This window comes from Dyella sp. (genome assembly GCF_036746095.1).
Taxonomy (GTDB): domain Bacteria; phylum Pseudomonadota; class Gammaproteobacteria; order Xanthomonadales; family Rhodanobacteraceae; genus Dyella_B.
In genome coordinates this window covers 1-57,671 of the sequence record NZ_DAIOEU010000022.1, presented here as the reverse complement: position 1 = coordinate 57,671, position 57,671 = coordinate 1, and the positions used below count along the sequence as shown (strand labels likewise).

At 59.6% G+C, this 57,671-nt stretch carries 51 protein-coding genes (1 of these 51 running past the window's edge); 23 read left to right on the top strand and 28 right to left on the bottom strand.

Annotated features, from left to right (window positions below):
• From V7M64_RS11205 to V7M64_RS11195, 3 genes are all read left to right on the top strand, one after another.
• Positions 1 to 490, top strand: partial view of a DUF417 family protein gene (locus V7M64_RS11205; protein ID WP_333679226.1) — the 3' portion only. Its footprint begins 2 nt before the window's first position; 490 of the gene's 492 nt are visible here — the last part of the coding sequence; the start codon is cut by the window's left edge — 1 of its three bases falls inside, at position 1; its stop codon occupies positions 488 to 490.
• A 148-nt stretch (positions 491 to 638) separates the two neighbouring features.
• Complete coding sequence (locus V7M64_RS11200) at positions 639 to 1,433, top strand: M15 family metallopeptidase (RefSeq protein WP_333679225.1); 795 nt, start codon at positions 639 to 641, stop codon at positions 1,431 to 1,433.
• Between the two features lie 521 nt (positions 1,434 to 1,954).
• Positions 1,955 to 3,958: an SPFH domain-containing protein gene (locus V7M64_RS11195; RefSeq protein WP_333679224.1), complete on the top strand. Its 2,004-nt coding sequence runs from the start codon at positions 1,955 to 1,957 to the stop codon at positions 3,956 to 3,958.
• Between the two features lie 218 nt (positions 3,959 to 4,176).
• Here V7M64_RS11195 and V7M64_RS11190 read toward each other — a convergent pair whose 3' ends face one another.
• Genes V7M64_RS11190 through V7M64_RS11180 form a run of 3 tightly spaced genes read right to left on the bottom strand, consistent with a single transcriptional unit; the run spans position 4,177 to position 6,084 of the window.
• A complete protein-coding gene (locus V7M64_RS11190; protein WP_333679223.1) occupies positions 4,177 to 4,395 on the bottom strand; it encodes a 4-oxalocrotonate tautomerase family protein in 219 nt (72 codons plus the stop codon).
• An 11-nt stretch (positions 4,396 to 4,406) separates the two neighbouring features.
• On the bottom strand, positions 4,407 to 5,312 hold the full coding sequence (locus V7M64_RS11185) for an SDR family oxidoreductase (RefSeq protein WP_333679222.1): 906 nt from the start codon (positions 5,310 to 5,312) through the stop codon (positions 4,407 to 4,409).
• A 16-nt stretch (positions 5,313 to 5,328) separates the two neighbouring features.
• Positions 5,329 to 6,084, bottom strand: coding sequence for an SDR family oxidoreductase (locus V7M64_RS11180; RefSeq protein WP_333679221.1), 756 nt, complete (start codon positions 6,082 to 6,084; stop codon positions 5,329 to 5,331).
• Between the two features lie 114 nt (positions 6,085 to 6,198).
• On the opposite strand from V7M64_RS11180, the gene V7M64_RS11175 reads away from it, so the two are divergent.
• Positions 6,199 to 7,113, top strand: coding sequence for a LysR substrate-binding domain-containing protein (locus V7M64_RS11175; protein ID WP_333679220.1), 915 nt, complete (start codon positions 6,199 to 6,201; stop codon positions 7,111 to 7,113).
• Here the strand turns inward: V7M64_RS11175 and V7M64_RS11170 are convergent.
• Entirely contained in the window at positions 7,110 to 7,274 is a 165-nt protein-coding gene (locus tag V7M64_RS11170; protein WP_333679219.1) for a hypothetical protein, read from the bottom strand. The two genes, V7M64_RS11175 and V7M64_RS11170, sit on opposite strands and share 4 nt — an antisense overlap.
• Positions 7,275 to 7,451: 177 nt before the next feature.
• A complete protein-coding gene (locus V7M64_RS11165) occupies positions 7,452 to 7,754 on the bottom strand; it encodes a hypothetical protein (RefSeq protein ID WP_333679218.1) in 303 nt (100 codons plus the stop codon).
• 556 nt (positions 7,755 to 8,310) lie between these two features.
• Here V7M64_RS11165 and V7M64_RS11160 point away from each other — a divergent pair.
• Positions 8,311 to 8,667: a hypothetical protein gene (locus V7M64_RS11160; protein WP_333679217.1), complete on the top strand. Its 357-nt coding sequence runs from the start codon at positions 8,311 to 8,313 to the stop codon at positions 8,665 to 8,667.
• A gap of 52 nt (positions 8,668 to 8,719) precedes the next feature.
• Here the strand turns inward: V7M64_RS11160 and V7M64_RS11155 are convergent, their stop codons facing one another.
• From V7M64_RS11155 to V7M64_RS11145, 3 genes are read right to left on the bottom strand one after another with little or no spacing between them, the layout of a single operon-like run.
• Positions 8,720 to 9,616 carry a carbon-nitrogen hydrolase family protein gene (locus V7M64_RS11155; RefSeq protein WP_333679216.1) on the bottom strand — a complete coding sequence of 299 codons (897 nt, stop codon included), beginning with the start codon at positions 9,614 to 9,616 and terminating at the stop codon, positions 8,720 to 8,722.
• A 5-nt stretch (positions 9,617 to 9,621) separates the two neighbouring features.
• Positions 9,622 to 10,215: a GNAT family N-acetyltransferase gene (locus V7M64_RS11150; RefSeq protein WP_333679215.1), complete on the bottom strand. Its 594-nt coding sequence runs from the start codon at positions 10,213 to 10,215 to the stop codon at positions 9,622 to 9,624.
• Between the two features lie 15 nt (positions 10,216 to 10,230).
• Entirely contained in the window at positions 10,231 to 10,635 is a 405-nt protein-coding gene (locus V7M64_RS11145) for a ketosteroid isomerase-related protein (RefSeq protein ID WP_333679214.1), read from the bottom strand.
• Between the two features lie 379 nt (positions 10,636 to 11,014).
• Between V7M64_RS11145 and V7M64_RS11140 the strand changes: the two genes are divergently transcribed.
• Positions 11,015 to 13,120: a choice-of-anchor D domain-containing protein gene (locus tag V7M64_RS11140; protein WP_333679213.1), complete on the top strand. Its 2,106-nt coding sequence runs from the start codon at positions 11,015 to 11,017 to the stop codon at positions 13,118 to 13,120.
• 145 nt (positions 13,121 to 13,265) lie between these two features.
• Here V7M64_RS11140 and V7M64_RS11135 read toward each other — a convergent pair whose 3' ends face one another.
• The 3 genes from V7M64_RS11135 to V7M64_RS11125 all read right to left on the bottom strand — a co-directional run bounded on the left by V7M64_RS11135 (position 13,266) and on the right by V7M64_RS11125 (position 16,394).
• Positions 13,266 to 15,071: a GGDEF domain-containing protein gene (locus V7M64_RS11135; RefSeq protein WP_333679212.1), complete on the bottom strand. Its 1,806-nt coding sequence runs from the start codon at positions 15,069 to 15,071 to the stop codon at positions 13,266 to 13,268.
• 10 nt (positions 15,072 to 15,081) lie between these two features.
• Positions 15,082 to 15,366 (bottom strand): hypothetical protein, encoded by a 285-nt coding sequence (locus V7M64_RS11130; protein WP_333679211.1) that lies wholly within the window; start codon positions 15,364 to 15,366, stop codon positions 15,082 to 15,084.
• A gap of 185 nt (positions 15,367 to 15,551) precedes the next feature.
• Positions 15,552 to 16,394, bottom strand: a complete 843-nt coding sequence (locus V7M64_RS11125) for an SAM-dependent methyltransferase (RefSeq protein WP_333679210.1) — start codon at positions 16,392 to 16,394, stop codon at positions 15,552 to 15,554.
• Between the two features lie 317 nt (positions 16,395 to 16,711).
• Here V7M64_RS11125 and V7M64_RS11120 point away from each other — a divergent pair, with 317 nt between their 5' ends.
• Positions 16,712 to 17,110, top strand: coding sequence for a DUF1801 domain-containing protein (locus tag V7M64_RS11120; protein ID WP_333679237.1), 399 nt, complete (start codon positions 16,712 to 16,714; stop codon positions 17,108 to 17,110).
• A gap of 249 nt (positions 17,111 to 17,359) precedes the next feature.
• Here V7M64_RS11120 and V7M64_RS11115 read toward each other — a convergent pair whose 3' ends face one another.
• Entirely contained in the window at positions 17,360 to 18,160 is an 801-nt protein-coding gene (locus V7M64_RS11115) for an AIM24 family protein (protein ID WP_333679209.1), read from the bottom strand.
• 358 nt (positions 18,161 to 18,518) lie between these two features.
• Here V7M64_RS11115 and V7M64_RS11110 point away from each other — a divergent pair, with 358 nt between their 5' ends.
• From V7M64_RS11110 to V7M64_RS11095, 4 genes are all read left to right on the top strand, one after another.
• Positions 18,519 to 19,643: a hypothetical protein gene (locus V7M64_RS11110; protein ID WP_333679208.1), complete on the top strand. Its 1,125-nt coding sequence runs from the start codon at positions 18,519 to 18,521 to the stop codon at positions 19,641 to 19,643.
• 452 nt (positions 19,644 to 20,095) lie between these two features.
• Positions 20,096 to 23,248 carry a TonB-dependent receptor gene (locus tag V7M64_RS11105; protein ID WP_333679207.1) on the top strand — a complete coding sequence of 1,051 codons (3,153 nt, stop codon included), beginning with the start codon at positions 20,096 to 20,098 and terminating at the stop codon, positions 23,246 to 23,248.
• 358 nt (positions 23,249 to 23,606) lie between these two features.
• Positions 23,607 to 25,163 carry a sulfotransferase gene (locus V7M64_RS11100; RefSeq protein WP_333679206.1) on the top strand — a complete coding sequence of 519 codons (1,557 nt, stop codon included), beginning with the start codon at positions 23,607 to 23,609 and terminating at the stop codon, positions 25,161 to 25,163.
• 533 nt (positions 25,164 to 25,696) lie between these two features.
• Positions 25,697 to 27,610 (top strand): hypothetical protein, encoded by a 1,914-nt coding sequence (locus tag V7M64_RS11095; protein ID WP_333679205.1) that lies wholly within the window; start codon positions 25,697 to 25,699, stop codon positions 27,608 to 27,610.
• Positions 27,611 to 27,722: 112 nt separating this feature from the next.
• Here V7M64_RS11095 and V7M64_RS11090 read toward each other — a convergent pair whose 3' ends face one another.
• The 6 genes from V7M64_RS11090 to V7M64_RS11065 form a co-directional block, all read right to left on the bottom strand.
• Positions 27,723 to 29,519 carry a chloride channel protein gene (locus tag V7M64_RS11090; RefSeq protein WP_333679204.1) on the bottom strand — a complete coding sequence of 599 codons (1,797 nt, stop codon included), beginning with the start codon at positions 29,517 to 29,519 and terminating at the stop codon, positions 27,723 to 27,725.
• A gap of 264 nt (positions 29,520 to 29,783) precedes the next feature.
• Entirely contained in the window at positions 29,784 to 31,397 is a 1,614-nt protein-coding gene (locus V7M64_RS11085) for a serine hydrolase domain-containing protein (RefSeq protein WP_333679203.1), read from the bottom strand.
• Between the two features lie 44 nt (positions 31,398 to 31,441).
• Positions 31,442 to 32,836, bottom strand: a complete 1,395-nt coding sequence (locus V7M64_RS11080) for an SH3 domain-containing protein (protein WP_333679202.1) — start codon at positions 32,834 to 32,836, stop codon at positions 31,442 to 31,444.
• Positions 32,837 to 32,864: 28 nt separating this feature from the next.
• On the bottom strand, positions 32,865 to 33,035 hold the full coding sequence (locus V7M64_RS11075; protein ID WP_333679201.1) for a hypothetical protein: 171 nt from the start codon (positions 33,033 to 33,035) through the stop codon (positions 32,865 to 32,867).
• 215 nt (positions 33,036 to 33,250) lie between these two features.
• On the bottom strand, positions 33,251 to 34,843 hold the full coding sequence (locus V7M64_RS11070) for a carboxylesterase family protein (RefSeq protein WP_333679200.1): 1,593 nt from the start codon (positions 34,841 to 34,843) through the stop codon (positions 33,251 to 33,253).
• Positions 34,844 to 34,977: 134 nt separating this feature from the next.
• Positions 34,978 to 35,610, bottom strand: coding sequence for a DUF417 family protein (locus V7M64_RS11065; protein ID WP_333679199.1), 633 nt, complete (start codon positions 35,608 to 35,610; stop codon positions 34,978 to 34,980).
• A gap of 637 nt (positions 35,611 to 36,247) precedes the next feature.
• Between V7M64_RS11065 and V7M64_RS11060 the strand changes: the two genes are divergently transcribed.
• A complete protein-coding gene (locus tag V7M64_RS11060) occupies positions 36,248 to 36,520 on the top strand; it encodes a hypothetical protein (protein WP_333679198.1) in 273 nt (90 codons plus the stop codon).
• Between the two features lie 304 nt (positions 36,521 to 36,824).
• Positions 36,825 to 37,241: a peptide-methionine (R)-S-oxide reductase MsrB gene (gene msrB / locus V7M64_RS11055; protein ID WP_333679197.1), complete on the top strand. Its 417-nt coding sequence runs from the start codon at positions 36,825 to 36,827 to the stop codon at positions 37,239 to 37,241.
• 5 nt (positions 37,242 to 37,246) lie between these two features.
• On the opposite strand, the gene V7M64_RS11050 is transcribed toward msrB, so the two are convergent.
• On the bottom strand, positions 37,247 to 38,440 hold the full coding sequence (locus tag V7M64_RS11050; protein WP_333679196.1) for a hypothetical protein: 1,194 nt from the start codon (positions 38,438 to 38,440) through the stop codon (positions 37,247 to 37,249).
• A 589-nt stretch (positions 38,441 to 39,029) separates the two neighbouring features.
• Here V7M64_RS11050 and V7M64_RS11045 point away from each other — a divergent pair.
• Complete coding sequence (locus V7M64_RS11045; protein WP_333679195.1) at positions 39,030 to 40,886, top strand: hypothetical protein; 1,857 nt, start codon at positions 39,030 to 39,032, stop codon at positions 40,884 to 40,886.
• A gap of 189 nt (positions 40,887 to 41,075) precedes the next feature.
• The gene (locus tag V7M64_RS11040) at positions 41,076 to 41,906 is read left to right on the top strand and encodes an alpha/beta hydrolase (RefSeq protein ID WP_333679194.1); all 831 of its coding nucleotides are present in this window, start codon (positions 41,076 to 41,078) and stop codon (positions 41,904 to 41,906) included.
• A 122-nt stretch (positions 41,907 to 42,028) separates the two neighbouring features.
• Here the strand turns inward: V7M64_RS11040 and V7M64_RS11035 are convergent, their stop codons facing one another.
• Positions 42,029 to 42,919 carry a hypothetical protein gene (locus tag V7M64_RS11035; RefSeq protein WP_333679193.1) on the bottom strand — a complete coding sequence of 297 codons (891 nt, stop codon included), beginning with the start codon at positions 42,917 to 42,919 and terminating at the stop codon, positions 42,029 to 42,031.
• Positions 42,920 to 43,104: 185 nt separating this feature from the next.
• Here V7M64_RS11035 and V7M64_RS11030 point away from each other — a divergent pair, with 185 nt between their 5' ends.
• Positions 43,105 to 43,749: a DUF6348 family protein gene (locus tag V7M64_RS11030; protein ID WP_333679192.1), complete on the top strand. Its 645-nt coding sequence runs from the start codon at positions 43,105 to 43,107 to the stop codon at positions 43,747 to 43,749.
• Between the two features lie 185 nt (positions 43,750 to 43,934).
• On the opposite strand, the gene V7M64_RS11025 is transcribed toward V7M64_RS11030, so the two are convergent.
• The gene (locus V7M64_RS11025; RefSeq protein ID WP_333679191.1) at positions 43,935 to 44,639 is read right to left on the bottom strand and encodes a LysR substrate-binding domain-containing protein; all 705 of its coding nucleotides are present in this window, start codon (positions 44,637 to 44,639) and stop codon (positions 43,935 to 43,937) included.
• Positions 44,640 to 44,792: 153 nt separating this feature from the next.
• Between V7M64_RS11025 and V7M64_RS11020 the strand changes: the two genes are divergently transcribed.
• Both V7M64_RS11020 and V7M64_RS11015 read left to right on the top strand, forming a co-directional pair.
• Complete coding sequence (locus V7M64_RS11020; RefSeq protein ID WP_333679190.1) at positions 44,793 to 45,185, top strand: DoxX family protein; 393 nt, start codon at positions 44,793 to 44,795, stop codon at positions 45,183 to 45,185.
• Between the two features lie 203 nt (positions 45,186 to 45,388).
• Positions 45,389 to 46,633, top strand: coding sequence for a hypothetical protein (locus V7M64_RS11015; RefSeq protein ID WP_333679189.1), 1,245 nt, complete (start codon positions 45,389 to 45,391; stop codon positions 46,631 to 46,633).
• A 263-nt stretch (positions 46,634 to 46,896) separates the two neighbouring features.
• On the opposite strand, the gene V7M64_RS11010 is transcribed toward V7M64_RS11015, so the two are convergent.
• Positions 46,897 to 47,862 (bottom strand): helix-turn-helix domain-containing protein, encoded by a 966-nt coding sequence (locus tag V7M64_RS11010; protein WP_333679188.1) that lies wholly within the window; start codon positions 47,860 to 47,862, stop codon positions 46,897 to 46,899.
• Between the two features lie 105 nt (positions 47,863 to 47,967).
• Between V7M64_RS11010 and V7M64_RS11005 the strand changes: the two genes are divergently transcribed.
• On the top strand, positions 47,968 to 48,258 hold the full coding sequence (locus V7M64_RS11005) for a hypothetical protein (RefSeq protein ID WP_333679187.1): 291 nt from the start codon (positions 47,968 to 47,970) through the stop codon (positions 48,256 to 48,258).
• A gap of 1,193 nt (positions 48,259 to 49,451) precedes the next feature.
• Here V7M64_RS11005 and V7M64_RS11000 read toward each other — a convergent pair.
• On the bottom strand, positions 49,452 to 49,745 hold the full coding sequence (locus tag V7M64_RS11000; RefSeq protein WP_333679186.1) for a hypothetical protein: 294 nt from the start codon (positions 49,743 to 49,745) through the stop codon (positions 49,452 to 49,454).
• Positions 49,746 to 49,874: 129 nt separating this feature from the next.
• Between V7M64_RS11000 and V7M64_RS10995 the strand changes: the two genes are divergently transcribed.
• Entirely contained in the window at positions 49,875 to 51,287 is a 1,413-nt protein-coding gene (locus tag V7M64_RS10995) for a hypothetical protein (RefSeq protein WP_333679185.1), read from the top strand.
• Between the two features lie 251 nt (positions 51,288 to 51,538).
• Here the strand turns inward: V7M64_RS10995 and V7M64_RS10990 are convergent, their stop codons facing one another.
• Positions 51,539 to 52,393, bottom strand: coding sequence for a PA4780 family RIO1-like protein kinase (locus V7M64_RS10990; protein ID WP_333679184.1), 855 nt, complete (start codon positions 52,391 to 52,393; stop codon positions 51,539 to 51,541).
• A 1,032-nt stretch (positions 52,394 to 53,425) separates the two neighbouring features.
• Here V7M64_RS10990 and V7M64_RS10985 point away from each other — a divergent pair.
• A complete protein-coding gene (locus V7M64_RS10985; RefSeq protein WP_333679236.1) occupies positions 53,426 to 53,923 on the top strand; it encodes an IS5 family transposase in 498 nt (165 codons plus the stop codon).
• Between the two features lie 252 nt (positions 53,924 to 54,175).
• Positions 54,176 to 55,819, top strand: a complete 1,644-nt coding sequence (locus V7M64_RS10980; RefSeq protein ID WP_333679183.1) for a glycoside hydrolase 43 family protein — start codon at positions 54,176 to 54,178, stop codon at positions 55,817 to 55,819.
• 64 nt (positions 55,820 to 55,883) lie between these two features.
• On the opposite strand, the gene V7M64_RS10975 is transcribed toward V7M64_RS10980, so the two are convergent.
• The gene (locus V7M64_RS10975; protein WP_333679182.1) at positions 55,884 to 56,135 is read right to left on the bottom strand and encodes a hypothetical protein; all 252 of its coding nucleotides are present in this window, start codon (positions 56,133 to 56,135) and stop codon (positions 55,884 to 55,886) included.
• Positions 56,136 to 56,239: 104 nt separating this feature from the next.
• Here V7M64_RS10975 and V7M64_RS10970 point away from each other — a divergent pair, with 104 nt between their 5' ends.
• The gene (locus tag V7M64_RS10970; protein ID WP_333679181.1) at positions 56,240 to 56,464 is read left to right on the top strand and encodes a hypothetical protein; all 225 of its coding nucleotides are present in this window, start codon (positions 56,240 to 56,242) and stop codon (positions 56,462 to 56,464) included.
• Positions 56,465 to 56,822: 358 nt separating this feature from the next.
• Here the strand turns inward: V7M64_RS10970 and V7M64_RS10965 are convergent, their stop codons facing one another.
• From V7M64_RS10965 to V7M64_RS10955, 3 genes are all read right to left on the bottom strand, one after another.
• The gene (locus V7M64_RS10965) at positions 56,823 to 57,050 is read right to left on the bottom strand and encodes a tautomerase family protein (RefSeq protein WP_333679180.1); all 228 of its coding nucleotides are present in this window, start codon (positions 57,048 to 57,050) and stop codon (positions 56,823 to 56,825) included.
• Positions 57,051 to 57,066: 16 nt separating this feature from the next.
• Entirely contained in the window at positions 57,067 to 57,423 is a 357-nt protein-coding gene (locus V7M64_RS10960; RefSeq protein ID WP_345786365.1) for a carboxymuconolactone decarboxylase family protein, read from the bottom strand.
• Positions 57,380 to 57,671 (bottom strand): cupin domain-containing protein (locus V7M64_RS10955; protein ID WP_333679179.1); only part of this gene is annotated, 292 nt, incomplete at its 5' end. The genes V7M64_RS10960 and V7M64_RS10955, both read right to left, overlap by 44 nt.

Genomic DNA, 57,671 nt, shown 5'->3' with positions numbered 1-57,671 from the left:
GAATTCGCTCATTCGTGCCCTGGCCAGCTCCGGCCTGCTCAAGAAAGATCTCGATTACCACCTGCTGCGCGCTTCCATGGTGATCATCTTTTTCTTCTTCGGTTACCAGAAGTGGTTCAACTACGAGGCACAGGTGCTGATTCCCTTCATCGGCAACGGCCCGCTGATTTCGTGGATGTATCCGGTATTCGGCATCCGCGGCGCGAGCACCTTCCTGGGTGTGTCGGAATGGACTTTCGGGGCGCTGATCCTGGCCGGCTTCTGGAACAAGCGCCTGGGCATTCTCGGTGCGGCAGGATCGGTCGTCACCTTCATCATGACGGTCACGATCATTCCTTTCATGCCGAACGGCTGGGCCGCTTCCGCCGGCGGCTTTCCGGCCATGGTCGGCAACGTACCGTTCCTGATGAAAGATGTCGTGTTGCTTGCGGTGTCGATCTATCTGCTCAAGGAAGACGTAGTGCGGGCATGCGCGCTCCCCTCTCAATGAATAGCTGTGGGGCGGAGCGTGCCAACACGTTCCGGCCTATGTTTGCCGAACGAATGATGCGCCGAGCTTCCCAGGCTGGGATGAAAATCCCAGCCTATGGCGTCACGCGCCCAGGCCGCTGTGCTATGACTAGGCCATGGCATTTCAGATGAGCACGACGATGGCCAGGCACGTGATGGTTCTGACCGGCGCGATGCTGTGCATGGCCTGCACACCGATCGCCGCCGGCCAATCCTTCAAGCTTGTACGGCAACGGCCAGCCGACTTCGTGGACGTCGGCAAGGCGATTCGGCAGATGCAGTTCGATATGCGCTATGCATCCAGCCACAATTTTGTCGGGCGCAGGGTTCACGGCTACGAAGGTCCCGCCTGCCTGCTGACCAAACCCGCCGTTGCCGCACTCAAAAGCGTCGAAGCCAAGCTGCTGCCGATGGGTCTCACGCTGAAGGCATACGATTGTTACCGTCCGCAGCGTGCGGTGGATGATTTCGCAAATTGGGCGGCGGATCTGAAGGCGACACAAATGCAGGCGGAGTTCTATGCCGCCGTTCCCAAGAATCGCTTATTCGAGGAAGGCTACATCGCGGCACATTCCGGCCATAGCCGTGGCAGCACCATCGATCTCACGATTGTGCCGATCGATAGCAACATTCCGCAGGTTGCAGCCGACATGCCGCTGGTGGATTGCGTAGCGCCGAAACAGCAGCGCGCGCCCGACAACAGCCTGGATTTCGGCACCGGCTTCGATTGCTTCAGCCCCGTGTCGCATCCTTCCTATCAAGCGATTTCGCCGCAGGCGAAAGCGAATCGATTGTTGCTGCAGACCTTGATGATGGCTGCGGGCTTTATGCCGCTGGAAACGGAATGGTGGCATTTCACGTTGAAGGACGAGCCTTATCCGGATACGTATTTTGATTTTCCGGTACGACACATTTCCCGATGATCCCGTAGGCGGGATGGAATACAAGCATCGACAAACCTCAACCAGAAGCTCGGATCGCCATCCCAGCCTGCGCATCCGCGGCCGAATGACGACGACGTTATAACGTCACCCTCGCGTACAAAAAACCGGCGTAGAATGCGCGCCATTCAAGGTCAACCGACTGGCCGACATGATCCGCATCTTTCAGTGTCCTTCCCATCCGGGCGCATCGCGAAAGACCAACAGGCCCTAGCGTCCTGTTCTTCAGGGGCAAACTTCCACTCCTTCCACGAGAAGCATGTACGACTGAGAGCGTGCGTTCGCTCATGGTCATCGCCATGTTCATTCCATTCCATGCGTCTTTCATAGCGACTTGGCCACCGCCGGGCGGACCGCGCTTGGCTGATCGACGACGACAGTCCTAGTCGCGTAGCAACAACGTCATCCATACCAGCCCGCGCACGATCCCGGGCTGCGGCCCTTTGCACTCCAAAACCGGCCCTGACGACATGTCAGGTTCTTTTCATCAAGGACAAACAGCAATGACTGTGCTTATCGCAATTGCAATAGCTGTCGTAGTAATCGTGGCATTGATCTTCATCTCCAACGTATTCGTCTACATTCCCAACGACCGCGTCGGTATCGTCGAGCGGCTATGGGGCGCGCCATCGCTCACGCGTGGCCTGATCGCCTTGAACGGCGAAGTGGGCTTCCAGCCGCACGTGCTGCGCGGCGGCCTGCACTATTTCTTTCCGTTCCAGTACCGCGTGCACAAGGTTGATCTGGTGACGATTCCGCAAGGCGAGCTCGGCTACATCTTTGCGCGTGACGGCCACGAGCTGGTGGACGGCCAGACCTTGGGTGCGATCGTCGACACCGGCATCGAAGACGCCTCCGCGTTCCTGAAGGCCGGAGGCCAGAAAGGTCCGCAGCGCATGATCCTGCGTGAAGGTACGCATGCCATCAACGTCGCGCAGTTCGCCATCATCACCGCATCGCGTGTGCATGGCCTGCTGTTCTCGGATGAAGAAAAGAACACCGTCGACCACATGGGCCAAGTGCTGCGCGAGCGCAATGGCTTCACGCCGGTGGTGATCGGCGGACTGGCGTCGAGCACGGATCGCACCGATCGGCCGGATGACGATCCGCGCGACGTGCTCGGCGTCGTCACCATCCACGACGGCCCGGTGCTGCCGCCGGATGAAATCGTGGCGCCGCGTGTGGGCGAAGACCCTGCCAACAAGGCCACCTTCCACAACAACTTCCAGAACATCAACGCGTTCCTGCGCGCTGGCGGCCGCCGCGGTCGCCAGCACCAGGTGCTGGTGGAGGGCACGTATTACCTCAATCGCCTGTTCGCCACGGTGGAGTTCATCCGCAAGACCACCGTGCCCGTGGGCAGCGTGGGCGTCGTGGTCTCGTACTTCGGCCAGGCGGGCACGGATCGTTCCGGCGATGGCTATTCGCATGGCGAGCTGGTCGACACCGGTTGTCGTGGCGTATGGAAGGAACCGCTGTTGCCGGGCAAGTACGCGTTCAATACGTTTGCGGGCAAGATCCAGCTGGTGCCAACCACCAACTTCATCCTCAAGTGGTCGCAGGAAGTCACCCATGCGCACAAATACGATGAAAACCTCACCGAGGTTGCGCTGATCACCAAGGACGCGTTCGAACCGCTGATGCCGTTGTCGGTAGTGGTGCATATCGACTACCGCAAGGCGCCGCTGGTAGTGCAGCGCTTCGGTGACATCAAGCGCCTGGTCGACCAGACGCTCGATCCGATGGTGTCCGCCTACTTCAAGAACATCGGCCAGACCAAGACCTTGATCGAACTGTTGCAGGAGCGCTCAGCCATCCAGGAAAGAGCCGGCACCGACATGCAGGAACGTTTCGCCGCCTACAACCTCGACCTGCAGGAAGTGCTGATCGGCACGCCGCACGGCAGCCCGGATGCGACGTCCGGCCAGCGCATCGACACCATCCTCAACCAGTTGCGTGATCGCCAGGTGGCGAAGGAACAGATGGAAACCTTCGACCAGCAACAACAGGCTGCCATCAAGGAGCGCAGCTTGCGCGAGGCGCAGGCGAGAAACCAGATCCAGGCCGAACTGACCAAGTCCGAGATCAACGTGAAGATCAAGACCAACGAAGGCGATGCCGCGATTGCGGCCGCGACCAAGGAGGCGCAGGTGATCAACATCAATGCCGATGCCGAGCGCAAACGCCAGATCGCGGTCGGCGAAGGCCAAGCTGCCGCCACGGAAGCGGTGGGCAAGGCCGAAGCCAGCGCCATCCGCGCCAAGGCCGAAGCGTTGACCGGCGAAGGCGCGCGCATGCAATTGATCAACGATCTCGGCAAGCAGTTTGCCGATGCATTGCGCGAAGGCCAGATTGCGATCGTGCCGAAGATTGCGCTGGGTACGGATGGCGGCAATGCGCTATCGACGCTTGCCCAGTTGGCGAATGCGTTCATGGCGGAGAAGCTTGATGCGGATAATGCGGAGAATTGGCAGAGCTGGATCAATGAGCAGCCGAAGCATGAGTGATGTTCGTCGAAGGTAGTATCGATTCGTATCGCAACAGCTCCCTCCCCTACGTGTAGTAGGGGAGGGTTGGGGCCGAGGTATCCCCACGTTTTTTTGCTAAGAAAATTTAGGGGTTACATCGAGCCTATTTCGAAGCGAATCGTCATTCCGGCCTCCGCCGGAATGACGACTAGGCAGGCTCAAGCGCTGCCGCAAGCTTGCCCAACGGCGCACTACAACTATTTCTCCTTCGGCCCCACTCCCATCTTCGCCAACGTCAGCGTCTCATCCGCCCGACCCCAGCCGCCATCGTTGACTTCCTCCACCAACACCATCGAATACGGCCTTACAGCCTCGCCGAAATACTCGACAAACATGGCAGTAGTGCGATGGATGATCTCTTCCTTGCGCGCGGCATCGAGAATACCCTCGGGAAATTTGTAGTTGGCAAACGGCATGGTGCTGCTCCTCAAGCTTGAATGCGCGGCGACAACAAGTCGCCCAGCTGGATGCGGCGCAGGAACTCCGCGCGGATGCGGTCGGCCACTACGTTGACTACCTCGCAACCGTCGTCGGCAGGATCGACGTGCACGCGGAACGGACGATGGCCGTACGGTGCATTCACCACCTCGACCACGGCACGGGCGACGCTGGCGGGGTCGGCATCCGGCGGTTCGCAGGCGGCCAGGTTTTTCAGCGCTTCCTCGGCCAGCCCTTGCGTGGTGCCTTGTTCGTAGGCCGCTTGGCGTTCCTTGTCGGCCGGCGTGGCCGAATGCAGGAAATGATTGGTGCCCTTGGTGAAGGCGCCGGGTACGACGATGGTGGTCTCGATGCCCCAGCGCGCCAGTTCGCTGGCATAGCTCACGGCCACGGCGTCCATCGCGGCTTTCGCGGCAAAGTAGGGCGCCAGGAACGGTGGCGTGCCGCCACGATGGCTGCTGCTGCCGATCCACAGCAGCATGCCGTGTCGTTGTTTGCGTAACTGTGGCAAGGCTGCACGGTTCACGCGCTGGGTGCCGAGTACGTTGACGTCGTAGAGCTGCGCGTATTGTTCCGGCGTAAAGGCTTCGGCAGCGCCGAATACCATGTGGCCGGCGTTGTGCATCACGATGTCCAGGCGGCCCTGTTCGGCGAGCACTTGCGCCACAGCGGCATCGGCGGATGCCTGGGATTGCACGTCCAGTTCGATAGCACGCAGCTGCACTTTGTTGGCAGTGGCATACGCCTTGACCGCTTCGACCTGCGGTGCATTGCGCCCGGCGGTGTCGCGCATGCTGGCGTACACGATGTGTCCGGCATCGGCCAGCGCGCGTGCGCTCATCGCGCCGAAGCCGCTGGATGCACCGGTGATCAGGATGACTTGTTGCTGGTTCATGATTTTCTCCAAGGGCTCAGGCGAAACCGCCATTGACGCGAAGCACCTGGGCATTCACCCAGGAACCGTCCGGACCGGCGAGGAAAGACACGGCGGCGGCAATTTCTTCCGGCGTGCCGAGGCGTTCCAGCGGCGCGAGCTTGGCGATCTGCGCTACCTGCTCATCCGACTTGCCGGTGAAGAACAACTCGGTGGCGACGGGACCGGGGGCGACCGCGTTCACCGTGATGTCGCGGCCGCGCAATTCATTGGCAAGCACGTGCACCAGGCCTTCCACGCCGGCCTTGCTGGCGATGTAAGCGCCATACGCCGGAAAGGCCTTGGCCAGCACGCTGCTGGAAAGCGCGATGATGCGGCCGCCCTTGCCCAGCTGTTGCGCCGCCTGCGCCATCACCAGGAAGGCGCCGCGCAGATTGGTGGCGATGGTCTTGTCGAAGGCGTCCAGGCTGCTTTCGGCGATCGGCGCCAGCGGCATGATGCCGGCGCTGTTGACCACAACGTCGATGCCGCCGAAGGTTTCCCTTGCGGCAGCGAACAAGCGGGCGACGTCCGCCGGGTTGCCGACATCGCCCCGCACGGCCACCGCGTTGCCGCCAGCGGCTTCGATCGCGGCAACGGTTTCCTCTGCCTTGGCGGCATTGCCGGCGTAGTTGACGACGACGGCGAAGCCATCCTTGGCAAGGCGCATGGCAATGGCCTGGCCGATGCCGCGGGAGCCACCGGTGACGATGGCCGTTTTCAGTTGGATTCGACTGGATAGGTTCTGGCTCATGGGAGGGCTCCTGTGAGGGGGCTGGTTGGACGGGAGCCAGTCTGGTCGTTCGCGCTGTTGGGATAAATCCTGCTAGCCTGATAACCAAATTCAACCAGGCTCAATAATCCCTCCGTGGATCGCCTCCAAACCCTGCAGCTGTTCACCCGCATCGTGGAAGCCGGCAGCTTCAGCCGGGCGGCGGACATGCTCGACATTCCCCGCGCCACCGCGACCTACGCCATCAAGGAGCTGGAAACGCGGCTGGGCGTGCGGCTGCTCGAGCGAACCACGCGCCAGGTGCGCGCCACCCTGGACGGGCAGGCGTTCTACGAGCGCTGCGTGCACATCCTCAGCGAACTGGACGATGCCGAATCCGCCCTGCGCCACGTCGCCGCCAATCCGCGCGGCAGCTTGCGTGTGGATATGTCCGGCACGCACGCCATGCACATCGTGCTGCCGCACATCGACGACTTCCGCCGCCGCTATCCCGGCATCGACATGGTGATCAGCTGCGGTGACCGCCTGGTCGACCTGGTGCGCGAAGGCGTGGATTGCGTAATCCGCTCCGGCACGCCACGCGATTCGGCGCTGGTGGCGCGCCCATTGGCGCGCATGCCGCAATTGATTTGCGCCAGCCCCGACTATCTCGCCCGCGTCGGCACGCCGCATCATCCGGATGAGCTGGCCGCGCACCAGCTCGTGAAATTCCTTTCCAACAGCGGCATCGACCACACGCTGGACCTGATCGTCGACGGCAAGCCGCGCAGCGTCGCCGTCGGCGGCTGGATAGCCGTCAACGATGCCGAAGCCTATGTGGTCTGCGCGATGCGAAGCTGCGGCCTGATTCAATTGCCGCGCTATCACGTGGAAAGTTTCTTGCGCGACGGGCAATTGGTGGAAGTGCTGGCTGACTGGCCGAGCCCCGGCTTGCAAGTGTCCGCCTTGTATCCGTATCGACGGCAACTGTCGCCGCGCGTGCGAGTGTTCGTGGAGTGGATCAGCGTCTTGTATCAAGCGCGGTTCGGTGCGCTCGATGGGAGCGTCTAACCGTGCTCGTTTGCCGGTAGCAATCGCCGATCGAAGGATCGCCACAAACCATCGCGCCCTTCGATGCTGACAATGGCCTGTTCCGCATTCGCGGCCGACGCCCCGTTGCCGGAATGCTCGATGACAAACGCCAGCGCCGCCTTCCGGGAAGGAAAACGCATGGCCTTGTCACCATGGACCAGGATGCTGTCGGGGCAATCGACGCCGGAATAGGGCAGGTAAAACTGTATCAAGACCTGGCAGGACCCATGCGGACCTGCGCCGTACTGTGGCAACGGCTCTATCCAGCTTGCGTGAAATTGACGTTTTACTGAAGCGAACGAACTGGACGCCTCAGGTCATGATGGTGCACCGCGTGCATGCTCGTGCATGCCGGAAGCTTGCGGGATGGTGCAAACGACGCGATAGGTGTTGGAGGCAACTTGCTTGTAGAGGCAGCTGCCGTTACGCGCCGCCAATTGATCCACGATCCTGGCCCAGGTCCCTTGTTTTGCGCTCGAGACCTTGCACGCAATCTTGATGCCTTGATGCACGTCGTGCGCATCGTGCAATTCCGGCATTTCGTCCGCCGTGATCTCGAACAGATGCCGTCCACCCTTGTGGAGAAATTCATCGAAACGCAGCACGTTCGTTAAATGCATGACAGTCATGCGTGCACCTCGCGTCTTCTTGTTTTTGATCCATCGAGAATACCGTGACGATCTTTACACGCACGTTAATCGCTGTTCGGCGGGTCGCGAAGTGTTCACATACCTTAAGGCAACACTGATCAAGTATCGCCGTCGTCACCAGTCCTGCGGCATGTGGACAGACAGGGCTGGCCCCAACAGGTTGAATTCAAAGTGATGGGGTGATATCTGGAAGGCCCGCAGGCTGCGCCGCGCAGCTTGGCAAGACGGCCAGTCTTCCCGGCGCCTCGCGACACACCCTGCAAGCCTTCCAGTCATCATGACGACGGCGATACTTGATCAGTGTTGCCTTAAGGATATTTGCCCTATCGCACACCCGTCCGCGCGATGAGCGATTGTTCCGTTTCGTGAAGATCAGCGATCACGTTGCGACCACACAAAACTGGTAAAGGTACGCGTTACCGAGTTCCCGCGTGTCTCCAGGGGGCCTCCCGACCTCGGAAGTGGTTCAGGCATTCATGGTTGGACTTCTTTTGCAGCGAGTCGTCTTCGGAGGACGCGTGATTGTATGGACATCGATTCGGAGGCACGTCTACACCCCACCGTTCACAAGGCGGTCTCAGCTTTGCAAGCGGGCGACAAACTCACCTGGCTGACTTGCTTTACTGCTTCAGCCAAGCTGTTCGACAACGGCAAGCGCAGGGGCTTTCATCAGTTTTCGCGCGACAACGTCGGCGTGATGTACTTCACGGCCATCGAGCACATCGATAGCGACGGCAGAGGCGTGCGTGGTTGGTTCCACCTCGACGATGCCGAAGAGATCGTGGCGTACTTCAAATTCCGTATCGATACCGCAGAGATGTGTAGCCGGCTGGATGTCTACCGATTGGAAGGAGCGCGGCATCTTCCCTTGCAGGGCATCTGAGTTGGCAGATCGGGCTGGCGCAACCTTGCGCGCAGGATGGTCTGCTTACCACCTATTCCCGCTCAAACTTCCCAACACGCGCACGCTGCACGCCGGGCAACAACTGCCCGCGCCAATCATCCGCCACACCCACTTGCCCGTTCGCACGCGCCGCTTGCACGCCGGCCACATCCACTTCAGCCAACAGCCAACCCGATGCAGCATCCAGTTCGGCAAGCACGCCGCCATCCGGCAAGCCATGGTCCGGTTGCACATAAATCGCCGCGCGTCCGGTATTCGTATCCAGCGCCGCGCTCCATTCGCTTTTGCCCGCCGTCACCGCACACAGCACGGGGATCTGGTTTTCCAGCGCGCGCGCCTGGCAGCCGATACGCACGCGCGCCGCGCCCGCCGCGGTATCGGTACAGCTGGGTACCAGCAGCAGAGCTGCGCCGGCCTCGGCTTGCGCGCGTGCGTAGAGCGGAAATTCCACGTCGTAGCAAATGTTGATGCCCACGCGGCCAAACTCGGTGTCGAATACCTTGAGCGCGTTGCCGGGCGTGATCACCCTGGCTTCTTTCTCAAAACCGGTAAGGCGCAGCTTTTCCTGCCACGCATGATGACCTTGCGGATCGAACAGCAGGCTGCGATTGCGGTAGCTGCCATCGTCGCGAAGGCGCAGGAAGCTGCCGGCGAGCACATAGATGCCATGCTGACGCGCGATGCCGCCGAACAACGATAGCCAGCGCGCATAGAGCGTATCCACCGATGCCAACGAGCGATGCAGATCGTGGTAGATCTCCGGCCCGAATGCATAGGCCAGTTCCAGCGCCAGATATTCAGGCAGCACCACCAGCTGCGCGCCTTGCGCGGCGACGGCCGCCAGTTCACGCTCGACGCGTGCGGCGAAGTCATCGAAGTGCCGAGGGGCATCGACCGGCCATTGAGCGACGGCAAACGTCACTTTCATCGTGTTCAGGGCTCCAGCGAGCGTGACCAGAAACGCAACAGATGAGGGCTGGCTTCCTCCTGCCCAAGCTCGCGCCACGAAAGCTCGCAGAACAGGTCCCGTTGGCGCTGATAACCACGCTTGGCCCAGAACCCGTCGTTAGACCGATACTCCGGCGGCCGGCGGGGATCGTGCTCATCGCGCTCCACCGCGCAGAACACCGTCTGCTTGAAACCGTTGCGCCGCGCGTGTGTCTCGCGCTCGTCGAAAAAACGATGGCCGATGCCCTTGCCGCGATAAGCATGCAACAGCACCGACTCGCCGAAATAGAAAATCGGCTCCAGCGCATACCCCTTCTTGCGGAAGGGCAGCTGAAAGGCCATCTGGTCGTCCAGCAGCGGCATGCCGGTCGCCGCGCCCACCACTTCCTGGTCATCCAGCGCCAGCACGAACACGCTGCGCGGCGAACGCGCGTACGCCATCAGATAATCGCTCTCGTAATCCGTGCTGCCTTCATACAGATACGGATAATCGCGGAACACGGTGGTGCGCAGCCGGGCCAGATCCTCCAGATAGGGCGCCACGGCTTCGCCGGTGCAGCTGAGGATGTGCAGCGTCATCGTTGCTTCCCGTGCTCAGGCGGATACCTGGGCGATCCAGTCGTTGAGGTTGTAGTAATTGGTGACGCGCACGATCTTGCCGTCCCGGGTGTCAAAGAATGCACCGCCGGGCAGCACGTAGCGTTGCCCGCGTGCCGGGGGCAGTCCTTCGTCGTCGGCGAGATATTCGCCACGCACCACGTATTCCGCCGCCGCGCGATGAGCATCGGCCGCCGCCATCACCACGATATCGGTCAGCTGCTCGCGATAGCTGCGCGCCATACGCGCAAGAAAGGCCCGAAACGCCTCCCGCCCCGATTCGCGCGAGCCTTGATTGGTGTCATGCACCACGTCATCGGCCAGGCAATCGAGCATGGCCGGCCAATCGCCACGATTGAAAGCGGCGTAGTAGCGTTCGATCAGGGCAACAGCGTCGGGCATCGGCAATGCTTCCACGGCAACGGCAATTAGCTTAGACCACCGGGCGGTGCATCGGGCTCGTGAATTTATGCCAATTTCCACGGCAAAGCCGTCTCGATTGCTCAAGACGCCGTGGCTTGCTTTGCACAAGCATGCATTGCCGATGTTGTCGGCTGCTTGACGCAGCAAGCTCGAGTCGCTGATGCAGGCCGGGGAGAGGCCGGCACAGCCGACCAGTCGACAGGGCGTCGACAGCACCGGCGGGGAGATCCAACACGTTATTGCATGCCACGCCGGCCGCGAACCGGCGTGAAGCGAACGCTTTTTTCTTTTTTTCAGCTTTTGCAGAAACCGCATTGCTCCTCGTTCTGCCCAACATCCACTATCACGAGGAAACAACATGAGCATGTCGAGATTACTGCCCTGGCTGGCATTGTTTGCCCTGTGGGCCAACACGGCCGCGAGTCAAACCTGGACGCCGCTGAAAAATCCACCGCCCGTTTCCATCGGCTACATCGCGCTGGCCACCGATGGCAGCGTGCTGGCGCATGCGGAAACCTCACCCGCCACCGCCGACTCGCAGTGGTACAAACTCACGCCTGACAGCAGCGGCAGTTACGTCAACGGAACCTGGAGCCAGCTTGCTTCGATGCCGGCCGGCTATGCGCCGTTCGATTTCGCCGGCGGCGTACTCGCCGATGGCAAGCTGCTGGTGGAAGGCGGTGAGTACAACAACGGCGATGATGTGGAATCCAACCTCGGCGCCATCTACGACCCGGTCGCCAACACATGGACGTCCGTATCGCCACCTTCCGGCTGGACGCAGATCGGCGATGCGTCCGGCGTGATCCTGGCCAACGGCAGCTTCATGATGGGGCAGCAAGGCTTGTTCAACAGCGCGCTGTTCAACGAAGCCAACCTCAGCTGGAGCATCACCGGCACCAACAAGCCCGACTACAACATCGAAGAGAACTGGCTACTGCTGCCCAACAGCAAAGTGTTGAACGTCGAAACCTATGCCTATTCGCTCTACAACCCGACCGGCACCGGCTCCGAAATCTACGACCCCGCCACCGGCCAATGGAGCGATGCCGGCAGCACTGTCGTGCAGCTGTGGGATTCGGCGGCCAATTGCGGCGGCGAAAACTCGGCCAGCTATGAAATTGGCCCGATGGTGCTGCGCCCCGACGGTACCGTGTTCGCCACCGGCGCCAACGCCTGCGGCGCCGGCCACACTGCTATCTACGACACGCACACCGGCACGTGGAAGGCTGGGCCGGATTTTCCCAACGGCCTGGACATCGCCGATGGTCCGGCCGCCGTGGAAACCAACGGCAATGTGTTGATGATGGCCAGCCCCGGCATCTATCAAACCTCGCCTACCTTCCTGGAGTGGAACGGCAGTACGTTGACCATCGTGCCGACGCCCTCCACCGCTACCGGGGATTCCTCCTGGTACGGCGCGATGCTGGTATTGCCGAACGGCCAGATCCTGTTCTCCGACATCAGCCAGAACCTGCAGGTGTGGACGCCTGCCGGCAGCTACCAGCCCGCGTGGCAGCCTACCGTCAGCGCGGTCGCCGCCACGCTGGTGCCTGGCAGCACGTATCCGATCTCGGGCACGCAATTGAACGGATTGTCGCAAGGTGCGGCCTATGGCGACGACCAGCAGATGGCGACCAACTATCCGCTGGTGCGTATCGTCAACACGGCGACCGGCCACGTGTTCTATTGCCGCACGCACGGGCACAGCAGCATGGGCGTGGCAACCGGCAGCACCATCGTCTCCACCAGCTTCGATGTGCCCACCAACATCGAAACCGGTGCAAGCGAGCTGTACGTCGTTGCCAATGGCATTCCGTCGAATCCGGTGGCGGTCACGGTGAGTGGCGGAAGCGCCGGCAGCACCGCAACGCTAAACCCGACCAGCATCAACTTCGGCAATGTGGCGGTGAACGGCTACAGCAGCTGGCAATCGGTAACGCTGACCAATAACGGCAGCAATGCCATCTCGATCAGCAACGTGACGCTGAGCAATGCTGCGTACACCGATCAAAGCTATTGCAGCGGCACGCTCGCCGCCGGCGCGCAATGCGTGATCTACGTGCTGTTACACCCGACCGCAAACGGCAGCTTCAACGGCAGCCTCACCATCACCGACAGCGCCACCAACAGCCCGCAAGTGGCCAACCTCACCGGCACCGCAGGTAACAACGGCGGCAACAACATCAACTACTCCGGAAGTATCGGTGCACAAGGCGGCTATGCCTACACCGCAAACTTCACCAGCAGCGCCGGCACGGTAACGGCCACGCTCAACGTTCCGGCCGGCACGAGCTGGCGTTTTGTCGCCGACAATGCCACTACCAACCAGGCCATCGCCGAGCAGGATGGCGGTGGCGCGCTGACCATTTCCTACCCGGCCGTCGCCGGGGATAGCTACAACTTCTTTGTACAGGCAACGGCGGGGGCCGGAGCCTGGTCGATCAGCGGGTCACATCCGTAATCCGTAATGGTCTTGCTCCCTCTCCTGTATACGCAGGGGAGGGAATAGCTCAAGACTCCGAACTCAGGGATGTTCGGCAACTAGGTCGCACACACCCAAAGCCATGGCTGCGACGGCTGGCCAAAGGTGCATGCCGCGTAGCCGCTCATGCCTGGCTTGCCCGCTTCCCCGCATGCTTGGCCTGGTCTTGATCGACAGGTTCACCACTGACAACGACCCGATTGCGGCCAGCCCGCTTGGCCTGGTAAAGCGCGGCGTCGGCCTCCTTGCACAAACGCTGCAGTTCATACCCCGATGTGTCGGTACAAGCCAGGCCAAGACTGGCGGAAAACGATACGACTCCGCCATCGACATCGATCAAGCTGGCTGCCAACGCCATGCGCATGCAGTCGGCAATCACGATGCCTTCATCGCGTTGGCAATCGACCAACAGCACGCAGAATTCCTCGCCGCCGAGACGGCCGAATAGATCATCGGTACGCAATTGATGCCGGCAGATGGCGACGGTGCGTTTCAGTACCGTATCGCCTAGTGCATGACCATGGGTGTCGTTGATTTGCTTGAAGTGATCGAGGTCGATGGCGATGAGGCAGGCGCTGCTGCGTTTTTTCTCAAGCAGGCGCAGGGCGCGTTCGGCTTCGGTGGTGAAGTGTTGATAGTTGAAGATGCCGGTGAGTCCATCCATGCTGGAAAGTTGCTTGAAGCGGAGTTGCGAGCGCTTTAGGCGGAAAAGCCAGATGACTATTGACACCAGCACCAACACTAGCAGGACTATATAAAGACGACTGGTCTCGACCACTTTGGCGGCTAAGGCCTGTTGCAGTTTAAGAATACTGTTTTGCCTGTTGAGGCCATCCGCCTGCATCTTTTGGACAAGCAAGTGCTGCTCGGTCACGTCGTAGGCGAGTGCTCTGGCATGAACGTCGTCAAGATGATTTTTCTCGAGAGCGGAATAGTGTTCGTGATAAACGAGTGCGACAGCATCGTGCCCCTGCTTTTTCTCAATCTCGTAAAGCACTTGATAGTCGTTCATCACCCAGTCGCCGGTGTCGTCGGGATGACTCATGGCCAAGGCTGCCAAGGCGATTTTTTTTGCTTCGCTGACATTGCCCAATTGGAGATAGGCCTGCGCGCGCTCTACCTGCGAAGACAACATGTGAGGGTAAAAATGAGCGTTAAGGACAGACGGGGCGACTTGGTCGAGCAAAGCCAAAGCCTTGCGTGGTTGTTTCTCATCGATATAAAGATTGGCTAGAACCAGCCACATGGAGTTGCCGAGTACCTTGTCCTGCGGTGCAGTGCAGGCATCGATGGCCCGGCGTACTTCCGAACTGCCTGATGTCAGCCGATTGCCGTTATAGAGCGCCGACACCTCCATAACGAGAGGGGGGCATAACGTTCCCCCGGGAGGGATCGTGTCTTCCGCCATGCGCGCGTACTGGACCGCCAAATCGATTTGGTCGGCAAAGTCCAGTGTTATGGATAGATTTATCAGCAGATCGAAACGTATCCGAGGATCATTGATCTCGGGCAGGGTCGATGCAAGGTGATTGGCTAGCGTAAAGGCTTCTTCGTAACGCCGATTGATCGACAGGATTTTTACAAGAAGTGCCGATGCTTTAGTAATCAACTTCGGGTCGCCCGAGCGAGCAATGATCTGGCGAAGCGCTTGTTCCGATTTGTCATAGTTCCCATCGAACTGGGCGTTCCATGCATAGAGATATCGCAGGTGCCAGTGCTCGACTTCAGGGAGGTGGGAATCTTGCTGCTGAATTTGCTCCAGCATCTGCACAAATAAAGGATGATTTTCCACCCTCAGGCTTTCAGCTTGATCGAGAAATTTGGCCGGATCCGCTATAAGCGCAGTTGCATGTCCTGGCTGCACGAGCGCACCCCAAAATATGGCTATCACCACAGGCCATAAGCTGATGCGGATCGGCAGCCAAGACATGCAGGGCTGCCTACTTCTCGACCGGCACGGAGGGAGTCGTGGGCAGCGGAACCTCCAGCGGCTCATTTTCCTCTGTATCTTCGTCGCGACCAGGGGCGATATTCACTTGAGGTGATTGCTGCCGTATTGGTCCCAATTCCTGGGATAACCGCGAGCTATCACTGAACGCCACTGCTTCCTTGAGTGCCTCGGAGGCTTTCGCCTGTGTAAGCATTTTGCTCAGGTCTCCCGTCGAAGCGTGGCGCAGCGAGGCATCGCGGCCAATGGCTTCCAGCAAGTCGATTGTGTCTGTCATGTCATTTCCCCTGTTTTCTATATGACGATTGTGGTGCAGCGGAGCAGGGGAATGCAGATACCCTGCTATCGCGGCTAAGGCTCGCCATTTAAGCCATTATCACGCCGGTTGATGGCGTCGTGCACATCAGGGTTTTCTCTTCATACGCGCGATCCACGAAAAAACCCGTGCTTGGCCGGTCAGTGCTACATGTTCGCCATCATGTCTGCCCCTTCCAGCTTATCCAGCGCGTCCAGCCGCTCTCGCATCACCAAGTTCGCTTTCAAGGTCTGGGCCGGCGGCAGGATCACTGTTTCCTCCGTGGTCAACGCGATATCGGGCAAGCTGCGCAGCGCTATGTGGCGAATCTGCGGCTTGTCGATCGGCAACGTCGCCCCTCGGTAGACGATCACCTCGTGATCCAGCGGATAATCCTCGCTCAGCCGATCTACTAACACCTGCCGGTATGCTGGTCCGGTCTGGAAGCGCCCCAGTGATCGGTCGCCGACCAAGCCGACTTGCCATAGCACCAGATAACCAGCTGGATCGATACGCCGCTCGTACAACAGCAATTGGCTGGCTTCGAAATGCTGGCACCCGAACCGGCCCGGATCGATGCCTAGGTCGGCATAAAGGCAATCCTCGGCCGAAATACCCGGCTCCATATGCGCCTCAAACCCTTCCGCGCGCGCCATCTCGATGGCTTTGTGCGGCGACCAGGCAAAGATACCGGGATGCCCATAAAAAACTCCGCAAACCCGTTTGCCGGCGCGTACCTCGTCCAACATCAACGCGACCCACTCCTTATAAGTTTTCAGCCGCGACTTGCCTTCCTTGTAATAGGGCTGAAGGCTGCGCACATCCGGATGCTTGCGCTGCAACCACTTTTCGACCACGGCGTCGGAAAGCGCCGCGAACACCACATCGGCGCGCTCGATATGGCTGCGCGCCAGCGGAGTGAGGTGGGAGCCTAGGGTCATGCCCATGCCCACGCAAGCAAGACTGCCGCGGCGGGTGTCTTGGGATACCGGGAGAATCAAGGTGCTCATGATGATGCCTTGCCATAACGTACTCATGCAAACCAAGAACAAAGCAACTTGTGTGCCTGCTCCGCAACGAGGATCCGCAGGCCGATTCATAAATCGCCCAGCATAAGCGCAATCACCCATGGCCATCTAATCAGCAACAGGTGTCGGAGACAAACTTGGACGACAAGGCTGCAACAAGGATGGAACACGTCACCGATGAACCATATTTGTCAGGTTGCCTGGAAAGTATTCCCGGCCTACGGGGACGCGAACCACGCTCGACTTCATCCCTGCCATCGGCCACCATTTCATGCTTGTCGGCACAAGGGAACACAGGCATGGCAAAGAGCGCAGCGCAAAGCAGCAAGTCCCCTTCGCAACTGATCGACGCAAGAATCGAAGAGCTGGGCGATTGGCGTGGCCAAACACTCGGCCGGCTGCGCGCCCTGATCAAGCAGGCCGAACCGAAGGTGGTCGAGGAGTGGAAATGGCGCGGGGTACCGGTGTGGTACCACGAAGGCATGATCTGCACCGGCGAGACCTACAAGAACGCGGTGAAGATGACTTTTGCCAAAGGTGCCGCGCTGCCCGATCCGGCAAAGCTGTTCAACGCCAGCCTGGAGGGCAATACCCGGCGTGCCATCGATTTTCATGAGGGTGAGAAAATCAACGAGAAGGCGTTGAAGGCGCTTATTCGGGCGGCGATGGTGTTGAATGAATCGAAAGCCAAAAAGTAATCCGCCTCTTGATTGCTTTTTCTGCTTGCTGCCAGTGAGCCGATAGAACCAGTTCCCTCTCCCCTTCGGGGAGAGGGTTAGGGTGAGGGGCTGGGCCTTGCGGGGAGCCCGCCAGATACGCCTTGGTTTTGCTTTTTTTGAATCTTGCACAGAGCGGGCTATCCCGCGGGATCCGCCCCTCACCCCAGCCCTTTCCCCGGGGGGAGAAGGAGCGTTGTGGCGTCGTGATCGAGAGAGGCGAATCAGCGTTCAATCATCCTTCCCAAACAATCCACCAAGCACCGACCCGATCACGCCACCGGCAATGGCACCACCGATCGAACTACCCGAATCACCGCTCAAGACAGGCGAACTCGTTCCCGCATCGCGGGCAAGATACGGCTCCAACGCATGCGCCAGGTTCGGCATGGTGAGCGTCTGCAGCCAAACCTGGCCCGGGCCGGTGAGGTTGGCAATGAACAGACCGTCGCCGCCGAAGAGCTTGTTCTTCAGGCCGGGGATCATGCTGATATCGAAATTCACCGTGCCTTCGAACATGCCCACGTGTCCCGGATGCACCTGCAAGGTTTCGCCAGCGGCGAGCGTGTAGGTCACGATCTCGCCGCCCAGTTCGACCCACGCGCGGGCATTGCCGGTCAGCTTTTGCAGCACGAAACCATCGCCGCCAAAGATGCCGGCGCCGAGCGAGCGCTGGAAACCGATCGACAGTTCCACGCCTTCCGTGCCGCACAGAAAACCGTGGCGATGGATGAAATAGGTGTGGCCGGGATTCACCTGCACTTCCACGATCGACCCGGGCACTTTCGCCGCGAAGGCCACCACGCCGGGCGAGCCGGACGTCCCGTATTCATTCATGAAAATGCCGCCGCCCGACAGCGCGCGCCCGATGACTCCCAGAAAACCGCTGGCGCCGGCCGTGCGCGCCGAGGTCTGCAGCACAACGCTGCGTGTCATCCAGGAAAAACGGCCGGGTTCGGAAATAATGCGGTCACCTTGCTCCAGGCCCACTTCCAATACGGGCAAGGTCGTCCCTACGGTACGCGTCTTCATTGCTTGCTCCCCTAACAGGTATGAGTATCTGCCAGCCATGTGCACACGGCCCCGGTCCGAACGCATTCTTGCCGAACGGTCTCCCCGGCAGGGAGTGCCATAACTCAGATGTGCCGTAGTTTGCTCGGTCTTTCTTGCGAGTAACTGACACAGCGGCTACCTTCCTCCCATGAGCACTCCCCAGCGCCAACTGCGATTTACCAGCCCCTTGAGCCAATACGGCAACGAGGGTGCTTCGACACGCAATCGCTGAACCCGCGCAGTTTCCTTCGTATCCGCTGTTCCTTGGTTCAAGGGGTTTTCCTCCCCGGCGCTCTGCCGAGCGCCTTGCGCCCATCGCCTTTTGGACGAGGAACCTATGAACACGAATACGTTGAGCTTGCGCGCCTTGCGCCAAGCGCTGAATCTGCGCGACCTGACCCATCCCGATGACGGCCCGCACGCCATGCAGATCCTGATCGAAGATCTGCTGCGCGCCTTGCAGGCAGCGTGGCACTGCGACATCAAGGTCCACCGGGAAAGCCCGATCGTGTCGGTCGAAGATAATTACGACAAGCTGCGCTATCCGCCCGACGGCGCAGCGCGCGATGCTCGCTATAGCCGGTATGTCACCGGCAAAACACTATTGCGCACGATGGCTTCCGCGATGGTGCCTGGCGCGATGCGTTCGATCGCCCATGACATGCCGGACGATGTGCTGCTGGCTTGTCCAGGCATGGTATATCGGCGTGATTGCATCGACCGGCTGCACACGGGCGAGCCGCATCAGCTCGATCTTTGGCGCGTGTGCAGAACCAAGCGCATGGGCGAAAACGAGCTTCGCCAGATGATCCGGATCGTCGTCGACACGGCACTGCCCGGCATGCCGTGGCGCACGGAACCGCGGGTGCATCCTTACACGCTTGCCGGCCTGCAGATCGACGTCGAACAGCAGGGTGAATGGATCGAGATCGGCGAGTGCGGCATCGCCCATCCCGAGATCATTGCCGAAAACATGCCCGGCATCGAAGGGCTCAGCGGCCTGGCCTTGGGACTGGGGCTCGATCGCCTTTTGATGCTGCGAAAACACATCAAGGACATCCGGCTGCTGCGTTCGACGGACGCGCGCGTCACCGCGCAACTGCAGGATCTCGCGCCGTACCGGGAGGTATCGTGCATGCCGCCGGTGCTACGCGACATCTCGCTCGTTCTCGACACGCACGCGGAGCTTGAAGACCTCGGCGACAAGGTGCGCGAGGCCCTGCTCGCCGATGCCGACGTCGTCGAACATGTCGAGATCCTTTCGCAGACACCCTATGACGCGTTACCGGCGGCAGCCCGGGCACGCTTGGGCATGTCGCCGGGACAACAGAACGTGCTGCTTCGCATCGTGATGCGAGCGCTCGATCGCACGCTGACCAGCGAAACCTGCAATGTCTATCGCGATGCCATCTACGCGAAGCTCCACCAAGGGAGCGTGTGGCACTGGGCGACGAAGACGTAGCCGATCCAGCCCTATTCAGTGCGTATTCGGTGACGTGGGTTTGCAGGTGCAGCACGGCGTAAATCAAGGAAATGCTTGGATCGATCCAGGTTATGTGCTGCCCTGCAATATCAATAGTAGGGGGAAATACTTACACATCAACGACATAAGTTTAAATTTCTAAATTTGAATCGATGCAAATTTCTGTTGACAGGTATCTTTGCCGACCTAATGATTGGCCCGCTCGGGACATTCAGTCCAACGTTGTCACGAGAGCCGGCATGCCTGGGGAGTCTGGGAAGCCGGAGACGCGCAGTGGTGATCTCACCTGCCGCACGCGTCAGTGACTAGGGCAATGGCATATCTGAAAAAGCAGTCATGGAGGGCGATGGCATCGCCATGGCTCATGGGTGGATGTGCGCCCTAAAAAAGCCGCGAAGGCGGCAAAGCAAACAAAGATTGGGGAGGAAGCAATGAGCAAGTACCCGTTTCGTTTGGGCAGCAGCCTGCGTGCCAGCATACGCATCGGCTTGTGGGCTGCCGCCATGGCCAGTGGTTCGGTGTTCGCACAGGGCATCACCGGTGGCGTCTACGGCAATCTGCCGGCAGGCAAAGACATCGCAGCCGAAGTGATCAACCCGGCCACGGGCTACGACAGCACCGTGCATGCCGACGCCAATGGGCATTACTCCGTCACCGGCCTGATGCCGGGTAACTACGTGGTCAAGCTGCTGCGCGACGGCAACGTTGTCGACCAGCGCAACGTGGTGGTGACCGCCGGCTCCAACAGCCCTGCCATCTTCGGTGCCGCAGGCGCCGTGGCAAGCGGCAATGCGAAGGAGCTCAACGCGATCACCGTTACCGCCGCACAGCCTGCGGTCAACGCGATCGACGTCACCACCAGCCAGCAGATCCAGACCTGGAATTCCACCGACATCAATCGGCTGCCATTGGTCAACGCCGACCTGCTCAACGTTGCTTCCATGCAGGCGAACGTCACCAGCATCGCCAGTTCGCACGGCCCTTCGCCGCAGTTCAATGGCGCGTCCGGTACCGAGAACCGTTACTTCATCAACGAATTCAACATGACCGACATGCAGCAGGGTGCTGCGCCGGACAAGATTCCGAATGAAGCCTTCGCCAGCATTTCCACCGTCGACGGCGGCATGGATGCGAAATACGGCAGTGCGTTGGGCGGTGTCGTATCGGGCACGATTAAGCAGGGCTCCAATACCTTCAAGGGTGGCGTGGATTTGCAGTTCAATCCACCCACCGGTTTCTTCAATGAAAACGGCAAGAACGCGTACGACTATAAAGGCAACCTGGTTACCGCCAACCAGTTGAGCCACTGGTCGCCAAGCGTGTTGCAGGATTACTGGGTGTCTGGCCCGATCATCAAGGACAAGGTGTTCTTCTATCTGCTCGGCGAAATCCAGCCGAACAACTATGGCCAGGGTGTGCAAGGCGCCATTCCCACCACGGCCTATGACGGCCAGTACAAGTACCTCACCGAAGACCGCAACAAGCAGTTGCTCGGCAATTTCACCTGGAATATCGCCACCGGCCACACGCTCAACGTCTTCTTCGACCGCCAGCTCAATAACCAGAACATCTCGCAATATCCGCTGGCGACGCCGTACGACCCTTCCAGCGCGGCGCCGGCATTGCAGAACTGGAGCGGCGTGGCCTGGCGCAACCGCATGCTGGTCGCCAACTATCACGGCCAGATTACCGATACGCTTTCGGTATCGGCGATGGCGGGCACCTCGCAGCAGAATTTCACTTCGTATCCGCAATACGGGTTAAACGTACCCTATGTACGCGTACAGGACCCGGACAATCAGAACAACACGCAAACCTTGTCCAACGGCGCCAGCAGCAACTATTACCTGCGTTATCGCATGATGGGCTCTCGCGTCGACTTCACCTGGGACGTTACCGACAACCATGAGATCACCTTCGGTGGCGAGCAGTACAGCCCCACCATGGCGCAGTCGAATATCCCCAACCCGAACTCGTGGACTTATAGCCGCTGCAGTACGGCATTGGGACCGAACGAGGCTTGCCAAATCAACGGGCAGACCATCAATCCGCAGACCGGTCAGCCTTTTGCGCCGGGAACATCGTATGTCACCCTGGCTTACGCGCCGCGTGTCTACTACAACAGCTCCCCCACCTACGGCTTCTATCTGGCGGACAGCTGGCACTTTGCCGAAAACTGGATGGCGTATGTCGGCGGTCGCTACGACAACTACGCGATGACCGACAACGTCAACGTCAAGATGTACAGCAAGGGCAACTTCACGCCACGCATCGGCGTGGCGTGGGACGTCCATGGCGATTCGAGCCTGAAGATCGGCGCTACGGCGGGTGAGTACACCGAGGGCATACCGCTCTATTTCAATGCCTATGGCGGCACGCCGGGCCAGGGTTACATCAGCACCAAGACCAGCTACCTGTATTCCGGCGTGGGTAGCGGTTCCGTACCTACCGGCCTGACGCAAGTCGGCGCCGTGCAAGGTGCCGCCGGTCAAGGACTTCACTACCTGACGGCCAACCAATTCATTTCGACTTCGGCGCAAAACGCCAAGCTGAAACAGTTCGAAATTTACGCGCAACAAAAGCTCGGCAACAACTGGGTGGCCGGCGCATCGCTGTTCACCAGCGAGTTGACGGGCCTGCCGAATATCGACAGCAATACAGACCAGATGTATGCGTATCTGAAGAGCAAGGGCTATCCGAATGCCGTATTGCTCGGCCAATACCTGATCACCCCTGGCAAGGACATCACCATACCCGTGCAATTGAACGGCGCGAACAGCCCGCTCACCAAGTTCACCTTCCCCAACAGCTATCTCGGTTATCCGTCGCTGCGGCGCAGGATCTATCAGCTCAGCCTGACGATGGATCATGCCTACACCGAAGACGAGCCTTACTACCTCAGCGCCTCCTACACGTGGCGCCATGGCTTCGGCAACACCGATGGCACCACCAGCTACGCGTCGAGCAACAACATCGGCGTTTCCGGTAACACCAGCGGCCTGGCCAATACCGGTGCCACCGGCTATGACGGCGCATTGTCCGCACCGGGCTTCCTGCAAGGTGCCGCAGGCAATATCGCCGACGACATTCCGTCGACGCTGAAACTGTTCGGTTATTACAAGTTTGCCCATTACGGTAAATGGCTGAGAGGCTTGCGTGTGGGCGGCGCGTTTACGTACTACTCGGGTGGTCCCGTCAATTGCCTTTCCACCTATCCGCAAAACGGTACCCTCGCGGTGGGCAGCAACCAGGTCAACAACAGCAACGCCTATTACTGCAATACGCTGCAGAACGCTTTGGCCGGCAATCCGGTATCGTCCAGCATTCTCTACACGCGTGGCAGTTATGGCCGCTTGCCGTCGACCAAGCAGGTGGATCTCGATATCGGTTATGACTGGGCGCTTGGCCAGAATGCCTTCTCGGTGGATCTGAAGGTGCTCAACCTGTTCAATAGCCAGACAGTGACGTCGTACATCGACCAGATCACCAACAGCAACGGGCAGTTCAACGTCAACTTCATGCAGCCGAACACGTTCCAGCCGGGCCGCGTTGGCCAGCTGGTATTCCGTTGGCAATACAACTGATTGTTTGAGGTCGTACGCATGACATCGATGCCGCCTTGTCCCCAGGGCATGGCGGCATCTTTGCGCAGGTTGGGTTTGCGCCAATGGCACTAACTTAAGACGCTTTCGCATGAATACAACAGAAAAACCTTGACCCGTCGTCCCGGCGAACGCCGGGATCCAGTGACTTTTTCGCGCCTGAAAGTCACTGGGCCCCGGCCTTCGCCGGGGTGACGATGCTTAAGGCAACACTGATCAAGTATCGCCGTAAGTTAGTGCCGTTGGGGTTAGCGCAGCGTACCTAACGATTGCGGGTTCGTTCGGATCTTGTTGGGTTACGCTGCGCTAACCCAACCTGTAAATCCAATGCGAGATACATGTGAATCCGCTACTTCAAGGCCTGGACCCCGTTGCGATGAACCGCGTGCTCGCCATCGGGCAGGCATTGGAGATGCAGCGTCCCGACCAGGCGGCTGCGCAGTTGGCGCCGGTTTTAGCGGATTATCCGAATCATCCCGAAGTCCTGCGCTTGCATGCGAGCTTGCTAAGCCTGCGCGGCAAGCATAAAGCGGCGTTGTGCGAGATGCGCCGCGCGCTGCAACAGCGTCCGCATGAAGCCCTGTATCACAACGCGTTTGCGCTGTTCCTGGCGGAAGCGGGTGAACTCGATCTGGCCATCGATGGACTGCGCCACGCCTGCAAGCTTCAACCGGGCTTTGTGCTGGCCTGGTACAACCTTGGTTTGTTTCTTACCCGTAGCGCACGCTTCGAGGATGCGCGCGATGCGCTGCGGCGAGCGGTTGCCTTGGCACCTGGCTACACCGCCGCACGTGCGCAGCTGGCGGATTTGTTGCGGATGGACAACCTGCGCGACGAAGCCATCGCCGAATATCGAAAGCTGCTCGCCGACCAGCCCTGGGCGGGCATGGCGTGGTGGGGCTTGGCGGAAATCAAAACCCTGCGTCTGGACGTGGCCGATAGCGATGCGATCCAGCGCGCGCTCAAGCATCCGCACGCGGCCGATGGCGATCGCATAGCGATGGGATTTGCCTTGGCCAAATCGCTGGATGATCAAGGCTGCTACGCCGAATCCATGCAGGCCTTGGCGGCGGCGAATGATATTGCGCGCAGACACCGGGGATGGAACGCGGCCGCGTTTGAAGCGACCATCGCCTCGATCAATGCGGCGACCTGCACGGCCAGCGCCGACCAGACCTTGGGGTCGGAAGTGATTTTCATCGTCGGCATGCCGCGCTCGGGCTCCACGCTGATCGAACAGATCCTCGCCTCGCACTCCCGCGTTGAAGGCACGGCGGAGCTCACCGATCTGCCGCTGGTCATCGGCGAAGTCTCGAACCAGCGCAAAAAACCTTACCCGAAATGGCTGGCGGAGATGCGCGCGGACGATTGGCAGCAACTGGGCCAGCGTTACCTGGAGCGGACCGCGCACTGGCGCAAACGCCGCCCGATCTTTACCGACAAGCTGCCCAACAACTGGATGCATATCGGCATGATCCGCGCGATGCTGCCGGGCGCGCGCATCATCGTCAGCCGCCGCGACGCGCTTGAAACCTGTTTCTCGTGCTATCGGCAGTATTTTCCAGGCAACGACTACACGCGTTCGTTTTCCGACCTGGCGTCGTACTGGCGTAGCTTCGATGCGGTGGCGAACGATTGGGCCGGCAAAGAGCCCACGCACGTACATCCGTTCGTGTACGAAGACTTGATCGAAAACCCGGAAGCACAGATTCGCGCATTGCTCGCCTTCTGCGGCTTGCCATTCGAAGAGGCATGCCTGCACTTTCACGAAACACAGCGCGCCATCGGTACGCCGAGCGCGATGCAAGTGCGGGAACCATTGCGTGCCGACACCGCGCGTGCACCACGTTATGGCGCATTGTTGAATCCGTTGCGTGAGGCGCTAGGTCTTCCATAGCTTGGAATGACGAGCAAAAAAACGTGGAGATACCTCAGCCCCACATGCACCCGCTTCCGCTCCTAACCTGCGGTTCCTCCCCATGCTTTTTGCGCATGCAACAGGCATAAACCCCACCAGAATTAAACCGATCCCGGCGTATTTGCCGTTGCGCACCACGGCATCACAATAATTTCATCCATATCAACACGATGCATTTAGAAAATCTAAATTTGGATCGAGATAAATTTTCCTTGACAGCGCTTGGGGGCAGCCTTATTGATTAACTGCCCGCGGCATCGGATTTCCTTGTCACGAGCCTTCACGGCGCTTCAGAAAAATCAGTAACCGCTGGACTCTGGGGAAGACGGCGAGGCACGCATCTCGCCTGTAGTGCATCAATAGCTGGACCCGTTTGTGTATCTCTCAAAGCAGTGCTGAAGGGCCATGGCGAACGTCATGGCTCCGGGTGGATTCGCGCCTTGCAAAAGCGTCGCGCACGCAGGGCGCTCAACGACAGCCAACCTGCCAGAAGGCAGAGGAGACACATGTCCATGAAACAGATCAAGCGCAAATCCGCGCTCACGCTTTTTTCGTCAGCGCTCGCATTCGCCTGTGCAGGCGCGCATGCCCAAAGCACGGGCTATACCGGCATCTTCGGTGGCGGCCCGATGTACAAGCATGTCGCGAGCAATATCTCGGAAATCGAAAACTCCGGCTTTACCGAGGTGGTGGTGTGGAGCGTCGAAGTCGGCTCCACCGGCAACCTGAATTTCAATGGCGAATTTCCGCTGACGTCCAATGGCGTTTACGTCGGCAACAACACCTGGCCATCGTTCGCGGCGGACCTGGTGACCATGAAGCAAGGCACGCCCAAGCGCATCACCTTCAGCATCGGCTCGTCGAACGTCGGCGATTGGCAGGACATCAAGGCCTTGGTCAACGCGCAAGGCACCGGGCCGAGCAGCATCCTCTACAAGGATTTCCAGGCGCTCAAGCAAGCCTTGCCATCCGTCGACGCCATCGACTTCGATGACGAGAACAGCTACGACGCCGCTTCCACCGTGGCCTTCGCCGTCATGCTCGGCAACCTTGGCTATCACGTGGAAGTGGATCCGTACACCAATGCGTCGTACTGGACGTCGGTGGTCTCGCAGATCAACAGCCAGCGTCCCGGCACGGTCGATGGCGTGCATCTGCAAACCTATTCCGGCGGCTCCGGCAACAGTCCTTGCTCGGGCTGGAACTTCGGCAGCGTGCCGGTCTATCCCGGCGTGTGGGATGCCGACGACACGCCGCCGCAAGCGCAAAGCACGATAAGCAGCTGGCATTCGCAATGCGGCATTACCGGCGCTTTCCTGTGGCTGTACGACGATATCGCCGGCAAGACCTACAACGGCCAGAACGAAACCGCAGCCTATGCCAGCGCCTTCAATGCCGGCCTTGGTTCCAGCACCGCACAGCCTGCCGTGTATGGCATCTATAGCGACGGCACCTCGTTCACCACCGGCGGCCTGGATGGCGATGGCTACGCCTACTCCGCCAAGCTGCTCGGCAACGCGCAAAACTGGAATGGCAACACCTTCACGTTTGGCGCAGCCAATACGGCCAACGCCTATAGCAGCGGCACCATCAACCTCACGCAAGGCCAATACAGCGAGCTGAGCATCCTGGCGACTGGCTTGAACGGCAACCAGGCATCGCAAACCTTCACCGTCAATTACACCGACGGTACCAGCACGGTCATCAGCCAAAGCCTGAGCGATTGGTTCACGCCACAAAGTTATTCGGGTGAATCCAAAGCCGTCACCATGGCGTATCGCGATAGCAGCAATGGCACCACGGACAACCGCACGTTCTACTTGTATGGCTATGCGTTCCCGATCGACAGCACCAGGACGGTGAAAAGCGTGTTGCTGCCGAGCAACCGCAACGTGGCGGTGCTGTCTTATGCGTTGAGCAATCCGGCCACGAATGCCGTATCGGTCGATCTTGCACCCTCGTTCAACCGAAGCGTCATCAGCAACGACCGCGGCGCGCCCGCTTCCGCCGGCACGTATTCGGCGCCGTTGCCGGGATCATCGCTGGAGTTCAACGACGTGCTGTACCGCTTCGGCAAGGCCAACGCCGCCAATGCCGTCGGTGCGGCGGGACAGACGATTGCGCTGCCGGCAGGGCAGTTCTCCACGCTGCAATGGCTCGGCGCCGCGGTAAGCGGAAACCAGACGTCGCAAACCTTCACCGTTACCTACACCGACGGCACCCAGTCGACCTTCGCGCAAAGCATCAGCGACCGCTCCAACCCGCAGAGCTACGCCGGCGAATTGCAGGCCGCCAGGCTGCCTCAGCGCGACGGCAACGCCTATCTCTACCACTACACGTTCCATTTAAACCCGAAGCCGGTTCAGAGCATCCAACTGCCCGATAACACGCATGTGCAAATCATGGCCATGACCTTGGTGCAATAGCCCAAGGTCCATGCGGACGCACACGTTGCGTGCGCGTCGGTTCAATCCGTAACGACGATTCCCGGTAATCACCTGTTGGTGAACCAGCGAAGCACCCTTCGCTGGTTTTTTTCTACCGAGTGTTCCTGAAAAAACGTTCGCGTATCCGCTCTTCTTCGTGATGATGCGTATAGGGCTTGAGCAAGTCATAGCGTGTAACCATGCCCAACAGGGTTTGCCGATCGGCGCTCACCACCGGCATCCGCTCAAGCTTTTCCACCGCTGCACGGATCGCCACCGTCTTGCAGCTTTCGTCGGGATAGGCAACGACCGGGTCCTTGCCCAGCGCATCGGCGAGCCGCCTGGTGCCGTCCGGATCGGCCTGCCGCAAGCGCGCCATCTCTTCGCGGTTGATGATGTTGAGCAGTCGGCCTTCGCCATCCACCACCGGATAGGCGCGGTATTTCTGGTCGGTACCAAAATATTTCTGCGCGGCCTCGCGCACGCTGATATCGCCGGAAACGGTCATCACCTCCGTGCTCATCACGTCTTTCACCGCCATGTGTTCCAACCGATCCACCGTGTACTCGCGGAAAATGTCGAAGCCGCGGCGAGCGACCTTCTCGGTGAGGATTGAGCGTTTCATCAGGAACACGCTGACGCCATACGCCGTCGTGCAGGCAACCAGCAGCGCCGGCAAGGCGCTGGCGTTGCGCGTCAGTTCCAACGCAAACAGGATCGAGGTGAACGGCAGGCGCATCACGCCGGCCAGCATCGCGCCCATGCTGAGCAGTGGCCACAACAAGGGATTGCTGCCGGGAAACACCATCGACTCCAGGCCGCCGAGCCCCGCACCCAAGGCCAACAGCGGCGCCAGCACGCCGCCCGACGTGCCGGAGCCCAGATAGATCACCCACATCAGCGATTTGACGACCATGAATACCAGGATGGCGCCACCGACCAGCTTGCCGCTCAGCAAGTCGCCGATCACGCCATAGCCCACGCCCAGCGCTTGCGGTTCGATCAAGCCGCCGATGCTGACGGCGATGGCGCCAATGGCCGGCCACCACATCCAGTGGATCGGCAGCTTGGTGAAACCGTCTTCGGCCTTGTAGACGGCTGCCGTAAGCGCCGTGGCGAGCAAGCCGGCAAGAAAGCCGCAGACCGCGGCCATGCACATGTCCACCAGATGCAGATGGAATTCCAGCGCGATCGGAAACAGCGCGCCGCCCCCGAGCAGGAACGGTCGCAGCGTGTCGGCCACAAAGCAGGCGATGGCCACCGGAATGATGCTGCGCGGGCGCCACTCGAACAGCAGCAGCTCCACCGCCAGCAAGGTCGCTGCAATCGGCGTGCTGAAGGTGGCGGCCATGCCGGCACACGCACCGGCCACCAGCAAAGTGCGGCGCTCGATCGAGGTCAGGTAGAACATCTGCCCGAACAAGGAGCCGACCGCGCCGCCGGTCATGATGATCGGCCCCTCGGCACCGAACGGCCCGCCGGTGCCGATCGCCACCGCTGCCGAAAGCGGCTTCAGGATCGCCACCTTCAGCATCATCTTGCTCTTGCGGAACAGGATCGCTTCCAGTGCTTCGGGAATGCCGTGGCCACGGATGCGGTCCGAACCGAAGCGCGCCATCAGCCCGACGATCAAGCCGCCCGCGATCGGCGCGATCACGATCGCCCACGCCGAATGACCGAGCGCCGGCGATATGAAATCGAACGACCATCGCTGCAGGAACGCCACGTTGGTCACCAGGCCGATCATGCGGTAAAGCACAAACGCCACCAGCGCCGCCGCAATGCCGATGAAAAACGCCATGAAGGAAAGTTTCAGAATGCTGACGCTGGGACGGAAGTCGCTTTGGCTGAGCGTGTCGCGCTTCCAGTTTTCGTAGATGCGCCGGGCAAGGTGCGTGATGCTGGTCATGGGGTTTCCAGATGACTGTCAATCACGGTCCGAGCGGTGTTGCACGACCCGCGCGGAGGCAACGCAAGTTTGTGCGGGCCGGTGCGGCGGGCACGCATGCGACGCAAGCAGGATAGCGTATTGCCGCGTGGCGATCAGGTGCGTGGTGTCTTCACGGCGGCCATACATGCGTGATGCTGCGCCCATGTAATCGCGCAGGACGGGCTGAAATCCCAGCCTTGATGATGCCGGGATTTCATCCCGGCTGCGTGGACGCACCGCCCATCACGGCAGCCGATCGAAGGGCAGATTCCAGACACGATCGTCGGATATGCGCATGCCCGTGACGTGTCCTGCGTGATCGAACACGGGGCGCAACATCACATCGCCCGCCATGAAGGCACCCGCATACGCCGGTGCAAACAAGCGGCTCTTGCCGGGGCGATCTTCCGCCACCACGCGGAGGCCGCCGGCTTCGGCGGTTATGCGATACGTCACCGGTACTTCGTCGTTGTGGAAGCGTCCGGCCATATGCGCGAGTTCAGCCGGCGCCGGCGCATACGCCGGTTCGCGATCGTAGAACGTCGCATCGCCTTCGGCATCGAAGCGCAGGCGGCCGTCTGCAAGTAGCGCACCCGTCATGGCAATCATGCCGTTGGCATGTTCCAGCGCCAGGCTTCCGTTCGGCCCGGCTTTGAGTACAAGGCCGGTATCCGTTTGCACACGGCCGCCATGCCACGTCAACCGCAGCGGGACACCATCGCGCTCGCTCGCGTATACGCCCGCCAGGCTTGAGGGCGCCGTGACGGTGTAGAGCGGCGGCGCGGGCTTGGCGTTGGGCAAATACACATCGGCCAAGGCATGCGCGTAGTTGGAAGGGATGACGCTATCGGCATTGCAGAGAATGGCCATGGACAAATGCTGGTCGGGGTAGCGACCGAGCCATGCTCGATAACCCGCCGTCGCGCCGTCATGGAAAATTTCGCGCATGCCGTGGTAGCTGCGCAGGAACAGGCCGCGCGTATAGATCGTCGGCTTGCCGTTCGCCAGCAAGGTGCGCGTCTGCATGGCCCGGGTGACAGCGGCGCCGAGGCGGCCTTCGCTCAATGCCCTGTTCCAGATCAACAGGTCGCCGACGGTGGTCAACAGTCCGCCATGGCCGTAGGTATCCTCGAACGGCATCATCTGCTCGTACGTGCCGTTGGACAGGCGGTGATAAGCAATCGCCCGGTTACGCACGATGCGGCGGAAGTCATCGCGCCATTGCGTGTGCGTCATGCCGAGCGGCGCAAACAGATGCTCACGCGTAAAATCCGTAAACGACGTGCCGCTCACCCGTTGCACCACCAGCGCCAGCAAGTTGAAGCCGGTATTGGTGTACGACCACGCCGTGCCAGGCGCGAAATTCAAGGCCCGCTGGCGTGCCGCGATATGCAGCACGTCGGCCATGTCGTAGACGCGTTCGGTGCGCGGCCAGCCGGCAATCGCTTCGATATCGCCCCAGTCACGCAGGCCGCTGGTGTGTCCCAGCAGTTCGGCGATGGTGATGGGCTGGCCGTAGTCGGGCAGCTCGGGAAGGTACTTGCGCACATCATCGTCAAGGGAGAGCCGGCCTTCGCTCACCAGGATCAGGGTCGCCGCCGCCGTGAATTGCTTGCTCACCGACCCCGCTTCGAACACCGTGTCCACGCCGATAGGTACGGCATGCTCCAGGTCCGCCGTGCCGAAGGCGCGCCGCACCGGCGCGTCGTCACCCACCTGCACGCCGACCGCGCAGCCAGGCGCATCAGCCGGCATGGCGTGGGCGAAAACCAAATCGATCTTCGCCCCAGCCGAATCCCCGGCCATGGTGCCAGCCGTGGCAAACGTGAGCGCGAGTGCCAGCATCAGCATTTTCATGCGTTCTTTCTCCGCCGTGAAACGTGCAACCAAAGCACTCGATGCTAGGGACGAATGCGCACGATGCTGGTGATCGCATCGACATAGGAAAGCTTGTCGCTGATCAGCAGCGGCAGCAGCGGCGTGACCGACACTTCATTGGTCTTGGTCCAGCGCATCTTGCCGCCGGCATCGCGGAACACCAGTCCGCCGACGTCGTGGATCACGTACGGTTGCCCGTCGTTCCAGCCCAGGAATATCATCACGTGGCCGGGAATGTAGATCAGGTCGCCCACCTGCGCCTCGGCGATTGCCTGCATGCGTGCGGCGTGATCGTCCTGGTCGGTAAAGGCGCGGAAATGCAGCACAGGGCTGCGTGATTGATCGCCCGTGTTGCGCGGCATCTGCACGCCCATGCTGCGATACACGTCGGAGACGAAGCCGCTGCAGTCGCGCCCGTTATACAGATGGCCCCAGCCATATCGCTCGCCGAGAAACTTGAACGCCTGGCGGACGATGTTGGCCTGCGTCAGCGGCAAGTAATCGGCGTTGCTGTCCAGCTTCCGTTGCAGCAGCGCCGGTTGGAAGCGCAGTGAACCATCGCTGGCGCGAACCGGCAGATTCAGCGTCCACGATTCATACGGCCCTTCGCCATTGACGGGCTGGTCGGGCGGCAACTGTGCCAGTGGAATGCGCGTCCCCATATCGAGCTGCAACTCCGAAACGTCCGGTGCTTCGGGCGTGTATACGGTGCGCAGCTTGTCGCCGGTGACGACGCGATAGGGCGCCTTGGCCGCATATGCCAGGACGTCGTCACGATGGCCGACGGCGATGGCCGAACTCTCAACCCATGCCGCATAGCGCGGGCTGACGATGAAAAACCACTGTCCATCCAGGCTGGTATGCACGATGGCGACCGGGTCGCCGGGGAACAGCGCGCTTTCCTGGAAGGCCTCGAAATCCTGCAGGCCCTTGCCGGGGAAGGCACGCAGCTTGGTGGGGAAACTGCGCAGCGATACGCGGTGGACCGTTAGGCCGTAGCGCGCCGTCACCTGCGCGGGAATCTGGTCAAGTGCCACGTTCGAGACGATGGCATTGAGGGTCGCAGCCGGAATCGGTTGATCGTGCTCATCGAGCAGCGTCTTGTCCGGCATCCTGGATACTTTCCTGATCCAGCTGGCCACTTGCGCGCGGTTCAGCGTGGGACCGATGCGCTGCAAGTCATACATGCTTGGGTCGGTGTCGAACATGCGCCGGTTCTGCGCATCGATCTGCGCGCGGCTCATCAGCACCGTATCCGGCGCATGCAGCTTGGCGATCCAGTAATCGGGCGACAGCATCGCGTCCTGCACGCCGATCACGCCGGAAGGCGGCATCGGCAGCGCGGCGTTTTGCGCGAAGGCGTAAGTGCATGCCAGGGCCAATGCCAAGCTGCCGATGACGCGTGCCATGATTTGCATGAAGAGTCCTTGTGTTGGCGGTAACGGTTCAGACCAGCATGGCGCCCAGCGTCGAAACGCAGACCAACAGGCAGGCGGCGAACAGGCTGTGCAGCACCAGGGTTTCGAATTTCATGACGATTCTCCGTGAGTGAATGAGCTTTGCAAGGGAGATAGGGCAAAGCTCGTGCCAACTGCGCGCAGCCACGGAAAACCGCATGGTGGAGCCATTTCTTGATATTCGGCAGAAGACGTCGGCGTGTCCGCGGACGTTTGTCCGCGTTGCGCGGACAGCGGGCGGTCAATCAATGATCGTGCGGCTATCTGCTCCTTCCCCTACTTTCGCAGGGGAGGACTGCACCTCGCGCAGCTGAGACTTGGCGCTATCAAACCTATTAAGAGCGGTCCTGTTCGTGCTGGATGGGGAGCCGCCCATCAAAGATGCGCATCCGGCTCTACCCGCTGCATAAACTCATACCGCGCCGCATTGTGGTCCACCCTCGCATGCGTATCGGCGCCAATCACCTGCCGCAGCAAACCGCCGTCCTTGCTCGCCACTGCCGGCCAATCCGGCAAGCCTGCACCATTGGGATTGCCGGTCTTGATGAAATTGGCCCAGTAAGCTTCCATGATCTGCGACACATGGTGATCGGTCGCCGTCCACGCAAACACGTGATTGGTGTCCAGATTACCCAGTGCATATTCAATCTCGCCGCTATGCACCGCGCCCTTATCCGGGCCGGCACTGCCATCGCGCTTCGCCGGACGTGGCTGGGTGAAGTAGTAGTAATACACCGGCGCTTGCCCGGTCTGGTGCTGCATCGCCATCCAGCGCCCGGTTGCAAAGGCAATGAAGTCATCGCCGGCGAAAGCCGTGCCGGAAGTTTTCACTTCCGCTTCGGTACCGCCGGGGTAAAGCTTCAACGCTTCCGCCGCATGCTTGCCGTAGCGCTTCTCCATGGCCGCGCGATAGTTCGCGGGCGTCGGCGCCTTGTTGTCGAGGAAGTTCGGATAATCGCCTTCCTGCGAATTCGAACCCACCAGCAGCGGAATATGCGCCTGCTCGCCGGCCTGATAAATCGCCTCGGGCGAACGGGGAAAGAAATAACCGTCGATGGTCGGCATGAATTCCTGCACGTCCTTGTCGCCGGTAGCGTTGAGCAGCGTATTGGCATCCATCGCGCGCAATTGCGCCAGCGAATGCGCGCCCACGTGCTTGGCGAAGTCCTGGCCCTGCTGTTCGGCCAGCGCCAAGGGGCGCGGCTTGAGATTGCCGAGCACCGACCCGCTCTCGCCAATCGCACGCTGCATCAAACCCTTCGACAAAGGCGAGGCCATTTGCGCCGAGACCGACATGGAGCCGGCCGATTCCCCGCCGATGGTGACCTGATTCGGATCGCCACCGAATGCCGCGATATTCTGCTGCACCCAACGCAAGGCCGCGGTTTGGTCGAGCAAGCCGTAATTGCCGGTGGCATGCTCGGGTGATTCGGCGGCCAGCTCCGGCAAGGCAAGGAATCCGAAGACATTCAACCGATAACTGATGGTGACCGTGACGATGCCGCGCTGGGCAAGACTGGCACCGTCGTAACGAAGCTCCGAGCCATCGCCGGCCTGGAAACCACCGCCATAGAAATACACCAGCACTGGCAATTTCTCGCCGGAGCCGTGCGCGGGTGCCCAGACGTTGAGGTACAGGCAATCTTCGCTGACGCCGTTAGAACGAAACATCATGTCGTTGTAGATCGGGCGCTGCATGCAGCGCGGCCCGAAACGATCGGCTTGCCGTACTCCGGTCCACGACGCCACTGCTTGCGGCGGCTTCCAACGCAAGGGACCGACCGGCGGCGCGGCATACGGAATGCCTTTGAATTCATCCAGGCCGGTCTTGCTGTCATGCATGCCGGCCAGCTTGCCGGTAGCCACCGTGGCGATGGGCGGCGAGTCGGAAGCGGAGGCGACGGTGGCGGCGAGCGCGATAGCGAGTGCGGGAAGAAGGCAGCGTGTACGCATGAATGCAGTGAGCATGGGCCAGGTCTTTGGGTGGGCGGTGCGAGTCGTATCGCCGCGACTATATTCGCTTTGCCGCACATAGCTCCACCCCATGCCACAGGCACAAGCAGGCCGGGTTGCGCATTGCGCTCATCCCGGCCTGCGCATCATCACGGACTGTTTCGCGGATATTCTCCTGCCGCCCGCTTCACATCGCTCTGCAGCAAATACAGCGACACCGCCAGAAACAACACATCCTTCATCAAGAACGCCACCGGCAAATACATCACCGGAAACCCACCCGCCTCAACCGCCCAGGCATTCGGCAAGAACGGAATAATCGAAACCGTGCCGAGAAACGTAATGGTCGAACCGATCGCTCCCAGGATGCCGAGCCTGCGATGCCAGAACCCAAGCAGCAGCAGCGAGCCAAACAACCATTCCGTCGTACCGAGAAAGTACCCCGCGCCATTGATGCCAAACGCCGGAATCAGCCAGAAAACCAGCGGACTGTGCGCGATAAGCGGCGATATCTGATGCGCTTCGAAGCTGTACCACTTCTGGTAACCGAAAATGGCGAAGGTAAACATCATCGCCGCGCGAATCAGGTGATGGCCAAGATCTCCCTTGAACAGCGCGGTCTTCGCAAGCCGCACAATCGCCTTATCGATAACGTTCCCGACCGGCATGCCGGTCAGTTCGGTACTTTCCGTCTCGACGCGCGCCGGCGCGGCGTGGCCAGCGCTGCCCATCTGCAAGGTGAACGTGGCCGTTTCCGTGGAAGAGCTAGCAATGCGTGACATGGGAGCACCCTGGTTTGCGTTGAGGTGAAGTCACTTTAGGGTGCAGGCGCGATCCCCTTAATGCCCGGCCTGCCCAAATTCATGCTCAAGCGTCTCAAACGACCTGCGCAACACCACCCGCCCTGCCAGCCAGTGGGTCAGGGGCCAGCGATGCCTATGCGCGCAACGGATGGCAAAAGGCCGCGCCTTGCCATGCGTGGAAAAACGTACACACGTACGCCGCGTAGGCATTTGCCAACGCCTCAAAGCACTCGTGACCGACAGATTGCACCGCGCGCTTTATGCGAAGGTGCGGCTGTCGGGCGTGCCCATCCAGTGAGATGACCGCGACACGCCCGACATGAAGTGAAGTTAGCGCGGATCGCCTGGGGTAGGACCCAAACGATCCGCTGGCCACAACCAACTACGGAAGAGTTGACCATGGTTATCCTCGATCATACGGCACCGGCACACCTTCGTGCTCCCACCCTGGTGCATCTCCCTGACTTCACCGCCGCGCACACTGCGCGACGTCGAGCCCAAGTGGGCACTCGTCGAAACGGAAGCAGCTGATTCCGACAAGACGAGCAGGATTTTGTCCTGAAGCCCTTCACGCCGCGCGCAATACGCGGCGTGACCTAAGCACGTGGAGAACACCATGAAAGACATGCAAGGCGGCTGCATCGGGCCGCAACTGTACCTGTTGTCCAGCGACGGCTACGAAAGCCTGAAGCATCTGCAGGACATGCTCGCCCTGATGGCGCATATCACCTATAACGAGGAGAACGCCGCGAACGGCCACGCCATGATGACGATTGGGCGCGCCGAGCTTTATTTTATTTTTCAGTCGATCAATGCGCAGATTGATGAGGTGCTGGAGCGGCTCGAAGGTGAGAATTGGATGGGGACGCAGGGCATACGATGGCAGTGAGTAGTGACATTGCCAGAAACCGCGAACATCCAGCCATGTAGTTGTTTACAACATTTATTTTGTTAACAACAAGCCAGTTTGTTGTTCACGTGCTGCGATCCAATCCTCTTGTCGTCAAGATTTACCCGTTCATTAAGGACCAACTGATTTGGCGTCAATCCACGAGCATCAAGCATGCTGGTCGTTAACGTCTGGCCTTGGATTTAGCGGCTTGGTTCTTCAGGTTACGTCCCTTTGCTGAAGCCGTTGCTTTCACACAGGCCGCCCCAACGTAACTGCCACCTGACCTTCGGAGGAAATCGCCATGTCCAGCGCAAGCGCGGAGTCGACGCATTACGAAGTGACGCATACCGATGCCGAATGGCGCGCGTTGCTGACGCCCGAGCAATATGCCGTCATGCGTGGGCATGGCACGGAGCGGCCGGGTAGTTGCGCGTTGCTGCACGAATCGCGTGCGGGCGGTTTCGCCTGTGTCGGATGCGGGCAGATGTTGTTCGTGGGCGAGACGAAGTTCGAGAGCGGCACTGGATGGCCGAGTTTCAACGATCCTGTTCCCGGCACGACAGCTACCACGGTGGACACCAGCCACGGCATGACGCGTACGGAAGTGCATTGCGCACGCTGCGGCAGTCATTTGGGCCATGTGTTTCCGGATGGTCCGCCGCCGACGGGGTTGCGCTACTGCATCAACGGTGTTGCGTTGAACTTCGTGCCTGATTGACGCGCTCAGCCGGGCGCGCGGCCGCGTCGCCGCGTCAAAACCTGCATCGCAAAGTGCAGGCCTGGTTTCGGATCGTCCAGGCGGAAAGAGTGGAAATGCGCACCGGCCCACTGCAGCAGAATGTTTCGCAGTGGGCCTCGTGCTTGTGCGCTTTGGGCGTGAACGGTGGAGATGTCCCGATAGAAGTCGACGCAGCCGGCGCCTGCTTTGTAATCCGGCGAGGCCTGGTGCACGGATAAACCGAGTGCATCCTGGTACGCCATTTCGCAAACGTTGACGCCGCAACGTGCGGCAAACTCCACATAGGTCCAGGCGCGAGTATTGACCTCAAGAATGCGGTAAACGCCGTCACGTTTGTCGCGTTTGAACTCCGCACTGAAGATGCCGCGATAGTTCAACTGCGCCAACAGTCGCGTGACATCATCGATCGGCGTTTGCAGCTGTTCGAGCGGAATGCTGCGGCAGTACGAGCTGTTGCCGAAATCCGGCGGTGAAATGCGAATGCGTTGGCGCGCGAACAAGCCAGTCATCTCGCCGCTGCCAGCGCGAAAGCCGTCGACAAAATAATGGTCCGACGCCGTGCCAGGCACGTATTCCTGCGCCATCAGGCGGAAGCCTTGGTCGTGCAGGGGACGCCATGCCGCATGCAGCTCGTCCTTGCGCGTGACCCAGATGCCTTTCACGCCGGTGACGTCGCTGAATTTCTGCGAGTTCACCGGTTTGATGAAAACGCGGTCGAGCTCGTCGAAAGGTATCGCCTCGATATCCTCGTCGCGCTCGATGCGGAAGGTGCGGGGGTGCGGAATCTGCGCGTTTTCGAGAAACGCGGCAAAGCGCGATTTGTCCTGCAGGATTTCCTGCGTCTCGCGCGAGCTGGTGCTGAGCATATAGCGCGACGCCAGTTCGGTATGAGGCAAGTCCGCAAGCCATAGCGCGGCATCGTCGGCGCCGGCAATCAGCACGGCTTTGGGCAGTGGCATATGGCGCAGCAGTTCGATGGCGTGCGGCCCCAGCGAGCCGTCCCACGCATGCCGCCCGGGCGTGGGACGATACCAGCGCGAGTGCGTGACGTGATCGGATGCGGGGCAGGCGACATAGGCCGGAATGCCGGCCATCGTCAGGCAACGCAAAATGCCAAGCGCAGTCGGGCCCCGGCCCAACACGATCGCCGGCACGCCGTAATCGTCCCTTTTCCCCATGTCACGCTCCGGTATGCGTGTTACCAGATCATCGTCACAGCTGTGATCGATGAGCCATGCTAGCACTGCGTGAAGAGGGTTTTGCAGCGCAAAAACTTGCGCTTGAACGCGTTGCTGTTGCGCAAGGTGGTCGATCAGCACAAGGGCCTGATGCCGGTGCGATTCGACATGGCGCATCACTACCAAGTGATGCTCTAAGTCAAAGAGTATCGCCGTAGGCGGAATGAAAACCCTGCATCGAGATGTACAAAAAGTACGCGGGGATTTCATCCCAGCCGATGTGGATAAACAGCTGCCGCATCGCCGTCGTGTGCGCTCGGTCCTGACGCGCGGATGCACGGTCCGAAGAGCTTGCCGGCATGATTCAGTTTATCGGTCGGGCCAGTGGTTTTGCCTTAAGTGCAGGAATAACCGCCATTTTTTTATGGGTTGGCGGTATACAAATCGGCAACGCATTTTTTTGCGAAAGCGCGTATCGTACGCGGGCGCATATCCACATATGCGTACTTGCGCGAACGCTTTTCGGCACGACCGATATCAGCGTTCCAGGGGGCGCGGTCACCTAACGAAATGACAGGAGACCAGTCCTATGAAGACTCGACTGCTCATCGCAGTGGCGGTCATGGCGTTCGCTACCTGCGCCATGGGGGCAACCCCCACCACGCTCAAACTGCAACGAGGAGGTACCACCGTACCCGTGACCACTCCCCTTGGCGGCGCACCACTGACAAGCCTGGAATTGGATCCGGCCATGGCCGGCGGCGATACCGACAATTTGGGTAGCGGCCTCGACGTTGGATTCAAGGTGAGAATCAATCGCAGCATTGCCCAGGGGCATGCCGGCATTAACCGGATGGGGCATGCATGGCGCGCCAAGTCGCACCCGGAGCTTCTCGGCGGCCTGGACGGCCTCAATTTCCACGACCAGCGTTACGCCAATGGCGGCAACCAATTTTCGGTGGAACCGCCCGATCAAGGGCTGTGTGCCGGCAACGGCTTCGTCATGGAAAGCGTCAACGACGTGCTGGCGATCTATGATCATCGAGGCAATGAACGGGTGGGGCCGGTCGATCTCAACACGTTCTATGGCTATCCGCCGGCGATCGATCGCAGCACGGGTGCATACGGGCCTGAAATCACCGATCCATCCTGTTACTACGATGCAAGCACGCAACGCTGGTTCCAGGTAGCGCTGACGCTGGACCGCATTGGCACGACTTCATCGCTGGCCGGTACCAATCACCTGGACATCGCAGTCAGTCAGACGCCTGATCCGACCGGTGCGTGGAATATCTATCACTTGCCGGTGCAGAACAACGGCACGCAAGGCACACCGGATCACGGCTGCTCGCTTGGCTTCTGCCTGGGCGATTATCCGCACATCGGCGCGGACGCCCATGCGATTTTCCTGACCACCAACGAGTTTTCACTGTTCGGTTCCGGCTTTTACGGTGCGCAGATCTATGTGATATCCAAGCGCGCGCTGGTATCGGGCGCGGCGTCACCGAACGTGGTGCTGTTCAACGGTGGCGACCCGAGCATCCCGGCCCCGGCGTTTACGGTGTGGCCAGCCATCTCGTCCGGTGGACAATATGCCGGCGGACACGGGGGAACCGAATACCTGCTCAGTTCGGATGCCGTGTTCAACGCGTCGGGTACCTCGAACACCATCTGGCTCTGGTCGGTGTCCAACACGCGCGCCATCGACTCCATGCCCACCAACCTGGCCTTGAACGTCGCGCCGCTGACCGTGCAGACCTACGGCGTGCCGAGCAGCCTGGCACAGCAGAAGCCGGGCAATACGCCCTTGCTCGAATGCTTTGCATTGACCGGTTGCGCGCCGAATTTCCTCGGCTACCCCAATATCAGCTACGCAGCGCCGCGTGCGCTGGCGGTGAACGACTCGCGCATGCAGCAGGTGAGCTACGCCAACGGCAAGCTGTGGGGCACGCTGGATACCGATGTGCTGCTGAGTGACGGCAGCCATGGGTCGGGCATCAATTACTTCGTCATCAATCCGGACTCCGGCTTGCTCTTTGCCAACGACACACTGGCCTTGCCCGATGCGAACCTGACCTATGGCGCAGCAGCGGTTACGCAAAGCGGACGTGGCGTGATCGCGTTCACGGTGGTCGGCCCCGACGATTATCCAAGCGCCGGCTACGCGAGCCTGGATGCGCGGGCAGGTGCGGGCGACGTGCATATCGCCGCGGCAGGCGCAGGTCCCTGGGATGGCTTCACCGGCCTTCCCTACTTCGGCAGCGCGCCGCGCTGGGGCGATTATGGTGCGGCATCGGTGGACGGCAACAAGGTCTGGATCGCGTCGGAGTACATTGCGCAGACCTGCACGCTGACCGAATACCTGACGTCTCCGTTGTTCCAGTGCGGCGGCACGCGCGGCGCGCTGAGCAACTGGGCGACGCGTATTTCGCTACTGGGATTCTGAGATTTCACAACCACACGAAGGGCGTGGCGCGGAGATGCCGCCACGCCCTTTCACTCCACTGGTGTCCTGCTTGCTCTGCGCGACCGAAATGCCGCGCGATCAAAATTGCTTCATGGCTCATGCCATACATTCAGATCGACCAGTTCCACGTCGTAGCCCCCGCAGCACCTGCATATCCAGGAGAGCAACATGCCTTTTGTAACAACGAAAGACGGAACGGAGATTTTCTACAAGGACTGGGGCCACGGCCGGCCCATCGTGTTCCATCACGGCTGGCCCTTGAGTGCGGACGATTGGGACGCGCAAATGCTGTTCTTTCTTCAGCACGGCTATCGCGTGATTGCGCATGACCGGCGTGGCCATGGACGCTCGGCCCAGGTGAGCGAGGGGCATGACATCGATCACTACGCCGCCGACGCCGCGGCGGTGGCCGAACATCTCGGCCTGCAGGACGCCATCCATATCGGGCACTCCACCGGCGGCGGCGAAGCGGCGCGTTACGTGGCGAAGCATGGCCAGCCGCAGGGCAGGGTGGCCAAGCTGGTGCTGGTGGCGGCCGTTCCGCCGATCATGCTCAAGACGCCGGCCAATCCCGAAGGTTTGCCCATCGAGGTATTCGACGGTTTCCGCAAAGCGTTGGCTGACAATCGCGCGCAGTTCTTCCGCGATGTTCCGAGCGGCCCGTTCTACAACTTCAATCGCCCTGGCGTAGCGCCAATCGAAGGCGTGATTCAAAACTGGTGGCGGCAGGGCATGATGGGTAGCGCGAAGGCGCATTACGAAGGCATCAAGGCTTTCTCGGAAACCGACTTCACGGAAGACCTGAAAGCGATCGACGTGCCGACGCTGGTCATGCATGGCACCGACGATCAGGTGGTGCCTTACCACGATGCCGGTCTGCTTTCGGCAAAACTACTCAAGCACGGCACGCTGAAAACGTATGAGGGGTTTCCGCACGGCATGCTCACGACGCATGCCGATGTGCTCAATCAGGATCTATTGGCGTTTATCAAACGCTGATATCGCTAAAGGGCTGCGCGGCCTTCCCGGCCGCGTGGTTCTACCTGGCATGTTCAATACATCGTCGTCCCGGCGAAGGCCCACTGCTGCCCGGGGAAATTCTTCGCCGTACCAACCAATTGCTAGCTCATCGCCACCGGTTGCCCCGCAAGCCATAACGCCAGATTCGTCGCATAGCGTCGAACCGAACGTTGCGCTTCCGGCGAATGAGCAAGTCCATCACCCGGTGCTTCGCTGACGAAGCTGGGCGAGCCTGTGGCGGGATCCCAGTTGTAATCGGCGAAATGATGAAAAGTCGAGACCGCGACCGCTGGCCCCTGTTCGGATGAAGGCTCGAACGCCACCGCCAGGTTGAAAGAGCGGCCGCTGAGCTTGCTGCGTCCCGTGGCGATGACCCGCGCCGACGCATCGTGTTCCGGCTTGCCCACCGCACCTTCGTGTGGATGCGCGGGAAAGAAATGGATCGCGCCATCCGGTGACTCGGGATCGGTCAATACCGGATGCAGCGGAAAACAAGGCTCTATGCGCTGGAAGTCGCCGTTAGCACCGGAGTGGTAGTTGGGCCACAGGATATCGGTGGTGATGGTGTCGTCGGCCTGGTGCCGCGACGGGTCGGGATCCGGGTGCTTGCTATGGAAGTAGTGCGCGGCACCCACGCCACCCAGCGTGCAAACCGAACTGCCCAGGTCCATATGATCCCGCGCCACCAGCAACCCGCCGCCACGGCGACGAAACCGCCCGATCGCTTCGCAGTCGGCCGCGGTGAGCCCGTCGCCGGTATCCACCGCAAACAGCCAGAGCTCGTCGAACGCTGATGAATCCAGCCGGGACAGCACGCTGTCGGGCGCGCCGACGGGATCGCGGTCGCGCGCGGTCACCTCAAAGCGCGGCAAGCCATCGTCGCCGCGCATGTCGCCCAGGAGGTTGCGCAAAAGTGCAAAGCGGCCGATATGCCAATCGTCCTCGGCATAGGGAATGGTGGTCTGCAACAGAATGCGGTGGGTGGGGCGCATGTTGTCCATCCTCTTAGCGATCGGCCTGGTGCGCGGTGTACGCGATTGCCGATTATTTCACCAAGCGCGCATCGATGGTGTCGATGGCGAGGGATATCGACACGGCAGCCCGTGCACCATTTCTTCGCGGATGGGTGACAATGCCTGCTCCCGATCCCCAACAAAAATCGTTTCCAGAGAACGCCATGGCTCATTCCGACACCTTGCAAGCCGAGTTGCTTCACCTGTTCGAGCGCCACGACGTGCAGCTGGAAGTGGATGAAGACTGGTTGGTGACCGATGGCGATTTTCCTGCCGTGCGCGCGAGCTGGCAGGAAGGCGGCGCAGGCACGCCGGGCCGCCTGGATGTGGACGTGGTGATCAGCGAGGAACGCCACATCGAGGAAAGCTTTGCCGGCAACGGTAGTGGTACCGCCGCTCTACGCGATGCGCTCGGCGCCTTCGAGCGGAACGTCTTGCAGGCGCTGCTCGCTGCATGCTGGTACGTCACGGACGATCGGCGCATTCAATTGCAAAGCTGGGAGCTCGGGGCGCGCAGCTGGGACGTCTTCGTCGGGCCATTGGCGTTCAGCCGGAATGATGTCGCTGCACCCGAAGGTTGGTTATCGGCCGTGCAGGACGCGCTGCGCAACGAATCGTTGAGTGGCCAGTTGCATTGGATCCGCCTGTTTTACCGCCGTAATGATGATGGTTCGGTAGCTGCCGAGGCCTTGCTGGACAACGAGCCGTGGCCGGGCGGGGACCGCTTGCTGGCGCAGTTGCCCTGGCCTGCGACGGACAAGGGGTATGGCGCGCGTTGTTTTATGGCGTTGGATATTCGGGACTATTGAAGTCGCGTATAGGCCAATGGCCCTCATCATTGGGCAATCTTCCAGCTAAAGCTGCGCCACCCATACTGCAGCCGCGACCTGGCGTCGCCTCAGCCCGGGAAAGGCATAGCGGAGACCATTGGTCGAAGACTGCGCGTCGATACCGCTCTGCAGCGCAGTAGGCGTGTCGAAATCCCTGGTTATTCCTAGGGCACGGGCTTGGGCAAGTAATCGCCCGGCTTGAACTCCCTTCGCATTCGCTGGATGGCGAAATCGACAAAGGCGCGAAGTTTTGGCAGTGACTGGCTTCGACTTGGGTAGTAAAGGGAAAGACCGGGAACCTCTTCACAATAAGGTTCGAGCACGGTCTGTAGATCTCCGCGTTCAAGATGTGACATCACGAGCGAATGCGGTAATTGGAACAGCCCCACACCTCTCAGGGCCGAGTGAATACAGGCCTCGATGTCGTTGATCACAAGAGGCCCTCCGACCCCCACCGTGATGCGCTCGCCGTCGACGATAAACTGCCAGTGATCCAGGGCTCGCACGGACTGACGGAGCAGGATGCAACGGAAGTCCTGCAGATCATACGGAGACGCTGGCCGGCCATGTTTGCGAAACAACGCCGGGGCGCCAACGACAACGAAGCGTTCCGGCGGTGTCAGCCACATCGCGACCATGTCGATCTGCACGAAGTTTCCCAAACGTATTCCCGCATCGAAACCTTCTTCGACGATATCGATCGGACGATCCTCACCCACCAGTTCGAGCTCGACGTTTGGGTGGGCATCGAGAAAGTCGGGGCATTCGAGCAGTTCGGCATTCCGAAAGGCCAGTCTGGCCCGGCCGAAGCCATGTATGAGGCCGTCAACGCGGGAGGGATGGACCTCGGGGTGGAGGGTACGGAACACGTCCCGGGCGCGACGTCCGCTCGCGATGTCTTCGCGGCTGCCCAGAAGGCCATTACCGCGTAGGTTCGCTGATCCGCCGGCGATGCGCCTTTTGAAACCTACGGCGAAAGGCGCATTCCATCGCCGGCAAACGCATCCTCCGAGGTTAGACACATGTCTAAAATCTCCTGGCACCGAATCTTGCCCTTGGCTCTTGCTGTTTTTTTTTTCGTCGTGGGCTCACTCAGCAACATCATCGCCCCAGGATCCATCTACGAGGAATACCTGAAGTGGGGGTACCCGCGCTGGTTCCACTTCGTGACCGGATCGCTGGAGCTAACTGCTGCCATTTTGATTTTCCGGGCGCCGAGTCGCTTGTTGGGCTCGGCGCTCGGCTGCACGGTCATGTTTGCCGCCCTCGCGACAGTCATCATTCACGGCGAATACGGGCACGCTGTGCCGCCACTGGTCGCGGTGACATTGTCATTTGTCGTCGGCTGGATAAGCTGGCGCAAGCGGATGGCGTTAGCAGCCATGGATCCGTACAAACGATACCTGGGCATATAGATCACCGCGGTCTTCAACCGGACTGCCTGGCGCCACGCCTGCCATCCAAACCTTATTGAGCCGGAGGCCGCTTAACGCGGCGTTCGGCCTCAAGGGGCGCCGCCCTGCAACATCGTTGATCCACTTCGGATCATTTCAGTAGAGCGAACGATGCATCGCCAATACGGTGTCGCCTATTGCCGCGCCAAAGGAAAGGAGAGCCCATGTCGACATTATCCAAGTACACAAGCTGGACAAAGGCGCTCTGTTGGTTACGAAAATCATTATTTTTTTCCGCCATCGCCGGGCTCTCGCAGCCCATCCTTGCATCCGCATCAAGCTATATCCCCATGACGCCGGCACACTGGCAAACGAAAGGGGATGTGTCGTTTCAACGCGATCAGGCCGAGCAGGACATCCTTGTCGTCAACAAGGGTTATGCCGAGCTGAAAAACACGAACTTCAGCAATGGCACGATTGAATTCGACACCAGATTTGTAGGAGACCGAATTACCGGCATCACCTTCCGGCAACATGCCGACGTAGCGGATGCGTTGTATTTTCGACCAAGCGCGGACTGTGCTGTCTCGGAGGAATGTATCCAGTACATGCCCACCGCACATCATGTGTTCGAGTGGGACTTGTATGGACAGTATCAAACGCACGCGCCCATTAACCATGATGGCTGGAATCACATCAAGTTGGTGCTCTCCGGCGCACGTATGAACGTCTTCGTCAACGGCGCGCACGCGCCGACCCTGGCCGTCGGAACACTGGTCGGCGGCTTCCCCGACGGGTCGATCAGATTGCATGGACCCGCCTCCTATGCACGCCTGCGCATCGCCCCCAATGTCGTTGATGGCTTGCCTCCGGTGGCGTCCAGCGACCCGGCGAAGGATGATCCCCGATACGTACGCGATTGGTTCGCTTCGAAGCCGTTCGTCATGCCCAGTCGCATGGATGCCACGCTCCAGGAACGTACCGGCATCGATCCTGTTTATTCGTCTATGCCAAAACAGACGTCATCGTGGAAGCCCGTCGCGCTCGACCCGGGTGGTTTGGTCAATTTGACGCGATGGTATGGCGATGCGCAGACCGGGCAGGCCATCACCGGCATTTGGTTGAGGACCACGATCAATGCTGACCATGACCAGATAAAACATGTCGATATGGGCTGGACCCGAGAAGTCTGGGTCTTCGTGAACGGTAAGCTGGCGTTCCAAAGCAAGAATCTCTATGGCATCAAGGGCGCGAGCAAAGAGCCTGGCGGGCGCCTGTCCCTGGCCAATGGATCCTTCGACATGGCGCTGCAAAAGGGCGCAAATCACGTGGTCGTGGTACTCGACGATAACTTCGCCGGCGGGCAGCAGCATTGGGGATGGGGGCTGGAGATGCGGTTGGCAAATACTGACGGCATTCGTCAGATTGGCGGTGCTGTCGCGAAAGCCAACGCGCCAAGTGCACTTTGAAAGCATAAGTGGCTGAGGTCTTCGCGATGCTCCTGCGATCGAGCCATGCCAGTGAACTGCAACCGTTGACCCACCCGGAAAATCGGCGTGCCTGCATCGGGCGTTTTGCGGGTGAATGAATTTTCCATAGTTCAGTTACAGCTTTCACGTCCAACTCGCTCGAATCCGTTTCGTGGAAAACGCTCATCCGAAACGCCACGCATGGCGAAGACAAGTCACTCAACAACTGGCGGAAAGGCAACTGCCCGCCGCGCCCCGCCACATCAGCGCAGATCAGCACGAAGCTCCCGCACGCCGCGCCCCAAACGTTGACGCAAGAGCGTTCGTAGCGTTGCTCCGTCGGCGTAACCGACCTCGGCGGCAATGGCTTCGAGATCAAGGCCACCGCCCTGGACCAACGATCGCGCGCGCTCCACGCGCAGGTCCTGAAAGTAATCAAGCGGCGATTTGCCCAGCACTGCCTGGCAGCGGCGTTGCAAGGTACGTGCGCTCGTCGCCATGGCACGGGCAGCCTTCTGCAAGGAGAACCCCTCCTTCAGATGCTCCCGTGCCCATCGCTCGAAACGCAGAATAAGAGGATCTGCCTGCGCCAGATGATTGGGGATGATGTAGGGAGCTTGCGAGGAGCGGATATCGGCGAGCAGGTAACGTGAGACCATCGTTGCGAGGTCTGGGCTGGCTTTGCGCATCAGCCAAAGCGCAAGATCGAGATGCCCCATCGCAGCGCCGGCCGTAACCATCTTGCCGGAAGGCACGAGCATGCGGGATTCGTCGAGCGACACATTCGGATAGCGTTGTCGAAACAGCGGCGCGAGCCACCAGGTCGTTGTCGCTTCGTGATGATCGAGAAGACCGGTTTCTGCCAGCACGAACGATCCGATGCAGGCAGCGGCAAGGTGCGCGCCTTGCGCATGCCATGCCAGCAGCTGCGCCTTGGCATCGCCCACGTCCCTTCGCTCGAGCGCCGGGATCAACCGGTCCGGTGTGGAGGTATTCAACGCAGGAATGATCACCCATTCTGGCTTCCAGCTTCGCGTTATTGCCCGCACGGGCAAGGACAGCCCCAGTCCGGATCGCACCCTCTTCCGTACGCCGACGATCGACACATCGAAAAGGGGTACGCCACCTGTTTGTCCGGCCGCGAATCTGTTTGCGATACCGAAAGCCTCGAGCGTCACGGTGAGCCCGGTGTCGAACAATCCGTCCAGGGCAAGGATGGCGATGCGCATGGCGTAAATGGCCCTAAAGTTGTCATTTACGACGATACCGCTTCAGGAGGTCGGAGACTAGATTGTTCCTCGTTGCACAACCCCCCAACTGACGAGGAATCGCTCATGAAAATTATGGCTATCGCTGCCCCGAAGGTCGCTCTTACCCCCGACGTGCTCAAACCGCACATGGCGACTGAAGTACACGCCACGCTCAAGCTCTATCTGGACGGCAAGGTCGAACAGTTCTGGTTTGTGGAGAAGTCAGGCCCGATCTTCCTGATGAACGTCGATTCGATCGATCACGCCAAAGCGACGCTGGACACGCTGCCGTTGGTCGCCGCAGGTTTGATGGCCTACGACCTGAAGCCGGTAGGGCCGCTGATTCCCTTGGGTCGGTTGATTCCCGGCGCGTGATCGCTGAGAGCGGCTCATCAAACACGCTTCTTGCGTGGGAAATGCGAAATGGGATCCGGCGCCTCTAATCTTCCAGACCCTGTTCAAGAAGAAGCCGTGAAGGTGCTGCCAGATCGCGCCATGGTCGGTACACAACTACTTCCATACAGGCAGTAAAAAGCCCGCAAGGGGGAGCTTGCGGGCTTTGGGTCATCCATCTTTACGTTGCTTAGCGAGGAGGGGAGGCCCGGCTAAGCGGTGGGACTGATGTCTCTCGACATGGCGATAACTATACCCAGCGGTGCATTAATAAAGCGTAATTCTGCGTGGGCCGCGTGACTCCAGCTGCAAACTCGATTGCCAAGGCGGGCAGTGCGGCAGGTGTAGCGGGCAAGCTAGTCCTTGTCCCCCACCGGCGACCCGGCTAACGGGTAACAGACTCCAGCGGAGGTGTCATCGGATATTCCACTTTCCGCTGGATTAAGAGCGGCCCTCGCCGCGTCTTTTCCGATTCAACCTCCGTCCAAAATTGGCTCAACCAGTACCCGTCTGCCGCCAATGCGTCGGCGCATTTGGTTGTCGGTAACACCCCGGTAGACAGTCAAGACCACGTAATATCGTCAGCCATCGTGTAACAGGGACAACGCAGCGTCTCAAGTTGTAACGGCTCCGGCTGAATGTTGCAGCCGCATCCACAGGGTGATGACCTGCGTTCAATAGTGTTTAGAACGGTGGGCTGCGGCAAAGCCCGCAGCCCACTCTCAATGGGAAATGCGTCCATGATCCGATGGTTGGCTGTCTTTCTCGCGGGCCTCGTCGTGTCCGCGTGCACAGTCAACTTTAGAAGTCCGAACGTGGCGTTTTCGAAAGTGGAGAGCGCAGAACGCCATCACGAGCAGGTATCAACGGCTCATAACACATCGGTGTTCCGATGGCCGGGTTTTACGTTGTCGATAGCAGGCACGTACCTGCCTGGCCGAAGGATCAACTTACCGCCCAGTCATCCTGAATTCCTGTTCGAGCGGAGCGGAAGAAGCAACTACAAATTGAATATCGGTGCGGAAGGCGAATGCCGAGCATCACCCGCGGCATCCCGGCTATTATCAGAGGCGCTAGCTAAGCTATGGGACTATAGCGGGGGCTTTCCATCGAAGGGTCAAGTCGACGTGCACATCATTCGCGACGACGTTCGCGTGGCGCGGTACAACATGTCGTTACTGGCAGGTCGAAAATATCACTTGAAGTACTGGACGCCCTGTGTAGGTAGCGATCCCGATGCTGCGCTTTTCCTTGCCGCCACGATCGCGCTTCATGAATCCACGCATGCATCGCTGGACATGGTTGACGGCGAGTCGCGAGATGTATTTGAGCGCGAACGGATCGCGGTAGGAGCCGAAGCGTGCCTCTACTTGGCCGTCAGAAGTTTGGATCAGGCATTCACGCAGCAGCACAAGGAACTTCTCGCCCGCTTCAATGAGCTGCAGGAATCGCAGGTTGGAACTACGCACATCGAGCTTCCATCCCTTTGCAAAGCTTGGAAGTCCACTGTTAGCTCGGAAGGAACAGGCCGGCGTTCGCCCTCTAAGTCTTTTTTGTAGCTAACGCAACAGCGCGTCATGGTTGCAACAGAGGAAATCATGAATAAATCGGAGGTGCAATGGCGCTCGTGGCGACAAGGATTTATGCAGAACCGCGGTTGGCTCGTGTTGGGAGTTCTTTGTCTCATCTCACCCCTCGCGCACTGCCAACGTCTTAAGCCCGCGGTGGAACGAGTCGTCATTGATTCTAGGTGGGGTGGACTCAATCCTGAGATGCCATTCCACGCGCATATCGTTATTGAAAGAGTTGCCGATGGCTACCGTCTTACGGGCGGCCATAGCAAAAGCCGCTACGGCAAGCCGCTTCCCGAGCAGGCGTTTCCAGTTCAAACCATTGCACCTCAACAAGTCGCCCGATTGGTGGATGCGATGGGAGCGCCGTCTCAGCCGCTAGTCGATCTTCGGGACCTGGAGCCTGCTATTGACCACGTCCAGCGCGATATTGACGATGTTCTGAAAGAAGCAAAACTCCCAAATGCATCGACCGGTTTGGGGAAAGAGGTGCTTGCTTGGCGCGAAAGTCTGCGAAATCCCCGCGTGCTCGCCGAAATGGTGACCGAAGGCTTCGGTGCAACCCATACCGATGATGGTCCGTTTGTCGATATCGAGGTGACGCTAAGCGATGGAACGAAGCTGACGGCGCAGTCTCAATCGCAGCAGTACCTGATGCTTCCCTGGACCAATGCGCAGGGAGAAACAACCTATGCGACAGGTATTTCGCATGCACTGGATGATTTGCTGCCAAAGGGAACCATCAACAAGGAACGGTTCGAGAATATCCAGGGCGGCCCTAACTTGGATGAAATGCTGGGTTTTGCCCTGAGCGTACCGGTAGAGCGATTCCAGGCTGAGTCAGAAGCTCCCCACGCAGTTCGCATGTTGAACGATAATTTCAGGGTTATTAGCGTTTCAACTGATTCCTGGGATGGTCGTCCATACCTGCAAGCGGATCTTCAACTGCGTGACGGGCCGCCGAACCTGCGATTGTCGGCACGTCTTCCGCTAAACGGCAAAAGCATGGCAAACAAGTCGGGCATCGCTCGTATTCGCCAGATGCTGCAGCTTGTCGAGTCATCGCCGGCATTGGAATCACACATTAAATCGACGCCAAAAGTCGATTTCTATATTTTTGACGGCTATGGATGGGGGTGGCTCAACGAGCAGACGGCCGCACAATTTGTAAATCAGATGCAACAGAAGAAAAAGCTGCCGGAGCTTCGTGCACAATCGTCGTTAATGCGTGGAGCAGTGATGGTCGAAGAGGGTGACTTGCCAATCTATTGGATCGTATTGACCGATCGGCGCTCGGTCATTTGGAAGGAGGCGGTATCCAATCCCGACAAATCGCTTGCCGGGAGCTGCGCCTCTATTCCAATCGCAGATACGGGTCCAGTCGACATCAATGACATATGCATTGGAAAGGTATACGGCGCCGATGGCCGAGAGCAGTAACGCTAGATATTTGTGATCCGGAGCGTCCGCCACCCGGAGCGAGCATAATTCATTCACTTAATTCCAAAGAAAAGTAGTGCTCCCAAGCTTGCTGCAGGTCGGCCTGAGTGTCATGTCGATCCGCCGATTACGCATGGGCGAGGTCGCCTTGCGCATCCGCCCGAATGGCACGATGCAGCAGGGAACATGACGCTATCTGCGGTTGTAAGGGAAATTCTGCGACCAGAACAGGTCGGCGCTTCTATCAGGTTCTAGTTTTCTGCTGCCGCTTCGCGGCCCTGCTGTCGGATCAGCGCTTCTTCACGTGCATCATTGATGGATTGGCGAATGCTGTCGAGATCGACCTCGGTTTCATCTGGCTCGAACTCGCCGGTCAGTTCCGTATCGGGTCGCAGCTCGCCGGCCTGGAACACTGCCCACATTTCCTCGCCGTACCACGTATCCAACAGCTCGGGTGCCCAACGTCCAAGATGGGCAGTGAGGTTGTTGACGTCACGCAGTAGCATCGTGCGCGCCGCATTGTTGCCCCCGGCACTGACGACTTGTGGAAAATCGATCACCACCGGCCCATCCGGACCGATCAGTACGTTGTACGCGGACAGATCACCATGAATCAACCCGCAACACAGCATCAGCACCACCTGTCGCACCAGCACGCGATGGTATTCACGCGCCTTGTCGGCACTGAGTTCAATTTCACCTAGGCGTGGCGCAGAGAACCCTTCTGCATCGGTGACCAGTTCCATCACTAGCACGCCGTGGAAATAGCCATACGGCTCAGGCACACGCATGCCAGCGACGCGTAGTTGGTAGAGCGCATCAACCTCGGTGTTCTTCCAGGCTATTTCCTGTTGCTTGCGTCCGTATTTGCTAGCCTTGCCGATCGCACGCGCCTCGCGGCTGCCTCGTACCTTGCGACCTTCCTGATACTGCACGCGTTGCTGGAAGCTGCGTTGTGCCATGTCCTTGTAAACCTTCGCGCACCGTACGTCGTCACCACTGCGGACAACGTATACCGCTGCTTCCTTGCCGCTCTTGAGTGGCCGAAGCACTTCATCAATGACGCCGTCATCAATCAGCGCCTGCAAGCCTTGGGGGGTCTTCACGGTGTCTCTGGGGGCAGTTGGCGCAACGAGGGCGGCCATTAGCCACGAATTTTCGCATTTTTGGGCCGGTGTGGCCATCGTATGATGGGCTGCATGCGTACGGTGGCCCTGGCTAGTGCATGCAAACTCCCGCTTCTGGCCGGGCATAGAGGCAGACGTTAGATATGCGTAAGCGTGCGCAGAACCTAAGCCGCAGCCATTTTATGGATTTCCAGCTTGGCGTAGCCTTCGACCTGTAATATGCCTTGCAAGCATAAGAAGTGGAGACGCCCAGATGAGGCTCTCCCAGTGCGAGGCAGCAGACTGTAACCATTACTGAGGAAGTCACATGAGCAAGGGCATGGATTCAAAAAAGAGTGATAAGAAAAAGCCGGCCAAAACGATGAAGGAAAAGAAGGCGGCAAAACAAGAAAAGAAGCGAAACGCCAAGTAAGCGAGACGGTTTATACGAGGCGCTTTCTCTCGCTGCGGGTCGTGGAGTTAGTCACTCATTGCCAGCTTGTGGAAGCGCTCGCGTCTGAGCAATGCCGATGTCCGCTTGAGACGGCGGCCTCGGCGTTGGCGGCGACGCATATGGATGAAGGCCGGCACTTTGACGGACTTTCATCTCCAGTATGTCGGGTTTCAGAAACGTACCCCATTCAATGCTTGGTTGACCGAAAATCGTCAGCTCATCGGAAAGCACTTGAGCAAAGCCTCGTCTCTCCTTTACGTTGGAGAAGGCGAAGATCCCGACTATGAGGCCCGAATACCAGCACCGAAGCCTGACTGAGTACAAGCATGGCACGCACGCCTATTGCTACGTAGAAGATAGAAAGACGCGCCATCTCGTAATGCGTCATCAGCCATACATTGAGACCAATGGCACACAGCGCGCCAATCCGAATTGGGCAGGTTGCGGCGGCCGGCCCACTACCGGGCCACTACGACCCCACCGAGCAAGCGTGGCCCGCCCCTTCGTTGAGTTCTACGAGAGCCTGCTGACGGCTCAGCGCTGCATTCGAACCACTTTGACCGACTGCGCCCACATCGCTGAAAACGAAGTTTGGCGCCGAATACTGTTGGAAAGGCAATCAATATTTCTTCAGCATGAAGGCACACATCGGCGCGGACATGGCCTCGGGCCTGGTGCACACGGTCACGACCACGCCAGCCAACACCGCGGACGTAACGCAGACCGAACGCCTGCTGCACGGCAAGGAGAAACGTGTGTGGAATGATGCCGGTTACACCGGGGCGAACAAGCGCGAAGGTCTGGCCGGACGTCGATTGACGTGGCGGATCGCCACCAAGCCAGGCAAGCTCAAGGCCATGCCTGAAGGCACATGGAAAGACGCCACCCGCTACGTGGAGTACCTGAAGGCGGCGGTACCGGCAAAGGTGGAACATCCATTCCGGGTAATCAAGCGGCAGTTCGGTTGTACGAAGGTGCGCTATCGGGGCTTGGCGAAGAACACCGGACAGGTGTCGATGCTGTTTGCTTTGTCGAACGTATGGATGGCACGTCGCTGCTTGTTGGCGATGGCATGAACACCGTTATTGCGACATGGGGCATCATTAGCAGAACAAGACCGCCGCGACTTCATGTCGACACGTCAACGTCCGCGCATCCGATGCTGAAAAGCGATTAATTCAGTGCATCCCTAAGCGAAATCACCATGTTTCTCCGTTCGCGTTACAACGATGCCGATGCCGACTGCAAGGACGCGGTGAAGTATCTGCCGAAGATCCGTCACCCAGCGCACTCAGTTACTAGCAAAGACCGCCTCCACGGACAAAATCGTGAACCAAAACCCTGACGCCCTGAGCCGCCCTTCCGCCTACCATATGAACCGCCTGATCCTTTTGCTCCTGGGGGCCCTCGTCCTCGCCTCCGCCGCGTCTCGGCCCCTTGCGGCGGAACAGGCGCATCCTGCCCACAATCCCATTATCTGGGCCGATGTGCCGGACATGTCCATGATTCGCGTTGGCGACACCTATTACATGAGCAGCACGACGATGCACATGAGTCCGGGCGTGCCGATCATGAAATCGAAGGACCTGGTGAATTGGGATCTGGTCGGCTACGCCTACGACCGGCTGGTCGACAACGATGCCATGAATCTGGATAACGGACAAAACGCCTACGGCAAGGGTTCGTGGGCCAGCAGCCTGCGTTTCCACAACGGCGTGTTCTATGCCACGACGTTCTCCGCCACCACTGGACGCACCCACATCTACACCACGCGCGATCCGGCGCGCGGCCCGTGGAAAGAGACGAGTTTCGCGCCCTCGCTGGGTGACCACAGCCTTTTTTTCGACGACGACGGTCGCGTTTACATGGTGCACGGGAGCGGTCGTATCATGCTCACCGAGATGCAACCCGACCTTTCCGGAATCAAGCCCGGCGGCGTGAACAAGGTCATCATTGAAAACGTCAACGCCCTCTTCGGCGCCGACCAGGGCGGGCTCAAAGGCGAAGGCTCGCAGCTTTTCAAGATCAACGGCCGCTACTACCTCTTCAACATCGCCTCGCCCGGGAGCCGCTGGGCGCGCACCGTCATCATCCACCGCGCCGACGCTATTACCGGCCCCTACGAGGGTCGCATCGCCCTCGATAATCGTGGTATCGCCCAAGGCGGCCTCATCGACACCCTGCAAGGCAAATGGTATGCCTATCTTTTCAAGGACAATGGCGCCGTCGGTCGCATCCCCTACCTCGTGCCCGTGACTTGGAAGAACGGCTGGCCCGTTCTCGCCGAAAACGGCAAGGTGCCCATGACGCTCGACATCCCCGCCGGCGGACAGGGCGTCTCCGGCGTCTCCGGCATCGTCGCCTCCGACGAATTTGAACGCAAGCCCGGCGATCCAAAGCTGCCGTTGGCATGGCAGTGGAACCATAATCCCGATAACGCGCACTGGGACATCCTGCAAAAGCCTGGACGTCTGCGCATTACGACGGGCCGTGTCGATCAAGACGTGCTTAGCGCACGCAACACGCTGACCCAGCGGACCTTCGGGCCCACCAGTTCGGCATCGACGCGCCTCAATGTGGACAAGATGAAGAATGGCGACGTGGCCGGACTTATCGCGCTCCAAAGTAAATACGGCTACGTTGGTATCAAAATGGATCGTGGTCAGAAGTCCATCGTCATGGTCAACGCGCATAGCGATTCGCCCAAACAAATCGCGGCGGTTCCGTTGATGCAGAAGGTGGTCTACTTCAAGATCGATTGCGATTTCCGCAACCAGACGGACAAGGCCAATTTCTACTACAGCCTCGATGGGAAGAAATGGAAACAAATCGGCAATACGCTGCAGATGGTCTACACCGTTCCGCAATTCATGGGTTACCGCTTCGGTCTGTTCAACTATGCAACGGAAAAGGCAGGCGGATATGTCGATTTCGATTATTACCGAATCGGGCAAGGCGGCAACTCACTCTGACTTTCGCCTTTCCTTTTCATGCTTCAATTGACTGAGGGCTATCGAATCCTAAATGGAAACGGCCTTAGCCGCTGAGCTGGGCACGAAAGAACTCGGCGATGCGCTCAACTGCGTTATCAACCCGCGGCTCGGTACCGTAGTACTCGTAATGAGTGCCCTCTGCCCAGACCAACTCTTTCGGGCCGCCCAGTGCATCAAAGAGCTTCTTCGCTTGGCCAGGGAAGGCGCAGCCGTCGGAGTGGACGATCATTGCCGGAGTCGTTACGGAAGGCGCTTTGCTGATCGGGTCCATCTCCAAGAACTCCTTGATGCCCATGAGAGCCGACTCATTGCGGTACTGCACGGCATTTCCCCGGGTGGGCATCAGGTAGTAGTCGTACGTGCCTTTCCGAGAAGTTTGCTGGATGGAACAGATGGCCTATGAGCGTAAGTCCGTCGCGGGCGAATTCGATTTTGCGCTTCATCGTCTTTATTCCGGCAGTGGATAGGGAAGCCTATGGCCTGGGCCTGAGGCAGCTAGAACAACATCAGGGACCAGTGACACGAGCGCGAGCGATGCGCCGCCAACAAAGAGGGCTTTCCGTTCCGGCATTCCGCCTCATCGAAATCAGCAGCAAGGAAATGGCAGCTGCCCGGATTTCATAGTTTGTCGAAGCTAACCAAACTATGGGGTTCTGTACACAACTGGACAGAACTCCATAGTCTGTACGCTTTAGGACCCCCATAGTTTGTGCATTTAGTGGGCCGCCGACACAGACTATGCGTACGACCGGAACGCATAGTTTGTGAAAGTTATTTCTAATCAATGAGTTGCCGCTTTAAGAATTGCGACATTGAGGTCCAAAGAGATCTCATAGTTTGTACATTGCATCGACGAGTACCCGGACCCAATCTGCGATTGGGTCCGGCGATCACCAAGAACCTTCCTTGTGCGTATTTTAAATTTGGCAGCACTTAGAAGCGCTCAACGGGAAAACAGCAGCTTTCATCGCCGCTGCTGCCGTCACATGCTGTAACCAGGCTTTTTGTAAAGCTTTACCTCTGGGTGCTGGATATCGGTTCGAAACACTTTCTCGGCCCAGTCCTTTGAACTGACTTCCTCGAAGGCTACTGACACCGACTCCTCGCCGTACCCGAGGGCGTCCATGACATCTCGCGTAATAAGGTCAGCCAGACGTTGTTTCTGAGCCTCACTCTTCCCTGGCCAGAGCTTCACGATCACATGGGGCATATCGTTCCGCCTCGCGCTATGGAGATTCCGCGAACACTTTACGAGCCACCTCGATGGCGGTGTTGGCACAGGGCCAGCCTGCATAAAACGCCAGATGCGTCATGAGTTCGATCAACTCTTCCTTCGTCACGCCGTTCTGCTGCGCGTACTTCAAATGAAAAGGCAACTCATTGAAGCGGTATAGCGCGACCAGCGTGGCGACCGTGATAAGGCTGCGATCGCGCTTCGGAAGCTCGGTGCGTTCCCAGACCTGCCCGAACAAGACCTGGCGGGTGTAATCGTTGAGCGCAGGTGCGATATCGGCATATGGCCCTGCATTTGGTTTGTTGTCATGACTCATCGCGATGCTCCTGAGCGGATAAATATTGTTCATCGGTAACGTGTTCCATCCAGTCGACGGCTGTGCCATCCAAGTACTCCTGAACGGCAATGTGCGTCATCGAAGTCGTTGGCGTTGCGCCGTGCCAATGACGATGTCCTGGCGGGCACCAAATCACATCACCGGCGCGGATCACTTCCACTGCGCTACCTTCGCACTGCGTCCAACGGCAACCGGCAGTTACGATCAAGATCTGGCCCAATGGATGGGTGTGCCAGGCCGAACGCGCGCCAGGCTCAAAG

What these genes read in the sequence shown, in the direction of transcription:
- msrB (WP_333679197.1), top strand. Translation starts at nt 36,825, where the DNA reads ATGTCCAGCGCAAGCGCGGAGTCGACGCATTACGAAGTGACGCATACC.
- V7M64_RS11130 (WP_333679211.1), bottom strand. Translation starts at nt 15,366, where the DNA reads ATGACAGACACAATCGACTTGCTGGAAGCCATTGGCCGCGATGCCTCG.
- V7M64_RS11160 (WP_333679217.1), top strand. Translation starts at nt 8,311, where the DNA reads ATGGACATCGATTCGGAGGCACGTCTACACCCCACCGTTCACAAGGCG.
- V7M64_RS11065 (WP_333679199.1), bottom strand. Translation starts at nt 35,610, where the DNA reads ATGTCACGCATTGCTAGCTCTTCCACGGAAACGGCCACGTTCACCTTG.
- V7M64_RS11155 (WP_333679216.1), bottom strand. Translation starts at nt 9,616, where the DNA reads ATGAAAGTGACGTTTGCCGTCGCTCAATGGCCGGTCGATGCCCCTCGG.
- V7M64_RS11110 (WP_333679208.1), top strand. Translation starts at nt 18,519, where the DNA reads ATGAACACGAATACGTTGAGCTTGCGCGCCTTGCGCCAAGCGCTGAAT.
- V7M64_RS11190 (WP_333679223.1), bottom strand. Translation starts at nt 4,395, where the DNA reads ATGCCGTTTGCCAACTACAAATTTCCCGAGGGTATTCTCGATGCCGCG.
- V7M64_RS11010 (WP_333679188.1), bottom strand. Translation starts at nt 47,862, where the DNA reads ATGCGCATCGCCATCCTTGCCCTGGACGGATTGTTCGACACCGGGCTC.
- V7M64_RS11105 (WP_333679207.1), top strand. Translation starts at nt 20,096, where the DNA reads ATGAGCAAGTACCCGTTTCGTTTGGGCAGCAGCCTGCGTGCCAGCATA.
- V7M64_RS11115 (WP_333679209.1), bottom strand. Translation starts at nt 18,160, where the DNA reads ATGAAGACGCGTACCGTAGGGACGACCTTGCCCGTATTGGAAGTGGGC.
- V7M64_RS11085 (WP_333679203.1), bottom strand. Translation starts at nt 31,397, where the DNA reads ATGAAAATGCTGATGCTGGCACTCGCGCTCACGTTTGCCACGGCTGGC.
- V7M64_RS11185 (WP_333679222.1), bottom strand. Translation starts at nt 5,312, where the DNA reads ATGAACCAGCAACAAGTCATCCTGATCACCGGTGCATCCAGCGGCTTC.
- V7M64_RS11020 (WP_333679190.1), top strand. Translation starts at nt 44,793, where the DNA reads ATGTCTAAAATCTCCTGGCACCGAATCTTGCCCTTGGCTCTTGCTGTT.
- V7M64_RS11145 (WP_333679214.1), bottom strand. Translation starts at nt 10,635, where the DNA reads ATGCCCGACGCTGTTGCCCTGATCGAACGCTACTACGCCGCTTTCAAT.
- V7M64_RS11035 (WP_333679193.1), bottom strand. Translation starts at nt 42,919, where the DNA reads ATGCGCCCCACCCACCGCATTCTGTTGCAGACCACCATTCCCTATGCC.
- V7M64_RS11050 (WP_333679196.1), bottom strand. Translation starts at nt 38,440, where the DNA reads ATGGGGAAAAGGGACGATTACGGCGTGCCGGCGATCGTGTTGGGCCGG.
- V7M64_RS11140 (WP_333679213.1), top strand. Translation starts at nt 11,015, where the DNA reads ATGAGCATGTCGAGATTACTGCCCTGGCTGGCATTGTTTGCCCTGTGG.
- V7M64_RS11005 (WP_333679187.1), top strand. Translation starts at nt 47,968, where the DNA reads ATGAAAATTATGGCTATCGCTGCCCCGAAGGTCGCTCTTACCCCCGAC.
- V7M64_RS11070 (WP_333679200.1), bottom strand. Translation starts at nt 34,843, where the DNA reads ATGCTCACTGCATTCATGCGTACACGCTGCCTTCTTCCCGCACTCGCT.
- V7M64_RS10965 (WP_333679180.1), bottom strand. Translation starts at nt 57,050, where the DNA reads ATGCCCCATGTGATCGTGAAGCTCTGGCCAGGGAAGAGTGAGGCTCAG.
- V7M64_RS11195 (WP_333679224.1), top strand. Translation starts at nt 1,955, where the DNA reads ATGACTGTGCTTATCGCAATTGCAATAGCTGTCGTAGTAATCGTGGCA.
- V7M64_RS11120 (WP_333679237.1), top strand. Translation starts at nt 16,712, where the DNA reads ATGGCAAAGAGCGCAGCGCAAAGCAGCAAGTCCCCTTCGCAACTGATC.
- V7M64_RS11060 (WP_333679198.1), top strand. Translation starts at nt 36,248, where the DNA reads ATGAAAGACATGCAAGGCGGCTGCATCGGGCCGCAACTGTACCTGTTG.
- V7M64_RS11200 (WP_333679225.1), top strand. Translation starts at nt 639, where the DNA reads ATGAGCACGACGATGGCCAGGCACGTGATGGTTCTGACCGGCGCGATG.
- V7M64_RS11040 (WP_333679194.1), top strand. Translation starts at nt 41,076, where the DNA reads ATGCCTTTTGTAACAACGAAAGACGGAACGGAGATTTTCTACAAGGAC.
- V7M64_RS11090 (WP_333679204.1), bottom strand. Translation starts at nt 29,519, where the DNA reads ATGACCAGCATCACGCACCTTGCCCGGCGCATCTACGAAAACTGGAAG.
- V7M64_RS11165 (WP_333679218.1), bottom strand. Translation starts at nt 7,754, where the DNA reads ATGCATTTAACGAACGTGCTGCGTTTCGATGAATTTCTCCACAAGGGT.
- V7M64_RS11095 (WP_333679205.1), top strand. Translation starts at nt 25,697, where the DNA reads ATGAAACAGATCAAGCGCAAATCCGCGCTCACGCTTTTTTCGTCAGCG.
- V7M64_RS10975 (WP_333679182.1), bottom strand. Translation starts at nt 56,135, where the DNA reads ATGGGCATCAAGGAGTTCTTGGAGATGGACCCGATCAGCAAAGCGCCT.
- V7M64_RS11075 (WP_333679201.1), bottom strand. Translation starts at nt 33,035, where the DNA reads ATGCGGTTTTCCGTGGCTGCGCGCAGTTGGCACGAGCTTTGCCCTATC.
- V7M64_RS11015 (WP_333679189.1), top strand. Translation starts at nt 45,389, where the DNA reads ATGTCGACATTATCCAAGTACACAAGCTGGACAAAGGCGCTCTGTTGG.
- V7M64_RS11180 (WP_333679221.1), bottom strand. Translation starts at nt 6,084, where the DNA reads ATGAGCCAGAACCTATCCAGTCGAATCCAACTGAAAACGGCCATCGTC.
- V7M64_RS11030 (WP_333679192.1), top strand. Translation starts at nt 43,105, where the DNA reads ATGGCTCATTCCGACACCTTGCAAGCCGAGTTGCTTCACCTGTTCGAG.
- V7M64_RS11125 (WP_333679210.1), bottom strand. Translation starts at nt 16,394, where the DNA reads ATGAGCACCTTGATTCTCCCGGTATCCCAAGACACCCGCCGCGGCAGT.
- V7M64_RS10960 (WP_345786365.1), bottom strand. Translation starts at nt 57,423, where the DNA reads ATGAACAATATTTATCCGCTCAGGAGCATCGCGATGAGTCATGACAAC.
- V7M64_RS11045 (WP_333679195.1), top strand. Translation starts at nt 39,030, where the DNA reads ATGAAGACTCGACTGCTCATCGCAGTGGCGGTCATGGCGTTCGCTACC.
- V7M64_RS10970 (WP_333679181.1), top strand. Translation starts at nt 56,240, where the DNA reads ATGAGCGTAAGTCCGTCGCGGGCGAATTCGATTTTGCGCTTCATCGTC.
- V7M64_RS10995 (WP_333679185.1), top strand. Translation starts at nt 49,875, where the DNA reads ATGAATAAATCGGAGGTGCAATGGCGCTCGTGGCGACAAGGATTTATG.
- V7M64_RS11170 (WP_333679219.1), bottom strand. Translation starts at nt 7,274, where the DNA reads ATGCGTTTTCCTTCCCGGAAGGCGGCGCTGGCGTTTGTCATCGAGCAT.
- V7M64_RS11150 (WP_333679215.1), bottom strand. Translation starts at nt 10,215, where the DNA reads ATGACGCTGCACATCCTCAGCTGCACCGGCGAAGCCGTGGCGCCCTAT.
- V7M64_RS11135 (WP_333679212.1), bottom strand. Translation starts at nt 15,071, where the DNA reads ATGTCTTGGCTGCCGATCCGCATCAGCTTATGGCCTGTGGTGATAGCC.
- V7M64_RS11080 (WP_333679202.1), bottom strand. Translation starts at nt 32,836, where the DNA reads ATGCAAATCATGGCACGCGTCATCGGCAGCTTGGCATTGGCCCTGGCA.